Genomic DNA, 54,319 nt, shown 5'->3' on the forward strand with positions numbered 1-54,319 from the left:
CCCGAGCTCACCCCGCCAGGCTTCCTGGGGCAGCGGGCCAAAGAGCAGTTTTTGGAACTCTATACTCTACTCTCCAGGCAGGCCAGACCAATTTTTGAGCTCGAGTCGGTCGCGGCCGACTAAGTTGCGCCAGGGTAGATTGGCGGAACCGGCGGATGCGGCAATCGCCTACCTGGCGCAATTCCCTACGGGCAAGAGATTGAACTGTAGTGAAAAGTATCAAAAAAAGGGCATAAAGTCAGGCTGAAAGGGCAGGGAGTACGGTCAGTAGCTGGGATTTGAGGGTTTTTGCGGCATTGTGCTGTGCTGTGCGCCAAGAAAGATCTGGATGTAGTTGTTTTTGCTGTCGAATAAGGTGTAGGGCCTCGATGGCAAGGTCAGCATGTTTGAGTTGAGCAGCATAGGAACGAGAGAGGCATTTGGATAAACCCAGGTTCTGTTTGAGCAGGCGATGCACCCGCTCCAGATCCCAACGAGCTTTCCAGGCGGCAAGGACTTCTTGAATGCCTGCATCCAGGGTGGAGAAGAGGGCCATCAGCTTGAAACCTGCTGGCTGGGGTAGCCAAATCAGCAGCATATCCAGTCGACCCACATCGGCCAAGGTGATCTTGATGCGTTTGACATACCAGCCAAAACGCTTGTAATAGCGGGCTTTACCGGGTGGATAGTGCTCACCCAGTTCTCGGATAGATCGTTGCTTTCCTGCATGTTCGACCTTTTGATTCAGTCTGGCCCGAGCTACGAAAGGTATGTTGTGCTGGTAGAGCTTGGCGAGGTAAGCCTTACCCGCAAACTGGTTGTCGAACACCACGCCTGCGAGGCTATAACCATTACCATTCTTGCGGATGGCCTCGACTACCTGCCACATCGCCTCACCAGGGGTTCGGTACGGGTATACCTCCGAACTCATGGGCTTGGTGGGGAAACCCTCCAGACTCAATGGGTAGGGAAGTTTCCCATATCCAACCAGCCCACATGACAGCAGGTTATGTCCCCACACCGGAGCTTTATCACTGCTGGAGTACACCCGATCCACGCCCTCGATCCAACATCCTTGATGGGCTACGGGAACCAAGTCCACCCCCAGGTACATCCCCTTGGGGGCTGCTTCCAACCGTCGCTCTCGACTGGACTGGTGGGGTTTGGCTTCTTGTCGTAGCAGGCGACAGCTATAGCTGGGGCTATACCCTATCGTTCCACTGGCTGCTATCGCGCTGGGGGTTTTATGGGCTGATTGCAGCAAGCCCAACACATAGCCTTGTTCCCATCGTTGCAAACGCGATAAACTACACTGTACGTCTTCAAACATCGTACAGAAGTACCGTGCTGACCGGATCCTTTGCAAGGACTCTCGGCACGGTTCTTCTTTATGACGACCTTTTCAGGGGTGGGTCAATCTCTTGCTACGGGCGTTTTGATGTTTCATACCAGATTCGGTTATTTCGGCGCCGGATGGCGGCGAACTAACAGGGCCGAAGTTATCCGCGTAGCGGAGGGCGATGCCGCCCCTTGGAAGTTATCCGCGTAGCGGAGGGCGTAAGCCCCTTGGAAGGGAGACGCTTTCTTCGCCGACCGACAGGGAGGGGTGTGCTCTAGGATTCAAAAAGATAGTCTCTGGTGGTCTTTGGTTTGGATGATTATCTTTTTGAATCCGGTATCATCTCGTATTTCAGTGATGGAGATACCTAAAGGCGTACTTCTCGAATGCGCTCCAGAAAATCGTGGACGATATTACCGGTCACGCCCCAGATGTCGTAGCCGCGCCAGGGGTAGTGCCAAACTTTGCGCCGTAGTTTTCCTTCCAGTTCGGAAAACTCCCCGCCCAGGCCTTTGGGGAACCGGTTGTTGGGGGGTGGGGTGCGTTCCTCGACAAAGGCGGGGGCGGCCAGCAGCTCGTCAATAGGCACCCAGAGCAGGGAGTCTACTTCCTCGGGGTTGGGGGTCAGGTGGGGTTTTTGGGTAATACGGCCCAGCAAGGGAAACACCCGGTAGCCAAAAGGGGAGAGGGTGGGGTTTAGGTGCCCCAGAATTTCGACGTGCGCAGGGTACAAACCTACCTCTTCCTGGGCCTCGCGCAAGGCGGCTTCTTCGGCGGTTTCTCCTTCGGCAAAGCGGCCTCCGGGGAAGCTAATCTGGGCGGCATGGTGGGGCAGATAGGCGCTGCGCACCGTAAATAAAAGCTGCCCCTCCCACACCGGAAGCAACACTGCGGCGTCCACAAAGCCCTCTGGTAGAAGCATTTGCTCTGGAGGACGTGCAACTACAGCTTTAAGGACTTCTGCTTTCATGGCGTCTAGAGTAGATGCTCTTGCGCGCTACTGGCGCAGCAAACCAAAGACCTTCCTAAAAAAGCATTATGGCCTCTTTTTACCAGGCTTTTGGTGGTGTTTGACCGTTTTGCAAGCAGCTTTGCTCGCAGCGCTCGCGCAGCAAAACCTCTGGATTTACCTTCTCCTTGCGACACCAGGCGACCAGCAGCCACAGCGCCTCGGCTATTTCACCGCGCTCTATGGCTTCTGTAAGGTCGTCCTTCCCAGGATGGGGTGTGCCGAGCCTATTCTGAATTTCCGTTGCCCGGGCCAGGGCACCCAGGCTGCGCGGCACCTGGTCGCAAACCGACGCAGAGGTTTTGCCTTCGCTGGCCTTGATGGCCTTCCAGTTGGCCCTAACGGCCTCGGGGGTATCGGCCCTGACATCGCCAAACACGTGCGGGTGGCGCCGGATGAGCTTGTCCACAATGAATTGCTCCACCTGTGGATAAGAAAAAGTGCCTTCCTGCTCAGCAATTACCGAATGAAATGCCACCTGCAAGAGCACATCCCCCAGCTCTTCGGCAATTGCCTGGGGGCTGCCCCGGCCTATGGCATCCACGGCCTCGGCGGCTTCCTCGAGCAGGTACGGGCGCAGGCTCTGGTGGGTTTGCTCTTTGTCCCAGGGGCATCCATCGGGTGCGCGCAGTCGGCGCATCACTTCCAGTAGACGTTCCATGTTCTATAGCCTAGCGGGTTTGGCAGGATGAATCAGGTCTTACTTTAGCAAACGCCAGAGCAGGAAGCCGCCGGCCCACGAGCATCCAAGCAGTATCAGGCTAAGCGGATCCACCGGTGCGGTGTCGCCCAGCGCAAAGCCCTGGGGGCTGGGGTAGGGAAGACCGGTGGTGCGGGTCAGTACAAACAACAGCGTAACAAGCCCGACCAGCCAGAGCCCGCCTTTGTAGGTTCCGGGCTCCATGCTGGCGGGCATCTCGAGCAGTTTTGCCAGCAGCAAGAAACCCCCGTACATGAGCTGAAACCCCAGCAGCATCATGAACAAGACCGCATACCAGAAACCTGCTCCCTGGAGCCCCAAGGGGGTTTCGTTACCAAACAGCTCACCGCACAGCCCACCCCCCAGCAAGGTGTTGCCCAGCCCCAGCAACTGCAAGAAGAAAGGCGCCATGAAGAGGGCCCCGGCCCAGCGCACCTGGGGCTTAGAGAAAGCAACGGCTCCACTATCCATCCCCTTCATCTTGTCGTTAGGGCGTGAGACCAATGTAAAGTAGCTTTCCTTGTTTACTCCGCCCAGCACCCCTGGCTAGCTTGAACTGTTTGCCAAGGGACATTTGCCTCGGGTCGGCTTGTTTAGGTTTAAATCTGGAGAGGGTTATCATAGTCCCCAAGGCCAGGAGCGTAAAAAATGCCACGACGCGTAATTTGGATTATCCTTATAGCAGGCTTGCCCCTGTTGCTGGCCATAGCAGCCTTTTTTTTGTCGCGCGATACCTACCAGCCCTACGGCACCCGCCTTCTGAACATCCGTCCGGTAGAAGCCAACCAGTTTACCCTCACCGCACACGATGGCTCGAGCAAGAGCCTTACCGACTTTCAGGGCAAGGTGGTCTTGATTTTCTTCGGTTTTGTGAACTGTCCCGATGTATGTCCGACTACCTTGCTCGAGCTCAGTAAGGTCTACAAAGCCCTGACCCCTGCCGAGCAAGCACGGGTGCAGGTCTTGCTTATCTCGGTAGACCCTGAGCGGGACACCCTGGAAAAGCTGCGCGACTACGTCACCTTCTTTAGCCCAAGCTTCCTGGGTCTTACTGGCAGCCCCGAGCAGATTGCTGAGGTGGCCAAAAAGTATGGGGTTTTCTACCAGAAATCCGCCATCAAGTCGCCTACCGAGTACAACGTAGATCACACCGCTACGGTTTTTGCCCTGGACCCCAAGGGCCAGTTGCGACTTGTGTACGGTTACGGCAAGGCAGCGGAAACCGAGCGGGTGGTGCAGGATGTGCGCTGGTTGCTCAGGTAAGGCCGCCGATACCGATCCACTTGTTGCTTCTGTCGTCCGCGATGGAGACGTGCATGCAACAGAGAAGATGCAGGCCCTGGTGCTTGTGCCTTATTGTGAACAAAGTCAATATCTTCCTCGAGTTCAGTTCCACACTGCGATTCCGGCCCCTTGATTAACTCGTAACGGCCGTATATACTTCTAGGGTTGCGTTGCCTCAGGCCAGCCCCGGCCATGAGGTCACATCGGTTGCGCTCACGGGAAATCCGCCGCGCACAGCGATTCTTGAGAATCCAGGGGCGAACCTCGGGCCACCGGCCTGATTCGCTTCTCGACGGAAACCCCGCACCGAGCGCAGCGCAAATACGCAGACCTCCGTGTGGGGTTTTCGGTTTTGTAGAGAAGCTTAGTCGAACGAAAGGATGTGATTACACTGCCAACCATCAACCAACTCCTCCGTAAAGGCCGTGCTCCGGTGGTCAAGAAGAGCAAAGTGCCCGCCCTGAAGGGAAGCCCCTTCCGCAAAGGGGTTTGCACCGTGGTGCGTACCGTTACCCCCAAGAAGCCCAACTCGGCGCTGCGTAAGGTGGCCAAGGTGCGCCTCTCGAGCCAGTACGAAGTCACCGCTTATATCCCCGGCGAAGGCCACAACCTGCAAGAGCACTCGGTGGTACTCATCCGCGGGGGCCGTGTAAAGGATCTGCCGGGGGTGCGCTACCACATCGTGCGTGGTATCTACGACACCCAGGGCGTAAAAGATCGCAAGAAGAGCCGCTCCAAGTACGGGGCCAAGCGGCCCAAGGCCGATGCCAAGGGCGCGGCGGCCAAGGGTAAGAAATAGGTGAGTTATGTCGCGGAGAAGACAAGCTGAAATTCGCCAGCTCGAGCCCGACCACCTCTACGGCGATGTGGTGGTGTCGGCGCTCATCAACCGCATGATGCGCGATGGCAAGAAGAACCTGGCAGCCCGAATTTTCAAGGATGCCTGCGAAATTATCCAGGAGAAAAGCGGCCAGGAGCCCCTCAAGGTCTTCAAGGCTGCCCTGGATAACGTGCGGCCCCGGGTCGAGGTGCGCAGCCGCCGGGTAGGTGGGGCCAACTACCAGGTTCCGGTCGAGGTATCGCCTCGCCGCCAGCAAACCCTGGCAATTCGCTGGATTGTTAATGCCTTCAACAGCCGGGGCGAGCGCGAGGCCCATCAGCGCCTGGCTGCCGAGCTGCTCGAAGCTGCCGAGGGCAAGGGTGGGGCGGTCAAGAAGAAGGAAGACGTCGAGCGTATGGCCGAAGCCAACCGAGCCTACGCCCACTACCGGTGGTAAATATGTCCGTCAAGACTGGTTTTGACCTAAAACTTTTCCGCAACATTGGGATTGCGGCCCACATCGACGCAGGTAAAACCACCACTACCGAGCGCATCCTCTACTACACCGGTCGCATCCACAAAATCGGTGAGGTGCACGAAGGTGCGGCCACCATGGACTGGATGGAGCAGGAGCGCGAGCGGGGCATTACCATCACCGCAGCCGTCACCACTGCCAACTGGAAACACAGCGGTACAGGGGTGGAGCACCGCATCAACATCATCGATACCCCCGGCCACGTGGACTTCACCATCGAGGTGGAGCGCTCCATGCGCGTGCTGGATGGCGCGGTGGCGGTCTTTGATGCCTCGCAGGGGGTGGAGCCCCAGTCTGAAACCGTCTGGCGTCAGGCCGACAAATACCGGGTGCCCCGCATCGCCTTTGCCAACAAGATGGACAAGACCGGGGCCGATATCTGGCTGGTGATTAACACCATGAAGGAACGCCTGGGTGCCAAGCCGGTGCTGATGCAACTGCCCATCGGCCGCGAAGATACCTTCAAAGGCATCATCGATGTGCTGCGCCAGAAGGCCTACCTGTACGGCAACGACCTCGGCACCGATATCAAAGAGGTCGAAATCCCCGAGGATATGAAGGCGCAGGCGGCCGAATACTTCGAGAAGCTCGTCGAAGCGGCGGCCGACTACGACGAGAACATCATGATGAAGTTCCTCGAGGGGGAAAAGCCTACCGAGGAAGAGCTTATCCGGGCTATTCGCAAGGGCACCATCGCCATCGAGATTTTCCCGGTTTTCCTGGGCTCGGCCCTGAAGAACAAAGGCGTGCAGTTGCTGCTTGATGGGGTCGTAGACTTCCTGCCTTCCCCGCTGGACATTCCCCCCATCAAGGGCAAGACCGAAAGCGGGGAGGAGGTCGAGCGCCCCGCCGATCCCAACGCCCCATTGGCCGCGCTGGCCTTCAAAATCATGGCCGACCCCTATGTGGGCCGCCTGACCTTCATCCGGGTCTACTCGGGTACCCTCAAGTCGGGTTCCTACGTGCAGAACACCACCAAGGGCAAGAAGGAGCGGGTAGCTCGCCTCCTCCAGATGCACGCCAACCACCGTGAAGAGGTGGAGGAATTGAAGGCGGGCGAGCTGGGTGCGGTGGTGGGTCTCAAAGAGACCATTACCGGCGATTCGCTGGTGGGCGATGGCGATGAGCCGATTATCCTCGAGTCCATCGAGATCCCCGAGCCGGTTATTGACCTGGCCATTGAACCCAAGACCAAGGCTGACCAGGACAAGCTGGGCGTGGCCCTGTCGCGCCTGGGTGAGGAAGACCCCACCTTCCGGGTTTCCACCGACCCTGAAACCGGCCAGACCATCATCTCCGGCATGGGCGAGCTGCACCTGGAGATCATCGTGGATCGCCTCAAGCGGGAGTTCAAAGTAGATGCCAACGTGGGCAAGCCCCAGGTGGCCTACCGCGAGACCATCACCCGCCCGGTGGATGTCGAAGGCAAGTTTGTACGCCAGTCCGGTGGGCGTGGCCAGTATGGTCACGTCAAGATCAAGGCCGAACCCCTGGGCCGTGGCTCGGGCTTTGAGTTCATCAACGCCATCGTGGGTGGGGTGGTACCCCGCGAATATATCCCGGCCGTGCAGAAGGGGATTGAAGAGGCCATGCAGTCTGGCCCCCTTACGGGCTTCCCCATCGTGGACTTGAAGGTCACCCTCTACGACGGTAGCTACCACGAGGTGGACTCCTCTGAAATGGCCTTCAAGATCGCCGGTTCTATGGCCATCAAGGAGGCCATCGAGAAGGGTGGTGCGGCCATCCTCGAGCCCATCATGCGCGTCGAGGTGATCACCCCTGAAGAATTCTTGGGCTCGATCATCGGCGACCTTAACAGCCGCCGGGGGCAGATCCAGGGCATGGAAGAGCGCGGCAATGCTCGACTGGTGCGGGCCTATGTTCCCCTGGCCGAGATGTTTGGCTATGCCAACGATATGCGCTCGATGAGCCAGGGCCGGGCTCAGTTCTCGATGTTCTTCGATCACTACGAGCAGGTTCCCCAGAACATTGCTCAGAAGCTGATTAAGGGTCAGTGAGGTCGAAGGCCGGTAACCTTGTAAACCCAACTACTGAGATCATAAGGAGATAACCAGATATGGCGAAAGGCGTATTTGAGCGCACCAAACCCCACGTAAACGTGGGAACTATCGGACACGTAGACCACGGGAAGACCACCTTGACGGCGGCGATTACCTTTGTAGCGGCGGCGGCCAACCCCAACGTGGAGGTGCAGGCCTACGATCAGATCGACAAGGCGCCCGAAGAGAAGGCCCGCGGGATTACCATCAATACTGCCCACGTGGAGTACGAGACCCAGGCCCGGCACTACTCCCACGTGGACTGCCCCGGCCACGCCGACTATGTGAAGAACATGATCACCGGGGCGGCCCAGATGGACGGGGCCATTCTGGTGGTGAGCGGTACCGATGGCCCCATGCCCCAGACCCGCGAGCACATTCTGCTTTCGCGCCAGGTGGGGGTGCCCTACATCATCGTCTTCCTGAATAAGGTGGACATGGTGGATGACCCCGAACTGCTGGATCTGGTGGAGATGGAGATCCGCGACCTGCTGAACCAGTACGAGTTCCCCGGGGACGATACCCCCATCATCCGGGGCTCGGGGCTCAAGGCGCTGGAGCACATGATGGCCAACCCCAAGACCCAGCGGGGGGAGAACGAGTGGGTGGATAAGATCTGGGAACTGCTGGACGCCATTGACTCCTACATCCCCACCCCCCAGCGCGATGTGGACAAGCCCTTCCTGATGCCGGTGGAGGATGTGTTCACCATCACCGGACGCGGTACCGTGGCCACGGGCCGGGTGGAGCGCGGCAAGATCAAGACCGGGGAGGAAGTGGAGATCGTGGGTCTGCGCGAGACCCAGAAGACGGTGGTGACCGGGGTGGAGATGCACCGCAAGACCCTCAACGAAGGCATTGCTGGCGATAACGTGGGCCTGTTGTTGCGCGGGGTGGGACGGGAAGACATCGAGCGGGGGCAGGTGCTGGCCAAGCCGGGCAGCGTGACCCCGCACACCAAGTTCGAGGCCTCGGTGTACATCCTGAAGAAGGAAGAGGGGGGCCGGCACACCGGATTCTTCACCAACTACCGTCCGCAGTTCTACTTCCGTACCACCGATGTGACCGGGGTGGTGGAGCTGCCCGCCGGGGTGGAGATGGTGATGCCGGGGGACAACATCACCTTCACGGTGGAGCTGATCAAGCCCATCGCCATGGAAGAAGGTCTGCGCTTCGCCATCCGCGAAGGCGGTCGCACCGTGGGCGCTGGTGTGGTGGCGAAGATTATCGAGTAAGGGAGGCCCTGAATGCCAAAGATTCGTATCAAACTTCGGGGCTTTGACCACAAGAGCTTGGATGCTTCGGCTGCCAAGATTGTGGAAACGGCCCGCCGTAGCGGTGCACAGGTAGCGGGCCCGGTGCCCCTGCCCACCCGCATCCGCCGCTTTACCGTGTTGCGGGGCCCCTTCAAACACAAGGACAGCCGCGAGCATTTCGAGCTGCGTACCCATAACCGCTTGGTAGACATCACCGATCCCACCCCCAAGACCATCGAGGGGTTGCGTAACCTCGACCTGCCCACTGGGGTCGAGATCGAGCTCAAGATGGTAGGAGGCCGCTAATGAAGGGCATCCTTGGAACCAAAGTGGGCATGACCCAGGTCTGGAAGGGCGATAAAGCTGTGCCCGTGACAGTGATTCTGGCGGGCCCCTGCCCCGTAGTGCAGCGCAAAACCGTCGATAAGGATGGCTACGAGGCGGTTCAGCTGGGTTTCCAGAGTCAGAAGGCCCAGCGGGTCAACAAACCAGCCAAGGGGCATTTTGCCAGGGCGGGGGTTGAGCCGGTGAAGTTTCTGCGGGAGCTGCGGGGCTTCAATCCCGACGGTGATACCGTTACGGTGAGCATCTTCAACCCGGGGGAAGTGGTGGATGTGACCGGCACCTCTAAAGGCCACGGCTTTACCGGCGTAATGAAGAAGTGGAACTTTGCGGGGGGTAACGACTCGCACGGCGCCCACAAGATTCACCGCCACGGCGGCTCGATTGGTAACCGCAAGACGCCAGGCCGGGTTTTCAAGGGTAAGAAGATGGCCGGGCGCTGGGGTAACGAAAAAGTGACCATCCAGGGCCTCGAGGTCGTGGACGTGCTCGAGGGCGAGAACCTGATTCTGGTTAAGGGCTCGGTTCCGGGGGCCAACGGTAGTCTGGTGGTGGTGCGCCAGACCAGCAAAGTACCCGCCCTCAAGGCCGGAAAGGGAGGTAAGTGATGTATAACCTTCCGGTGCTCGGAAGCAACAAAACCGTGGAGGCAACGCTTCCTGAAAAGGTGAACAGCCACGTGCTCTACGAGGTGGTGCGCTGGCAACTGGCCTCGCGTCGCCGGGGTACCGCTGCTACCAAGACCCGTGGCATGGTGAACTTCACCACCAAAAAGATGTACGGCCAAAAGCACACCGGGCGGGCCCGCCACGGCGACTATGGTGCGCCCATCTTCGTGGGGGGTGGTACGGTTTTCGGCCCGCAACCCCGCGACTACAGCTACACCCTGCCCAAAAAAGTACGCAAGCTGGGGCTCTCGATGGCCCTAGCCGACCGCGCCAGGGAAGGCAAGCTCTTCCTGGCCGAAGACTTCAAGGGCGTGAACGGCAAAACCAAGGAGTTTGTGGCCTGGCTCAAAGCCCACAACCTCGAGGGCCACACCATCCTGCTGGTCACCAGCGACGAAAAGGTAGCTCGCGCAGCCCGCAATCTGCCCAGGGTACGGGTGCTGGCGCCCGAGGGACTCAACGTCTACGACATCATGCGCCAGGAAGCTCTGGTGATGGAGGCGAGTGCCTGGGAAGGCGTGCAGGCTCGAGTAAGCCGCAGCGAAAGGGGTGAAGCCTGATGAAAACGCCCCACGACATAATCATTCAACCCGTCTTGTCCGAAAAAGCCTATGGCCGCTTTGCTGAGGGGATTTATACCTTCTGGGTACACCCCAAAGCCAACAAGACCGAGATTGCCAATGCTGTAGAGGCCGCTTTTAAGGTTAAGGTAGTGCGGGTCAATACCCAGAACACCCTGGGCAAGGATAAGCGCTTGGGCCGTTTTAGCGGCAAGCGCCCTGACCGCAAGAAGGCCATCGTGACGGTGGCCGCTGGACAGAAGATCGAAGCCCTGGAAGGACTGATCTGATCGGTGGGTTCCGATCTTTTGGGGGCTTTGAGAAGGAGGTAGCGGGTAGAGGGTCAGGCGGCAAGAAAGGCTTTTCCTGTACCACTACCTACCACCCCGGATGCCTCGAGACCGAGCCAAACCTGTCTACCTCACAAACAGGGGCGGATGAAGGGGCAAAAAAATCCACTTGGCATCAGGGCGACTCGGTTAGTCCGTATCAAGTGAGAGGAAGAGAAAATGGCAGTAAAGAAGTTCAGACCCTACACACCATCGCGCCGCTTCATGACGGTAGCGGACTTCTCCGATCTGACCAAAAAGCGTCCGGAGAAGAGCCTCACCGCCCCAATGAAAAAAACCGGGGGGCGCAACAACCAGGGCCGCACCACCAGCCGGTTTATTTCCGGGGGGCACAAGCAGCTCTACCGTATCATCGACTTCCGCCGCCGCGATAAGGTGGGTATCCCTGCACGGGTAGCGGCCATCGAGTACGACCCCAACCGCACTGCCCGCATCGCCCTCCTGTTCTACCGCGATGGCGAGAAGCGCTACATCCTGGCACCCGACTCCCTGCGCGTGGACAGCACCGTCGTCAGCGGGCCTGAAGCCGCCATTGCGGTAGGGAACGCCTTGCCGCTGCGCTTTATCCCGGTAGGTACGGTGATCCATGCGGTGGAGCTCGAGCCTGGCAAAGGGGCCAAGATGGCCCGTAGCGCGGGTACCAGCGTGCAGGTACAGGGCCGCGAAGGCGATTACGTGATCCTGCGGCTGCCCTCGGGCGAGCTGCGCAAGGTACACGGGGAGTGCTTTGCTACTATTGGGGTGGTTTCCAACAGCGATCACAAAAACATCGTGATAGGTAAGGCAGGTCGCAACCGCCACAAGGGCCGCAAAGGCCACGTGCGCGGTACGGTCATGAACCCGGTGGACCACCCGCACGGTGGTGGGGAAGGCCGGGCACCGCGGGGTCGCCCGCCAGTTTCGCCCTGGGGCCAGCAAGCTAAAGGTCTCAAGACCCGCAAGAAGAAGAAGCCCTCGAGCGCGCTTATCGTGTCTCGTCGTAAATAGGAACTTTTTCGTGCCGCCCACACTCGGCGGCACAGGTGAGGAAACTATGCCACGCAGTTTGAAAAAAGGAATTTTCGTGGAAGGCCACCTGCTGGAAAAAGTCGAGGCGATGAACGCCAAAGGCGAGAAGCGGGTGATCAAGACCTGGAGCCGTCGGAGCACCATCGTGCCCGAGATGATTGGCCACACCCTGGCGGTCTACAACGGCAAACAGCACGTACCGGTCTATGTGACCGAACAGATGGTCGGGCACAAGCTGGGCGAATTCTCGCCCACCCGCACCTACAGGGGTCATAGCCGTGAGGCCAAGACCGCTACCAAGAAATAAGGGGTGAGTCATGGAAGCCAAACGTCGTTTGAGAAAGAGTGACCGCAAGGACATTCACAATGACCTCCGTGATGTTCATCACCCCGGCTCGGCAGGTCTAAAGCGCTATGCCAGGATGTCACTACGCCAGAAAAGCGAGGCCCTCGAGGCCGAGACGGCCCATACCTATGCCCTGGCCACTGCCCGGCACGTCCGTATGTCGCCACAAAAGGTGCGTCTGGTGGTAGACCTGATTCGCGGCAAGAAGCTGGAAGAAGCCCGCGCCATCCTCAAATACACCCCGCACCGCGCTTCGGAGATTGTGGCCAAAGTGCTCGAGTCGGCAGCCGCCAACGGCATGAACGATGACCGCAAGAACATGATCGAAGACCAGATCTTTGTCAAGGCGGCCTATGTGGACGAGGGCCCCGCCATCAAGCGGATGCTGCCCCGTGCCCGGGGGAGCGCCAACATGATCAAGAAGCGTACCAGCCACATCACCATCATCGTGGGGGAGAAAAATGGGTAACAAAATCAATCCCGTAGGCTTGCGCCTGGGTATCACCCGCGAGTTTGAGTCGCGCTGGTACGCAGGTAAGAAGACATATGCCAAGATCATTCAAGATGACCGCCTGATCCGCCACACCATCGAGAAAGAGCTGCGTCCTGCGGGCCTGGCACGTATAGATATCGAACGTGCGGCTGACAACATTGCCATTACCGTTTATGCGGCCAAGCCCGGCGTGGTGATTGGTCGGGGCGGCGAAACCATCAAGCGCTTGCGCGAAACCTTGCAAAACAAGTTTCCCGGCAAAACCGTCGCTCTGAACGTGCAGGAAGTGGGCAACCCCAATCTATCGGCACCCCTGGTCGCCCAGCGCGTGGCCGAACAGATCGAACGCCGCTTTGCTGTGCGCCGCAGCATAAAGCAAGCCGTGCAGCGGGTGCGCGAATCCGGGGCGCAGGGGGCCAAAATTGTGGTCTCGGGCCGTATTGGCGGCGCCGAACAGGCTCGTGTGGAGTGGGCTGCCGAGGGCCGGGTGCCTCTGCATACCTTGCGGGCCAATATCGACTATGGCACGGCCCGTGCCGAGACCACCTACGGTTCGCTCGGCGTCAAGGCCTATGTCTTCATGGGCGAAGTGATTGGCGGCAAGAAGGTTGTGCCGGGTGCCGCGCCCACGGCGCGTCCCGCAGCTCCCAAGCGTGACCGCGAGGACAGCAAGCCCCGTCGCCGCTCGGCGGTGCGTAAGGCTGGTGCTGGTGCCAAGGAAGGTGAGTAAAGCATGTTGATGCCCAAACGCATGAAATACCGCAAGGCCCACCGGGGCCGGATGCGGGGTACCGCCAAAGGGGGCGACTATGTGGCCTTTGGTGAGTGGGGCCTGGTAGCCATGGAGCCTACCTGGGTTACCAGCCAGCAAATCGAAGCAGCCCGTGTAGCGATGGTGCGCCACTTCCGCCGCGGGGGTAAGATTTTTATCCGTATCTTCCCGGACAAACCCTTTACCAAAAAGCCCCTGGAAGTCCGGATGGGTAAAGGAAAGGGGAACGTGGAAGGGTACGTGGCCGTGGTGAAGCCGGGTCGGGTGATGTTTGAAGTGTCCGGCGTGACTGAAGAGCAGGCCCGTGAAGCCCTTCGTCTGGCCGGACACAAACTGCCCATGCAAACGAAGGTGGTGAGACGCGATGCCTACGACGAAGCCCAGTGAGCTGCGCAAACTGCCGGTGTCGGAGTTGCAAAAGCGAATCCAGGACACCAAGAAAGAGTTGATGGAGCTCCGCTTTCAGTCCAGCATCGGGCAACTGGATAAAAACCATCGGGTAGCTGAAGCCAAGCGCGAGATTGCCCGCATGATGACCGTGCTGGGTGAGAAGACCAGGGGGGTTGAGGGGGCGAGCGAGGTTGAAGCCAAGCCCACCCAGGCCGGGAAGAAAATGGCTGCCAAGGCCAAAGCCTCCGCGCAAAAGCCCCGCGCCAAGAAAGCTTAAAACAAGGAGTCTACAATGCCCAAAAAAGTTCTAACCGGCGTGGTGGTAAGCGATAAGGCGCAGAAGACCGTCACGGTTCTGGTCGAGCGCCAGATGCAACATCCGCTGTACGGCAAGGTTATCAAGCAATCCAAAAAGTACCTTGCCCACGACGAGAACGACCAGTACAAACTCGGCGATATCGTTGAGATCAGGGAAGCTACCCCGATATCGAAAAACAAGAAATTTGTGGTGGTGGGGCGTCTCGAGGAAGGCCGTATGGACTTGGTCGAGCGCTACCTGCTGCGTAAGGAGCGTGGTAAAGCGTGATTCAGCAAGAAACCGTGCTGGAAGTCGCCGACAATACCGGCGCACGCAAAATTGCCTGTATCCGGGTGATGGGCGGCCACTACCGCAAGTACGCTGGTGTGGGCGACGTGATCGTGGCTTCGGTGAAGGAAGCCATCCCCAGGGGCATGGTCAAGGAAGGGGATGTGGTCAAGGCGGTGGTGGTGCGGACGGCCAAGGAAATCCGTCGTCAAGACGGTTCTTCCATTCGTTTCGACACCAATGCTGCGGTCATCATCAACCCCCAGAACGAGCCCCGTGGAACCCGTGTGTTTGGCCCGGTGGCCCGCGAACTGCGCGAACGCGGGTTCATGAAGATCGTTTCGCTGGCCCCTGAGGTGCTCTGACCCATAGACAGGGTGGCGGGTTCTTGCCGTAGGCAAGTTGTTTCCGATACACGGGAGGCTTCCAGAGTCTCCTGTCCCGCGCCCAGCTTGTCTGGGTCAAAACCGACCCCCGACCCCGACAAGCCTCGAGTGAAGGATGCTTTTCAGGGCGATTTCTGGTAGACTGACCATTTGGTGTCAAGGACTTGGCTGTCTTGGCCCTGGAGCAAAATCGGAGGAATAATGTCCAAGGTACACGTCAAAAAAGGGGACACTGTAGTGGTTCTTTCCGGTAAGGAAGGACTGCGCGGTGAAACCGGCAAAGTCAAGGCCGTCATGCCCAAGGAGGGTATGGTGGTGGTGGAGGGGTTGAACCTGATCAAGCGTGCGGTACGCCCCAACCCCCGCAACCCCCAGGGGGGCTTTATCGAGAGCGAAGCACCAATCCATGCTTCGAAGGTCATGCCGATTTGCCCGAGCTGTGAGAAGCCGACACGTATCCGCAAGAAGGTGCTACCCGACGGTACCAAGGCACGTGTCTGCGCCAAGTGTGATGGCGTGCTGGATACCAAATAAGGGGGTTGTGAATGCCTTTAGAAGTTGCCCTCAAGAAACGCTACGTCGAAGAGATTCGACCCGAATTGATGAAGCGCTTTGGCTACGACAACATCATGGCGGTGCCCCGCCTGGTCAAGGTTGTGGTTAACCAAGGGTTGGGTGAGGCCAAGGAAGATAGCCGGATTCTGGAAAAGGCGGGCAAAGAACTGGCCGTCATCACAGGTCAGCAGCCGGCCATCACCCGCGCGAAAAAATCTATTTCCAACTTCAAGCTGCGCCAGGGCATGCCCATCGGCCTGCGGGTCACCCTGCGGGGTGATCGGATGTGGATTTTTGTCGAGAAGCTGGTTAATATTGCCCTGCCCCGTATCCGCGATTTCCGTGGGGTTAACCCGGGCGCCTTTGATGGTCGTGGCAACTACAACCTGGGCCTGCGCGAGCAAGCCATCTTCCCCGAAATCACCTTTGATATGGTGGATACGGTGCGTGGGATGGATATTGCGGTGGTCACCACGGCCAAGAACGATGAGGAAGCCAGGGCCCTGCTGGAACTCCTGGGGTTTCCGTTCCGGAAGTAAGTTTGAGCCCTTTTGCTACCTGCTTTAGAAAGGAGGTGAAACCATGGCCAAGAAATCCCAAGTCGAGAAGATGAAGCGCAAGCAGAAAACCATCGCCAAGTATGCGGCCAAGCGGGCGGCCCTCAAAGCCGCGGGTGATTACGCTGCTCTGGCCGAGCTGCCCCGCGATGCCAGCCCGACCCGCCACAAGAACCGCTGTGCGGTGACAGGCCGTTCCAAGGCTTTCATGCGCTACTTCGGTCTCTCGCGTCTTCAGTTCCGCGAAATGGCCCACAAGGGTCAGTTGCCGGGTGTCAAGAAAGCCAGCTGGTAAAGGTTGCTTTGTAGGTCGGTAAGCTTTTACCGATACCGCAAGGTCAATCCTAAGGGTGCCCTCTGTGGATGTTCTGAACTGGCTGGTTGGCCAACTTGGCCAAGACCGGGTTCCGCAAACCTCCAGACCAAACAGAGCTGCCCAAGAAGAAGGAGATTTCGCAATGCTCAGTGATCCAATTGCCGATATGCTGACCCGGATTCGCAACGGAGTCCAGGTGTACAAGGAGAGCGTGGATGTGCCTGCTTCCAAGTTCAAGCAGCAGATCGCCAGCATCCTTGTCAAGGAAGGTTTCCTCAAAGGGGTGGAGCCGGTAGAAGTTGACGGCAAGCCCTACCTCCGCCTGACCCTCAAATACGGCCCCCGCCGTGAACAAGTGATCCAGCACATCCAGCGGGTGAGCCGCCCGGGCCGCCGGGTTTACGTAACTGCCGAGAATGTACCCAGCGTGCGTCGTGGCCTGGGGTTGGCGATTGTCTCGACTTCCAAAGGTCTGTTGCCCGACCGCGAAGCCCGTAAGCTGGGCGTGGGCGGCGAAGTGATTTGCGAGGTGTGGTAATCCCACCCCAATTTGAGCTGTCCCCGAGAGCAGCGTTATGGCCCCTGTTGCTCTGCCCAAAGCAGTAATCACGCTCAAATCGGGGGCCCCATCAAGGAGAAAGACAACATGTCTCGAATTGGAAAACAACCCATTACCTTGCCCAAAGGCGTGACCGTAGAAGTGGCTACCGGGCTTGTCAAGGTCAAGGGTTCCAAGGGCGAACTGACCGTGCAGGTTCATGCTGACCTGACCGTAAAGAACGAAAACGGTGTCATCACCGTGAGCCGTCCCTCAGATAGCCGTACACACCGGAGCCTTCATGGTCTGACCCGCACCCTTATTGCCAATGCCATCCAGGGTGTTTCGGCAGGCTACGTGAAGGAAATGCTCATTAGTGGTACAGGTTATCGTGCGGCCATGCAAGGCAAGAACCTCGAGCTCACCGTGGGGCACAGCCACAAGGATATCGTCACCCCGCCAGCCGGCATCACCTTCGAGGTGCCTGAACCCACCAAAATCCGAGTCGTGGGTATTGATAAGCAACTGGTGGGACAGGTGGCCGCGAATGTGCGGGCGGTTCGTCCCCCCGACGCTTACCACGCCAAGGGTATTCGTTACGCCGATGAGGTAATCAAGACCAAGCCTGGCAAGACTGCAGGTAAATAGATTGATCCCGCTATCCATCTAGGGTGGGAGCGGGTGTCAGAGGAAGGAGAATCTGTGGCTCGTTTGTCCACTGAAGACCGCCGTAAGTTCCGGGTTCGCAACGCTGTTAAATCCTCGGGCCGCCTGCGCCTCAGCGTGCACCGCAGCTTGCAGCACATCTACGCCCAAATCATTGACGACAGCAAAGGGGTGACCCTGGCCGCCGTCTCGAGCAAATCCCTCAAGCTTTCGGGTAACAAAACCGAGGTTGCTAAGAAAGTGGGTGCTGCCATCGCTGAGGCAGCCAAGGCCAAGGGTATTGCCCAGGTGGTCTTTGACCGGGGCGCCTTCAAGTATCACGGGCGCGTCAAGGCGCTGGCCGATGCTGCACGTGAAGGGGGACTGGAGTTCTAGCTGACAACCTGTAGCTAAGCGGCTATTTGTTATCAGCGTTAGCCTCCAAAGGAGCTGACATGCCTGAAACCGATTTTGAAGAAAAGATGATCTTTGTGCGCCGTACCTCCAAAACCTACCAGGGGGGGCGCCGCTTCCGTTTTGGGGCTTTGGTAGCGGTCGGAGACCGGCAAGGCCGGGTAGGTCTGGGCCTGGGCAAGGCTAAGGAAGTCCCGATGGCGGTGCAAAAAGCCAACAACTACGCCAAGCGCGAGATGGTCGAGGTGCCCTTGCAAAACGGCACCATTCCCCACGAAATCAGTGTGACCTGGGGTTCTTCCACCATCTTGCTGCGCCCTGCGGCGCCCGGCACCGGGGTAATTGCAGGCCAGGTGCCCCGAGCCATCCTCGAGCTGGCCGGCATTACCGACATCCTGACCAAGGAACTGGGTTCCCGTAACTCGGTCAATATCGCCTATGCCACCATGGAAGCCCTGCGCCAACTCCAGACCTGGGACGATGTCAAGCGCCTGCGCAAGGCACCTGGCAAGCCCGAGGAGGTGGCCTGATGGCTACCGTCAAGGTTCGGCTGATCAAGAGCCCCATCGGCTACCCCAAAGACCAGAAAGCCGCCCTCAAGGTACTGGGTCTGACCAAGATGAACCGCGTGCGTGAGATACAGGATAACCCCGCCATGCGCGGTCAAATTCGCAAGGTTTCCCACCTGGTGGAGGTAGTGGAATGAAACTCTCCGATATTCGTCCCAACCAGGGGGCCAACAAACGCCCCAAGCGCGTGGGCCGGGGCCCTGGCTCGGGCAAGGGTAAAACTGCTGGGCGCGGCCACAAGGGCCAGAAATCCCGTTCGGGCGGCCTCAAAAACTCGGCCCGCTTCGAAGGTGGTCGCTCCACACTGCTGATGCGCCTGCCCAAGCGTGGCATGAAAAGCAACTCCCACGGCGAACTCAAGCGGGTAGAGTACCAGGTGGTCAACCTGGGCGCCATCGCCAAGCACTTTGCTTCCGGCGAAGTAAGCCCCGAAGCCCTGGTCAAGGCGGGCCTGGTGCGTCCGGGCTATCCCGTCAAGGTGCTTGCTCAGGGAGATGCTAGCAGCGTCAAGGTGCATGCCCACAAGTTCTCGCAAGCTGCTGTAGAAAAACTCAAGGCTGTAGGCGGCGAAGCGGTTGTGCTCGAGGGGGCCTAAGATGCTCGCGGCCTTCCGCTCCGCGCTTGTTATTCCCGAGCTGCGTAAACGCATACTGTTTACGCTCCTGGTGCTGGCGCTGTATCGGCTGGGTACTTTTATCCCCACCCCTGGGGTGGACATCAGCAAGATCCGCGACTTCCTGGGCACCCAGGCAGGTAGCGCGCTGGGTCTCATCAACCTGTTTTCCGGTGGCAACTTCGAGCAGTTCTCGATTTTTGCCCTGGGCATCATGCCCTACATCACCGCCGCCATCATCATGCAGCTTCTGGTCACGGTAATTCCGGCCCTGGAAAAGCTGCAAAAAGAAGGGGAAGAAGGCCGTCGCATCATTACCCAGTACACCCGCTATGCCGGTATTGTCCTGGGGGCGGTACAGGGTTTGTTCCTGGCCACGGCCTTTTTGGGTTCTAACAATGGCGCTTTCCTGCTGCCCGGCTGGGAACCTGGCTTCTTCTTTTACTTTGTGGTGGTGATTACCCAGGTGGCCGGTATTGCCCTGTTGCTCTGGATGGCCGAGCGGATCACCGAGTATGGTATTGGCAATGGCACCAGTATGGTGATCTTCGCGGGCATCGTGGCTTCCTGGCTGCCGCAACTGGGCCGAACCTTTGGCCTGGTTCGTACCGGCGAGGTCAACCTGATTGCCCTTTTGATCTTCCTGGCCTTTATCGTGCTGGCCTTTGGTGCAATGGCGGCAGTGCAACAAGCCGAGCGGCGTATTCCGGTGCAATACGCCCGCAAGCAGGTAGGCCGCAAGATGTTTGGTGGGCAAGCCACGTACATCCCCATTAAACTCAACGCAGCGGGGGTCATCCCCATTATCTTTGCAGCGGCCCTGCTCCAACTCCCACTCTTTATCACCGGGGTGTTCCCCGAGTCGCCGGTAGCCCAGGGGGTCGCCAACTTTTTCACCCCCTCCCGTTTCCCCGGCTTGCTGATAGAGGTACTCCTGATTGTGGGGTTCACCTACGTCTATACCGCTGTGCAGTTCGACCCGCGCCGAATTTCGGAGAACCTACGCGAATATGGTGGTTTCATTCCCGGTATCCGTCCTGGTGACCCCACCGTGAAGTTCCTGGAACACATTGTTTCCCGCCTGACTTTGTGGGGGGCTATCTTCCTGGGCATTGTGGCGGCCCTGCCCACCATCATGCAAAACGTGACGGGCGTCACCACCCTGGCTTTCCACTTCTCGGGCATCAGTCTGTTGATTGTGGTGGGGGTTGCGCTCGATACCTTGCGCCAAATTGAGGCCCAGTTGCAGATGCGAAACTACGAGGGTTTTTTGTCCAAGGGTCGCCTGCGGGGCCGTACTCGCTAGGGTGGGTAATTTCAGACGTCGCGGGTCCTAAAATGCCGATGGACAAGGGTCTAGGGTTATAGATGCTGCAGATTTCTGCAATCAGCTATTGATACCAGATTCGGTTAGTTCGGCGCCGGATGGCGGCGAACTAACAGGGCCGAAGTTATCCGCGTAGCGGAGGGCGATACCGCCCCTTGGAAGGGAGTGCTCTAGGATTCAAAAAGATAGCCTCTGAAGGTCTTTGGTTTGGATGATTATCTTTTTGAATCCGGTATGATTTGTAGATCGTCGGCCCTACCGGACGGAGTGTGGGATCTACGCAGGCAATAAGAAGAGTGGGAACGCGATAAGGAGACGGTTAAAGATATGGCAGAGGCTGTCATCTTCCTAGGCCCCCCCGGTGCGGGCAAGGGTACCCAGGCCAAGCGTCTGGCCTCCGAGATGGGGTTCAAACAGCTTTCGACAGGCGACATCTTGCGCAGCCACGTGGCCCGTGGCACCGAGCTGGGCAAGCTGGCCAAGCCCATCATGGATGCCGGGAAACTGGTTCCGGACGAGATCATTCTGGGGCTTATTGGAGCAGAACTAGCCGCCATGCCCGATCCCAAGGTCATCTTTGATGGTTTTCCCCGCACCCTGGCCCAGGCGGAAGCCCTGGATCGGCTTTTGCAAGAGCAACATATTCGCTTGCTGGGGGTTTTGCTGGTAACGGCCCCCGAAGATGAACTGGTGCGGCGCTTGCTGGGCCGGGCGCTGGAAGAAGGCCGCTCAGACGATAACGAGGAGACCATCCGGGCCCGCATGACCGAGTATCGCCAGAAAACCCAGCCCTTGGTGGATTACTATAAAAAGACCGGTAGCCTTAAGGAAATCAATGGACTGGGCAAGGTGGATGAGGTCTACCAGGCGATCCAGGAGGCTTTAGGTGTCCGGGCCTAGAGACTGCGGCCTTTGATCCCAAATTTATGGCTATCCACATCAAATCGCCCTGGGAAATCGAGAAGATGACCAAAACCGGTCAGCTTCATACCGCCATTTTTGCCGAAGTGGAGCCCTATATTCGGCCTGGGATGAGTACCCTCGAGCTCGACCAGATGATCCTGCGGGCCATTCAACGGGTGGGAGGAAAGGCACCCCAGATCGGCTACCGGGCGGGTGGGCAGGTGCCTTATCCCAGCGCAACCTGCATGTCTATCGACGATGTGGTGGTACACGGCTTTCCCTCCAAGCGCCCTTTGCGCGAAGGGGAGCTTTTGAAGATCGACTTCCTTTTCACCCACGATGGCTATACCACCGATATGGCGCGCACCTATGCCGTGGGCAAGGTTTCGCCCGAAGCTCAGAAGCTGATGCAGGTGACCGAGGAAGCCTTCTGGTTGGGATTGGAGCTTCTACAGCCTGGCAAGCGCATTGGCGATGTGGCGGCAGCCGTACAGGATTTTGTAGAGAAGCAGCATGGTCTGTGGTGCATCCGTGAGATGGTGGGACATGGGGTGGGGCGTGAGCTGCACGAAGACCCCCAGGTGCCCAACTACGGTGAACCCGGCAAAGGCCCCAAGTTGCGCCCCGGCATGACCCTAGCCTTCGAGCCGATGGTTGCTTTGTACCCTGCCAAGATGGTAATATTGGCGGATGGTTGGACGGCCACGGTTGGCAAAGGCAACCTGGCGGCCCACTACGAAAACACGGTGCTGATTACCGAGTCTGGCCCTCGCCTCTTGACGGGGAGCCAGAAATCTGTGCCGATCGGACGATAGCCAGGATTTGCGCTAGGAGGAAGTGCTTGGCCAAAGAAAAAGACACAATTCGAGCCGAAGGGGTTATCACCGAAGCGTTGCCCAACACCACCTTCCGGGTTCAACTCGACAACGGCCCCGAGATCCTCTGCTACATTTCGGGCAAGATGCGCATGAACTACATCCGCATTCTGCCCGGAGACCGGGTGGTGGTCGAGATTACCCCCTACGATCCCAGTCGGGGCAGGATTGTTTACAGAAGGTAATCGTTTGAGCCGGAGCGTTTTGTGCGCTTCCCAAGGAGAAACCATGAAAGTGCGTACCTCAGTGAAGAAAATGTGCGATAAATGCAAGGTCATTAAGCGCCACGGTCGCGTGTACGTGATCTGCGAAGACCCGACCCACAAGCAGCGTCAAGGCTGATTGGTAATCTAGAAAGGAGGTGAAGAGATGGCTCGTATTTCTGGTGTGGAAATCCCCCGCAACAAGCGTGTGGACATTGCCCTGACCTACGTGTATGGAGTGGGCCCGGCCCGTGCGAAAGAGGCACTTGCTGCTACCAACGTCAACCCGGCCACCCGGGTCAAAGACCTGACCGAGGCCGAGGTAGCCAGGCTGCGCGAGTTTGTGGAGAACACCTACAAACTCGAGGGTGAGCTGCGCGCCGAGGTTGCAAGCAATATCAAGCGCCTGATGGATATCGGTTGCTACCGGGGATTGCGTCACCGCCGTGGATTGCCTGTGCGGGGACAGCGTACCCGTACCAACGCCCGCACCCGCAAAGGTCCCCGCAAGACCGTGGCCGGTAAGAAAAAGGCACCCCGCAAATAAAATGGGGTTTTGGCTAGTGGGTCAAACACTTTTTGCGCTGCCCACCGCCCTCTGATAAAGCTGGAACGTAGATGCTGCAATAGTGCATCGTGTACACGCCAGTTGAGACTCCTGATAGAGCTTCACCCCCATTTTTGTGTGGAGCAAACGCGAGGAGAGTATGGCTGAGAAAAAAGCTGCCACCAGTCGTAAGAAAAAAGTTAAGCGTCAGGTTAGCATGGGAAAGGCGTTTATTCACGCCTCCTACAACAACACCATCGTGACCATTACCGATACCAACGGTCACCCGATCACCTGGTCGTCGGGTGGGGTGATCGGCTACAAAGGCAGCCGCAAGGGTACGCCCTACGCCGCGCAGTTGGCGGCAATGGACGCGGCCAAGAAAGCCCAAGGCTTTGGGATGAGCAGCGTGGAAGTGGTGGTACGGGGCACGGGGGCGGGCCGCGAGCAAGCCATCCGGGCTTTGCAGGCCAGTGGGCTCCAGGTGCGCTCGATTGTGGACGATACCCCCTTGCCGCACAACGGCTGCCGTCCCCGCAAGAAGTTCCGCAAGACGATTTGAAGGTTGGTTGCTGGGGTGAAACTTTGGTTCCCTGCTTCGCCCCGCATACCCTGGGAACCCGGTCGGAAAAGCAGTATGAATAAGTGGGCTTCCTGACCGATGGAGGAGAAAGAATGGGTCGTTATAGAGGGCCAATCGTAAAAGTGGCACGTCACCTTGGGGTGAACGTGGCCGAGACCGAAAAAGTTCAAAAGTACCTGGATCGCCGCCCCTATGCGCCGGGCCAGCACGGCCAGAAGCGCAGAGGACGCCCCTCCGATTTTGCAGTGCGTCTGCGCGAGAAGCAAAAACTGCGCTTCATCTACGATGTGTCGGAAACGCAGTTCCGCAACCTCTTCGAAGAGGCCAGCCGCAAGAAGGGCGTGACCGGTACGGTTTTCTTGCAATTGCTCGAGAGCCGTCTGGATAATGTGGTGTTCCGCATGGGTATTGCCTCTACCCGCCGTCAGGCTCGTCAGTTTGTGCGCCATGGCCACATTCTGGTCAATGGCAAGCGGGTGACGGTTCCTGGTTATCGCCTGCGCCAGGGCGATGAACTCAAGGTATCGGAAAGAGCAAAGAAGATGGATTTCATCGTGCAGAACGTCGAACGCTTCAAAAACCGCAAGGCCTTCCCCTGGTTGGAGTTTAACGCCGACACCATGACCGGACGCTTTTTGCGCTTGCCTGAGCGGGAAATGTTGTCATTGCCGGTGAACGAACAATTGGTGATCGAGTTCTACTCCCGATAGCCCATCGCTCATAGCCGTTGGCCGATAGAAAAGCGCCATTCGCTATCAGCTATTGACACCTCCGAGGAGGTTCTAGTTTGGAAACCACCAAGACCAAAGCCCCCGTCTTCAACGCCCGCATTGACGGAAACTACGGCGAGTTTGTGCTCGAGCCCCTCGAGCGGGGTTTCGGCGTAACCCTGGGCAACCCCCTGCGCCGAATTTTGCTTTCCTCGATTCCCGGTACGGCTGTTACCAGTGTCTACATCGAGGACGTGCTGCACGAGTTTTCCACCATTCCAGGGGTCAAGGAAGACGCCATCCAGCTCATCCTTAACCTCAAAGAGCTGGTGGTGCGCTTTGCCAACCCCGGCAGCGGCCCCAAAACCCTGACCCTCCGGGCGAGTGGCCCCAAGGTGGTCTATGCCCGCGACCTCGAGTGCCCCCCCGATGCCGAAATCGTTAACCCCGATCAGTACATTGCTACCCTGGAGGATAAGGGCAAGCTGGTGATGGAAGTGCGGGTAGATGAAGGAACCGGATACGTGCCGGCGGAAAAACACGGCATCAAAGACCGTATCTCCTCCATCCCGGTGGATGCCCTCTACTCCCCCGTGCGCCGCGTGGCCTACCAGGTCGAGGATACCCGTCTGGGTCAGCGTACCGATCTGGACAAGCTGACCTTGCGCATCTGGACCAATGGTTCGGTCTCGCCCATGGATGTGCTGCAACAATCGGTAGCCATCCTGCGCGAACAACTGGGTTTCTTCGACCAGTCGCCGGTGGTGCGGGTCGAGCACAAGCCCACGCCGGTAGCCGCCCCTGTCACCCCCGTAGCCACCTCTACCTCTACGGCAGCCCCCGTAACCGCCCCTGTTTCCAAGGGGGTAGGGCTGACCCTGGACGACCTGGGTCTGACCACCCGCGTCCTGCATAACCTCAAGGAAGAGGGCATCGAGAGTGTGGAAAGCCTCCTGGCCCTTTCGGAACGCGAACTTAAGAAGGTGCCGGGCATCGGCGATCGCAGCCTGCAGGAGATCAAGGACTGCCTGGCCCAGCACGGGCTGGTAATGAAAGACTAGCGTCGAGGCTACTGGGTTGGGCGTCCAAAGCGCTAGACCCTGGACTCTTGGCCCTCGACGCACCGAAGGAGCAAAGATGCGTCACCAGAAAGCTGGAAGAAAACTTAACAGGAACTCCTCGCATCGCGTGGCTCTGTTCCGCAACCTCGCTAAAAGCCTATTGCTTTCGGAGGAGGGTAGAATCACCACCACCATCCCCAAGGCCAAAGAACTGGCGGGCTATGTGGATAACCTGATTTCCGCTGCCAAGAAAGCCCCCACCCTAACCGTGCCCGACAATGTGCGCTTTACCAAGCGCAAGGATAAGAACGGCAAGGAACTGCCCCTGCAGGAAGGCGAGCGCATGGCCACACCCGAAGAGCTGGCCGCCTATGCCCGGCGTAACCACCTGCGCCGCCAGGTCTTGCGCGACCTGCACGACCCCAAGCTGGTCAAGAAGCTATTCGAAGAAATAGCCCCCAAATACGCCGACCGTCCAGGCGGCTATACCCGCGTCCTCAAACTGGCTGAGCGCCGCCGGGGCGATGGTACACAACTGGCCCTGGTGGAGCTGGTAAAGTAAAGCAGCATCGCGTCGAACAGGGTGGGTACTACCCACCCTGTTCTCGCTTTTATCGGTTGGCTTTGATGCCCAGGGCTTCCAGGGCCTTCTCGAGCGGCAGGTCGCGCCCGTTGTTGGCAAGTTGCTCGAGGGAATTCTCCACCACAAAATCCGGGGTGGCCTTGGCGGGGTAGGGGGAGCCATCGGCAAAGAAAGCTCGGTTGTAGGAGATGCTCAGGGCGCCTCCATTAATCAGGTTGAGGGGGCGGGTGGTCGTGTTCCCGATGCCCAGAGTAGCGACCCCCACGAGGGGTGCCCGCCTGGCTTTCTGGATGGCGGAGGCCAGGTACTCCCCGCCCGAGGCGGTGTTTTCGTCTATGAGTACCACCAGGGGGCCGCGCCATCGGGCCAGGTTGGGCAGGTTGGCATTTTCGCTCTGGCCGTTGCGGGTCACGATAAAGCGCCCATCGCGGATGCGGAACTCGGTGCGCTCGGTCTGGTAGCGGTCTACCAGGGCCACGAAGGGCTCGTCCAGGAAGGCTGCCGCCGAGTAGATCATCTCGTTAAGCAGGCCCCCACTGTTGCCGCGCAATTCCAGAATGAGCGCCCTGGCGTTTTTCTGCTGGGCCTCGCGCACCAGCTCGTGTACGCGGCGGCCCACCTGGCCTTGGGCATCGAAGTCGGGGATTTTGAGCACAGCCACCCCGTCGGGCCGCATTTTAAGCGAAGGGAAACGGGCCAGGTTGATCTCACGGCCCGTCAGGGTGATCTCGAGGCGCTGGCGCTCTGGCCCACGCAGGATAGTAAGCACCACCGGGCGGCCCGTCTGGACTGATTGCACTAGAAACTGAGCCGCCTGATTATCGTCGGGTAGCTCGTTTAGCGGGCGGCCGTTGACCGCGATGATGCGGTCGCCGTAGGCCAGTCCGGCTTCGTCGGCAGGGCCACCCTCCACCACATCCACTACCAGGCGGTCACGTGAACCCGGAATGGGTAGGTGGGTCACGCCGATGCGCAGGGTGCGGGAGGGTGCGTTGCCCTGGCGACTCTCACGGGTGCCGCGCAGGGCTTCGGGGCTCAGATAGTAGGTGTGGTTGTCGTTCAATTCGCCGACCATGCGCTGGATGATGGGTACTGCTTGGTCGTAGGAGCAGGTGTCTTTTTGGGGTGCACAGGTGCGGTCGAGCTCGCTCTGGTAGCGAGCGGTAAGCTCCTTAAGGTTAAGGGTAGCTGGGCCGTTGTAATAGAACTCCACGTAAAAGCTAGCTTGATCGAAGAGGTCTTGGGCGGGCGAGGCCAGCGAGAGCGAGCCAAGCACCAGGGCCAGGGTTGCAAACAGTTTTCGCATAGCATCCACCTACCGCAGCATTTCCAGGGCGCGTTCCAGCACCACATCACGCCCTGCAACGAGGGCATCCAGGTCGTCTACTACCGCTACATCTGGGGTTACCTTGAGGGGGAAAGGCGAACCATCCAGGTTGCGCATTCTGAGCGAAGAGACCGCAATAAACTCGCCATTGAGCAAAGGGCCCTCGGCGCTGCCCGACATGCCCAGGGCACCTGCGGTGGGCTCGCCCAGCACCTTAGCCCGGCCTGCAACCTGCAAGAAGTAAGCCAGCATCTCGGCGGAGTTGATGGTGTTGCGGTTGACCAGCACCACCAATGGAATACGAGCCAGGTAAGGCCGTTCTACCGCGCTTTGTTCTTCTTTGTCGCCCCCTTCGGTCTGTACAAACAGCTTGCCGTTTTCGACGGTGTGGGTTTCGTCCTGCCCCTGGAAGCGCCGGTCGTAGATAAAACCCCCCTTGCCCGTGAAGGCAGCGGCCCCCAGCAGGGCTTCGGAGTCGTAACCGGTGAGGGCGTCGCGCAGGTCAATTACCATGCCCCGTACCCCGGCCTGTTCGGCCTGGCGAGCGGCATCGTGGATGCGCTGAGCGGTGGAGTATTCGTCGGAGCTATAGAGGTGGTAAATCCGCAGGTAGGCGATGCCGTTGTTGATCTCGAGGCGGGGCCGCATAGTGGCCTCGGCCACCCGGGGGGTGAGGTTTACAGTGCGAGCATTGCCCTGGCGGCTGTAGCTCAGGCTAAAGGCATTGCGGGCGGTTTCGGCAGCGCTCAGCCGCGCCAGGGTGGCGGGTTGCCCGCCGATCTGGGTAATTAGGTCGCCACGCCGCAACCCCGCCTCGAAGGCGGGTTCGCCGGGGAAGGCCTCGCTCACCACCAGCCCCCTGGGAGTCTCGCGCACCCAGACCCCAATTCTGGGGGCTGCAGGCCCCAAACCGGCCCCATAGCGCTGGTCGTCGATGAGCTGCTCGCGGGTGATCAGCACCGTAAAGGGGTCGGCAATGTCTTGCACGATGCGGGTGATGACCTGCCTGGCCTTGTCGAAGCCGCATCGGTCACGCTCGGGGGCGCAGAGCCGGTCAAGCTCTGGCTGATACTGCCGCCGGAGTTCTCTGAAGGGGGGAACTTTGGCCGGGCCGTTGTAGTAAAAGCCAATAAGAAAGGTGGCCTGGTCGAACAGATCTTGGGCGGGGGAAGCCAGTGCCGGACTGACCATCCCGATTATCAGCACACTGCTGAGCAACGCATGGCGCAGGGTCATGCTTCAATATAAGCAAGAAAATGTTAAGCGAATGGTAGATTGACCCGGATTGTGGTAAGTTCAAAGCCGAAGGCTCAAGGCAAGAGATTCATAGCTGATAATCCATGGTCTGTGGCTTGATGACGGTGCGACAAAAATCGCTTGGTTTTTGTGGATAGCCGATTTCGGAATAGAGAAAGCTATGTAGACAAAAATACCTAAAGCCAACCTGGCCCAAAAGTTGTATAGAAGAGCGGGGTTACCAGAGCTGGCGCTGGTGTTGCAGGGGTATGTATGCCCAAACCGGTGTGAGCCAAGGATGTGGCATATCCGGCCCGGAAGAGTTTGTCCTGCAAACCAGCTACTACCTCGAAGCTGCTGAGGAAGGTGCCGGGATAGTAATAGCCGAGAATCTGCCGAAAATCCCAGCCCTGGAGGGCCAGCCCACGCGCACCCCACTGGCTCATGCCTACCCCATGACCGTTGCCCTGGCCGAATACTTGCCAGCCATCGATGCGCACCCGGGTGGAGGGCAACCCCAGGCCCCGCAACAGGCGGGTGGACTGGGGGCCATCGAGCTCCACGCTGCGGCTGCTGCCCACAACACGAAGGCGTAAAGGGCGGCCACTTTCGCTGACGAGTAGGGGGGCGATGGTTTGCACAGCGCCTACCTGGATACCCTGGCTGGCCAGACTGCGGGCGATGGCTGCGGGTGAGAGGGTGCGGCTCCAGGTGCTACTTGGACTCTGTGCAAAAGGGTCGGGGCGCGAGACCAGGTAGGGCACACTGCTGCCCCACACTTCCGCCGAGGCAGCGGTGTAGCCGCCCGAGTCAGAATGGTAGACGGCGGTGATGGGTTTTTGGTTGAAGCTGACAATCAGGCTGCGGGTGGCGTAGATCGCACTGGTGTGGCGGGGGGTTTCCACCGAGCGTCCCAGGTACACCTGGCAGCGTTCGGTAGCGCAGAGATCGTAGAGGCCCTGAGGATTTAGTCGATAGAGTGCAAAAGTGCGGGCCAGAATGGCCTGTGCCTGCAGCACTGCGTCCGGAAAAGAGGCCGGAACCTCGCTGGGAACAACCCCCATCAGGTAGTCCTCGAGCCAGACCCGGTTAATGAAGAGTACCCGCCCGGCCTGCCACACCGCCAGCAGGTTGCCGCGGTAGCTGCGTTCTCCCAGGGCGAAACCATCGGTAGTTACGAACTCTACCCATGGTCCGGCACTTTGGCCGTCTATGAGTACCTCGCCTGCCCCAGCCGCGACACGCAACGTACCAGCGCCAAAATCCTGGCTACCGAAAGCGCTGTTGCGCTGGTGCGGCCCCAGTTGAATGCTGCCCGCCGGAGCTTCGGTGAGCAAGACCCGCAGCAGCAAGTCCTGCTGAGCGTGAGCAGCGCCCAAGAGCAAAAATAGCAGCATCCAGATGCGCCGCATATCTCTCAGTATACGTTTGGACTGAGAGCCGCGGTGTTCATCTGGCGTTGAGGTAACGGGTGGTCAGGCGCCCAGGGCTCAGGAGTCTGGGTAAATCACCATAACGCCGCTGCTGGGAGGCCAATACCCTGCCACATGTCCCAGGTCGCGCGTCGTAGATCAAGTAGATCAAAGGGCTTTGAGCTTTCGACGCTAACTCAGACTGAGCGTATGGTTGCCCGTTGCGGGTAGTTCCAGGAGCTTATCCAGTACCCGCTCCCCATGTTTGAGCAGGTACATCAGGAAAGGATAAGCCCGCTCCTGGGGGCCTGCGGGGGCCAGGTGGCGCTGCAGCCGGGCAAACTGAGCCCCCAGGGTGTTCTCCTGGTGCAGGGCGTTGTCCAGTATTTTGCGCTCTAGTCGCTCGAGCTCGTGCTGAACGCGCACCTGGGCGCGGTGGCGAGGGCGGCTGAGGGTGGGGTCGGTGAGGAGGGTTTGTACCTGCTCGAACTCGGCGGCAATGCGCCGCAAATGGGCCTGGATGGCCTGTACCCGCGCGTCTTGTTGGGCCAGGGCGGCCTTGAAGGTGCCTTCGGGGTCGGCCTGGAAAGCCCAGGCCTCGAGGCCATACTTCTGCAGGATACGCTCGATGGGGGGCTCGAGAACAGCCACCCCCATCCGGCGGATAACAGCGGGGGGTTCCAGCCCGTGCAGCGCATAAACCCCACCCAGCTCGGCTACATATTTGAGCTCCCCTGGCCCCACCACAAAGCCAGCGGTGGGGAGCACGGCGTCCTGGAGCACCGGCCGCAGGCCTGCTGCCGGGGTCAGGCGGGTGGGGTCTTGGGCCAGCAAAGCCCGCAGATCGGCGGGTGAGTAGCTGCGCTCGCCATCCTCAAAGTGTCCGTCGCGAAAACGCAGCAGGCGGCGGATGCCGTCCGGGCCTTCCAGAAACAAATTGGTGGCGGCTTCGCCCCGGCCCAGCACGGGCTCGAGGCCCGCTTTCTTCATGGCCTGGGCGGTGCGGTTGATGGCCTGGGAAGACGCTAGGGGGTCGGTAATTTCCCGTTCCAGGGCCGGTACAAACAAAGGGGCCAGCTCCTTTGCCATGGGGTCGAAGAGCACCAGGCCATACGGCCCCAGAAATTCCAGCATCAGCCGCGCGAAGGCCTCGCTATAGCTCCAGTTGCCCCGCATGGCCCGGCAGATGCGCTCGCGCACATCGGGATAGCCGTCAAAAGGCCGCAGCAGGCTGCAAACCTGGGCAAAGTAGGGTTCGAAAGCAATGCGCCCGGCGGGGTGTGCGGGGGGGAGTGGTAGCTCCAGGCGGTGAACCCGCTCCTCGAAGTCTAGCAGTTCCACACTGCGAATTTCGTCGGTGTCGTGGTCTTGTGAGGCTACCCAAAAGACCGCTACGACCGGTTGCTCCTCGGAGCTGTATTCCTGGGCCAGCTTGAGCGCAGCCTGGGCCTTGTAGAAGGTGTAGGCGGGCCCGGTCAGTAGCCCGGCTTGCTGACCGCTGACCATGGCCCGGCTCCTGGGGTGGGCCAGGCGATGGGCAGCCTCGAGGCTGGCCGGAGGTGCACCCAGGCGCTTCAGGTAAGCCACCAGCCCGGCGCTCAAGGCCTCCCGTGAAACCTCTCTGGGTGTACGCAGCACGGCGGGCAGGTGCTCGAGGCTATAAGGTAAAAACTGGCACAGGGCATCGGGCATGGCTACGGGATTCTAACGCTTGCTAGTGATCTACAGCGTGATGTGTGGTGGTTTCTCGTAATGAAGGGCGGCAAGGCTGGATCTAAATAAGTAAATACTTGCTTGGGCTGCCGACTAGACTTGTTCGGGGCAATGTTTTTCATGCAGAGGCCCGCTTGAGCGCATCGGGCTTAAGAATCAGAATACGGCGGTAGCCCAGCTCGATAGCGTCGTCCATGGCCAGCTCGCCCAGCACCTTGGTAATGGTTTCGCGGGTCGAACCAGCCAGGTGGGCCAGGTCCTGGTGCGAAAGGGTTACTTCCAGGCCCTCCTCGCCCTTGCGCATGGCCGAGAGCAGAGCTTTGGCCAGCCGGGGCAACACCTCCTTGAAGCGCAAGTCCCGCAGGCGCTCCTCGGCCTTGCGCAGTCTGCGCGAAAGCAGCAGCACAAAGGCTGCCTGGGCTTCGGGGAAACGGCTTGTAAGGCGCAGCAGGTCTTCCCTCGAGGCCGAGAGCAACTCAGAGTCCACGAGCGGCTCGGCAAAGACCCCATAGCGCTCGCTGGGCAGCAGGGCCCCCTCGCCAAATATGTCGCCAGCCCCCACCACCGTTAGGGTAATTTCTTCTTCCTGGGGCCCAAGCTGAAACAGGCGAACCCAGCCATCCTGGACGAAATATAGGGTTTTGGCCTCGTCTTCGGGGTAGCACACGTAGCTGCCCCGCCGGGCCGAAAAGCTACGAAATACCCGTTCAGCTTCGGCCCTGGCTTCGGTGGGCAAAGCGGCAATGAAGTCCGGGATCATGAAATTAATTTAGCGGTTATGGCAGAAAGGGATTCCTAGCTGAGCATACAGATTGTAAGAAGCCTACCTATTGGCACTGGGAGGGCTGGGTCTGGAAGCGGTCTCCGGCTGAATTCAGCCACGGGCTGTTGCAGTCTGTACCAAGTTCAGACAAAAAGAGGAAGGCTCGAGGTTGGCAGCAGCCCGGCGGCTTCGCCCTGCCGGAAGAGTTCGGCCACGGCGGCCTCACCCTCGAGCCCCACGTCTAGCGAGAACTCGTTAACGTAGGTGTGGATATGGGCCCAGATCACTTCGTCTTGTAGCTCCTGGGCGTGCTGCTTGATGTAGGCCACGGTCTCTTCTGGGTGAGCGTAGGCGTACTCCAGGCTCTGCCGCACCGCCCGATCTATGGCCCGAAGGGTCTCGGTACCCAGGTCGCGCCGGGCCAGAATGGCCCCCAGGGGCAGGGGCAGGCCGGTCAGCCCTTCCCACCACTCGCCCAGGTCCAGCACTTTTTGCAGGCCGTGCAGGTGATAGGTGAAGCGCGACTCGTGGATGATGAGCCCGGCGTCCACCTCGCCCCTCGCCACTGATGGCATAATTTTGTCGTAGCGCATCTCCACCGGCACGAAGCCCTGGCTATGCAAGGACAGCAGCAGAAACGCAGTGGTGTTCTGGCCCGGAATTGCAATTTTTTTGTCCTGTAGCTCGCCCAGCGGATACCTGGCTACCAAGAGCGGCCCCACCCCCCGCCCTAGCGCGCCTCCGGCCCGCAGCGCCACGTACTGCTTGCGCAGGCGTCCGTAGGCCGCATAGCTGATTTTGGTTAGGGGAAGCTGGCCCTGCAAGGCCCAGCGGTTGAGGGTCTCCACGTCTTCCAGGTGCTCGGTAATGGGGAAGGGGGTGGCCACCTTGCCGTGGACCAGGGCGTAAAAAATAAAGGTGTCGTTGGGGCAAAAGGAATAGCCAAGTTGCATAGTATTCATGCTAACGGGCTATGTTTACGCTCAAAGTGAGCCTGGCTCCTGGCTGAAGGGGGCTGTGGCTACTTTGCCGAGCTTTTGCGGCGGGGCTTCTTTCGGGGGGGCTGGGGGGCCTCGAGCTTCAAATCGGTCTTTTTGCCCACTAACCTGAACAGGTTGCCGAGGGTAGCCTCAAAGCCGACCCAGCCCAAAAGCGTTGCCAACACCAGGAGGCTCTTGGGAGAAAGGGTGAGCCAGTCCGAAACCAGGATGGCCGCCAGGGTGCCCCAGAAAGCGCTGCTGAGTATGCGCAGGGCCTGCTTCCAGAACTTGCTTCGCACGCTCTCAACCAAGACCTTGAGCAATGCGCCGGTAGCGGCAAAGGCGCCCATCACCCCGAAGAACTGCCAGGGCTCGAGTCTTGAGAGCAGGTCGGCGGTGGACGGGGCTGGTTCCATGATTCACCTATGCTTTGAAGGAGAGGAACGTCTATGTTATGTTTATAACAAAAAATAGCCTGGTATTAGGTTATTCAAAAAACGACAACTAGTCAATATGCCTAGAAAGATTGAATCTTAATCAAAATGACTTAGTATGGTTTATGAGGAATTCTCCATGCACTCCCCTCATTGGGCCACCGCCATCCGCCAGCAGCGTCAGCGCCTGGGTCTGTCGCAAGCCCAGGTGGCGCAGGCCTCGGGATTGCTCAACCAGACCGAGGTTAGCCGCCTCGAGCGCGGCCTGATTCACCCCACCCTCGACCTGGGCGCAGCTAAATTGCGGGCTTTGCTGCGGGTGCTGGGCTGGAACTGGCCCCAGTTTGCCCTGGCTACGGGGCTGGAGTTAGATTTTGCTGAAGCTGGAGCCCTAAAGAGTTTGGAACGCCTGGAAGCGGAGCTGCACTTTGCTACCTTTTCTGTTCAGGCCACCGCTTCGGCGGGCCACCAGAACACCCCAACCAGCGAGGGCCTGGTTTCGATTCCGCTGGAAGACCTCAAAGCCCTGGGGGTGCGGCCCGAAAACGTGCGGGTCTATGCCGTCAACGGCGACTGCATGGTCTCGGAGAGCGTGCGAGCCATGGGCCAGAGCATAGCACCAGGCGACCGGGTGGCGGTGGATACCGGGCGGATGCCCCGGGCTGGGGATGTGGTGGTGGCCTGGGACGGTCTCAATGAAGTGCTGCTCATCAAGCGCTACCAGGAAGAAGGCGAGCACATTGTGTTTTATCCGGCCCGCCGGAGTGTGCCGCCGGTGGTGCGCCACCGCGACGATCCGGTCAAAATCATAGGGCCGGTGGTGTGGCGTGGGGGGGCGTTTAGGGGATAGGGTGGGGAAGCGAATCCTTGGTCAATGCTAGGGCCAAAAGCCCAAAGCCGAAGACTGAAAGCATCGGGACTTGCGACCTGCGACTTTTATTCTCGCTAAAGCCCATCCAAAAAACCCAAGTTACCTGTAGAGTCCCTTTGATACACTGAACCCATGCGTTACCTGCGGGTGCTGGGCCGCTTCTGGGGGACGGCCCTGGCAGCAGAGCTCGAGTACCGGGGCAATTTTTTGTTGGCCGCGCTCTCGGCCCTGGGCGCCGCTGCCGGCAGCCTGTTCGGGATCTCCTTGCTCTACCAGGGAGGCTATCAGCCAGGGGGGTGGAAGTTCGAGGAAGCCTTGCTGGTGCTGGCTGCCTTCCTGATGATGGATAGTTTTGCCTTCACCCTGCTCTCGCCTAACCTTAACCGGGTGGTGGAGCAGGTGCAAAAAGGCACCCTCGATTTTGTACTCCTCAAGCCGCTGGACAGCCAGTTCTGGCTATCCTTTCGTACCCTTGCACCCTGGAGCCTGAGCGATGGGATAATCGGGCTTTCGCTCTGGTTTTATGCAGGCTACCGTCTGGGGCTGGGCCTGGCCGATTATGGGGTAGGCTCTGGCCTTTTGGCCGTGGCTTTCGTAATGCTTTACAGCCTATGGTTCATCATTAGCGCCAGCAGCATCTGGTTTGTCAAAGTGGCCAACGCCACCGAGGTTTTGCGGGCTTTGCTCGAGGCCGGGCGCTTCCCTGTACAGGCTTTTCCGGTAGCTTACCGCTTCATCTTCACTTTTGTGGTGCCGGTGGCCTTCCTGACCACCGTGCCTGCTGAAGCTGCGTTGGGCCGCCTGACCCCAGCAAACCTGGGCCTGGCCCTTCTGATTGCCCTCTTTTTGCTGCTGTTTTCCAGGGTTTTCTGGCGCTTTGCCCTGCGGAGTTATACCTCGGCCTCGAGCTAGGCGTTTCCCTGGGGCTGCTGCGTGGTCTCTTTCCACACCGCCCGTAGCTTGCGCCAGACAGTAAAACCCAGCAACAATGCGGTGCCGATGGCGGTTACCGCAGTTACGGCAAAATTAACCCCCTGAAACCACATAGCAACCAGATTCAGGGCCAGTGTAATGATCCACAGGGTTACAGTGGTACGGCGCTGGGAGAAGCCCCGGGCCAATAGCCGGTGGTGGATGTGGTCTTTACCGGGGGTAGACATGGGGTTTTGCCGCTTGAGAAGGCGGCGAATAAACACCTGTGTGGTGTCCAGAATGGGCAGCAGCAAAAACAAAGCGGTAGGAACCAGCGAAAAAACCGTGGTGACTTTGAGGCTACCCAATAAAGCAGTGGCTGCGAGCACGTAGCCGAAAAAATAGGCTCCGGCATCCCCCATGATGATCTTGGAAGGGAAGAAGTTATGCCGTAAAAAGCCCAGTGCGGCCCCCGAAAGCGCTGCCAGTACCAGGGTAGCCGCAACCCACTGGGGGTTCTGCGCCGAAACCGCCAGCAGGCTCATGGCCGTGATGAAGGCGATACCCCCGGCCAGGCCATCAACTCCATCCATTAGGTTAACCGCATTGGTAATGCCCACAACCCAGGCAATGGTCAGTACCATGCCCCAAAAGGGATCCAGGGCAGTGCCGAAGGCAGCATGAAAGCGAATATCCACCGCAATCAGAAGCAAGGCTGCCAGCAACTGCACCAACAGTCGAAATAGCGGTGGTAAGCCAAACTGATCATCCACAAAACCCACCAAAACCAGAATGGCACCTCCCAACAAAATAGCCAGTACCTGTACTTGTACCTCCTGGATCAAGATGGGGCGCAGGGCCGTGGCCACTACCAAGGCAGCCACCACTCCGGCGAAAATGGCCAGCCCTCCGGCGTTGGGTAAGGGCTCCTTGTTGAGCCGACGGGCGTTGGGTTGGTCGGCCCAGCCCACTTTGAGGGCAAACTGTCGTACCCTGGGCATAAAGCGCCAGGTGACTGTCCAGGCCACCACAAAAGTGAAAACCACAATCAACCAGCCCGAACCGGTGGGGTTGGCGATGCCGATAGATTTTAGAAACTCGGTCATTCCAATCGCCTTAGCTTATCGCGTGCAGGTGAGGAATGGGACTGGATGTGCGCTTTTTTCGGGCTTTGCCTGAGCCAGAAGCAATAAACAGGGCCAACCCAGCACCTTGGCCATACGAAGGGCCAGGATGGCATACCAGATTCGGTTAGTTCGTCACTGTTCAGTGACGAACTAACCCGACTGAAAGGAGTGCTCTGGGATTCAAAAAGATAGCCTCTGGATTTTTTGGTTTGAATGACTATCTTTTTGAATCCGGTATCATTTGGTACCATAAATCCTGTCGCCAGCATCGCCCAGACCCGGCACGATATAGCCGTGGTCGTTGAGGTGGCTATCCACAGCCGCTACCACAATTTCTACATCAGGGTGTGCTTCTTGTACCCGCTTGATGCCCTCTGGAGCGGCAATGATGCTCATCAGTTTTATATGGTGGGCGCCCTTGGCTTTGAGAATTGAGAGCGCGTGTACTGCGCTACCAGCAGTGGCGAGCATGGGGTCGGTGAGGAAGACCCTGCGCTCGGCGATATCGGCAGGGAGTTTGCAGTAATACTCCACCGGGTTGAGGGTCTGTGGGTCGCGGTAGAGCCCAATATGGCCCACCTTGGCGGCAGGCACCAGCTTGAGAATGCCATCCACCATAATCAGTCCGGCCCGCAAAATGGCCACTACCGCCAGTTTTTTGCCTGAGAGCATGTGAGCGGTCATGGTGGTGAGGGGGGTCTCGATGGTGACGGGGTCGAGCTCGAGGTCGCGCATGGCTTCGTAGGCCATGAGCATGGTGACTTCTTCCATCAGCTCGCGGAACTCTTTGTTGCCGGTGTTTTTATCCCGAATGATGGCCAGTTTGTGCTGAACCAGGGGGTGGTCTACTACCGTCAGTTTCATGGTGGCTGAATCGTAACACCCGGTTGCAAGAGAGAGCAAATGACCAAGGTTATCCTCGGCATTTTGCCTATGGCCTTAGGCTTTTTGGATACCCGTTGGGATACTTCAGGCCAACTCATACCGGATTCAAAAAGATAATCATCCAAACTAAAGACCCCCAGAGGCTATCTTTTTGAATCCTAGAGCACCCCCCTCCCGAACGGTCGGCGAAGAAAGCGTCTCCCTTCCAAGGGGCTTACGCCCTCCGCTACGCGTATAACTTCCAAGGGGCGGTATCGCCCTCCGCTACGCGGATAACTTCGGCCCTGTTAGTTCGCCGCCATACGGCGCCGAACTAACCGAATCTGGTATCAGGACTGAAATTCTGGTAGAAACGCAGAGCCTTGGGCATCTTGTCGGCCACAGCAGCCTCGAAACCAGTGGGTTCTTTGGTGCGGAACCAGTGCATGTCGTGCAGGTAGGTAAGGGGTACCCAGAAGCGCAAGCGGCGCCAGAGCACCTTGGGCTCCGGGTAGCCGCGCACGATGTGTTGCAAGGCAGACAGGGCTTTTTCCTCGCCCAGCAGAACCAGCGTTCCGGTGGTCAGGATGGCCAGGTCGCGGGCGGGGTCGTCGGGCTGGGCGCGTACCCAGTCCACTACCAGGGCTTCGGGCACGTCCTGAGCCTCGGGGTGCTTCAAGAGGATATTACCTGCGTGGGGGTCGCGGTGGCAGAAAGCCTGGGGGGTTCCGGCGACTTCCTCTACATGCTTCCGCAACCAACCCACCAACTGCTGGGCTTCGGGAAGGTCGTGCAGGGTGCCGCCAAACTGGTTGAGGCGGTCTTGCAGACGGGATCGGCTCACCACACCGGGCTCCTGGATGGCGTGCAGTCGCACGAAGAATCGGGCTAGCTCCTCCAGGGCAGCCTGATTAAAACGTTCGGGGGTGAAGTTGGCCCCAGGATAGCGTTTGGTAACCAAAATGCCGTGCTGGTTGAGCATGTAGGCTTCCACAACCCACTCCCCCAGCCCCGCTTTGGTCATGTTGAGGGCTTCCAGACGGGCAGCATAGATGCCGCCGGGTTCGGTGGTTTGGGGTGGGTAGATTTTGAACACCAGCCCATCCCCTGCAAAAGTGCGGGCCTCGTTGCCTCCTGCCAGAGGGGTCAGCTGCATTTTGTAGCGGGCCTCGAGGGCCGGTAATATCTCCACTTAGCACAGCATACCCAGGCCCGCTCAGTCCGAGGCAACCTGGGGGGTGGGCAAGGGCGGCTCCACTTTGGGGGCCGGCGTGGGCGCCAGCACTTTGGGCCAAGGAAAACGGATCATGACCAGTGCAGCCGTGAGGGTAAGCAAGCCCATCACGGCTACGCCCCAGCGGGCCCCCAGGGCATCGATCAGAAAGCCCGAAAGATAGGCCCCCAGCGGCCCGGAGCCCAGCAAGACCATCGAGTACACCGACATCACCCGGCCTCGGATCCGGTCGGGTGCTATCAGTTGTACGGTGGTGTTTGAGTTGAGCATGGTGGTAATCATGCCCAGCCCGCCGATGCCCAGCACCACCGCTACCCAAAGGGTGGGGAGGGGGAGGGCCAGGGTAATCAGCGAGGCGCCCAGAATAATGCTGCCCAACACGGCCCGCATGGGACGGGCCCTGGAAGCGATGGCTTGTACCAGGGCGGCTACGATGGAGCCGAGCCCCACCGCTGACATCAAGAAACCGAATCCCTGCGCGCCGAGGCCGAGCTCGAGCCTCGCATACGAAGGCACAATGGTTTGAAAGTTCATGCCCAGCAAGCTGGTCAGCCCCACCAGCACCACCACCTGCCGCACCAGGGGATGCCCCCAGACAAAGCGCAAGCCCTCGATAGCATCTTCCACAACCCCGCTGTGTTGGGGCTGGGGTTTGTTGCTGGGTGTGATGAATAAAACCGCAATCAGCGGAATGAAGGAAAGTGCATTAGCCAAGTAGCTCCAGGAAAGGCCAAAACCGGCAATAAGCAGCCCGGCCAGGGCAGGCCCCACGAGCCTCGAGGTGTTGAAGCCAAAAGAGTTCAAAGCGATGGCGCCAGGGTAGCGCTCCTTACCGGCCAGCTCCACCGTGAAGGCCTGCCGCACGGGCAGATCCATGGCGTTGAACAGCCCGTAAAGAAAGGCAAACACCAGCACCTGTTCGTAGCGCACCAGTCCGGTCACGATAAGGGCAAACATGCCAAATGCCAGCACCGCCATGCCGCCCTGGGTAATGAAGAGCAGGTTGCGTCGGCTGTAACGATCCGATAGAACCCCGGCTGGAATAGAGAACAGCAACGAGGGTAGAAACTGCAAGGCCACCACCAGGCCCAGCCGCTCGGCACTCCCGGTCAGTTCCAGCACCAGCCAGCCCTGGGTAGCGGCTTGCATCCAGGTGCCTAGCTGCGAAAGAAATAGCGCAATCCAGTAGGTTCGATATTTGGGGTCACGTAATAAGGCCAGCGCTAGCACCCGCCCATCATACCCCTAAACTGACCGGCGGGTCAGTTTATTTTGATGTGGAGGGTTGGGTCTGGTCGGAGGCCAGCCAGCTTTCCAGGCTTTCCCGAATGCGCTTGAAGTGTTTTTGCAATGCCCTGGCGGCTTGCGGGACCTTGCGGGCCTCGAGGGCTGCCAGTACGGCCTGGTGTTCGTGGTATCCCCGCTCGAGCTGGGCCAGGCTGCGGGCCGCCGGTTCCAGCGCCAGGTGCGACTGCTCTTTGAGCAACCCCACCATCCGCTCCAGTACGGGGTTGTGGCTCAGGGTGCCCAGCAGTTTGTGAAACTGAAGGTCGGTGGCCTGATAGCCCTCGAGGTCGGCTTCCTGGATGGTTTTGGCCTGGGCTTGAAGTACTTGGCGCAGCAGCGCCAGGTCTTTGGCGGTGGCCCTGGTGGCCCCTAACCGCACCGAGGCCACCTCCAGCACCTCCCTGGCCTCCAGGATTTGTAGCGCGTCCTCGAGGCCAAAATGGGCTACCACTGCGCCCTTGCGGGCTTCCTCCTGGGCCAGGCCATCGGCCACCAGCTGCAGCACTGCTTCGCGCACCGGGCTGCGCGAGACTCCAAGTTGGCGGGATAGCTCGGGGACGCTCAAGGCATGCCCGGGCGGCAATGCCCCCTTCAGAATCTGGGTGCGCAATATGGCATAGGCCTTGTCGGCGAGGCGTTCGGATTGCAGTTTGGCTCGAGGTTTCATAAACCGTCAGGGTTGGCCAACAGGGTCTTTGGGCTGTTGCTCAGTTCGAGCCGATGGCCGCAGATCTTTAGTCCCATGCCGCAGATTGGGTGCTTTCGACTTTTGGCTTTACAGAACATAAACGGGCTTCGCTCCAACTTTTTGTTTTGGGTTGCGCCCTATCTGCGGGCATTATGGCGTCTGCCCCTTGACATGTTACATGTAATATGTAGACTGTCCACAGCCGGAAGCACAACCCACAACACATCGGGCTAAAGCGGTGTTTGGGGTGGTCAATTAAGCCTGTCTTGATCCGGTTTTCAGGAGGTTTGTCAATGAAGCTGTGGAAACTGTGGGTAATTTTCTTAGTTCTGGTGCTGGGGACTGCCCTGGCCCAGCAGCGTCCCAGGGTGGTTATTCCTACCGGTAGCACCGGTGGGGTGTTCTTTTTTTATGGGCAAGCCATTGCCAAGCTGCTCAGCGAGGCGGGTGTGGCCGATGCCACCGCCCAACAGACCGGTGGCTCCTACGATAACATTCTTCTTTTGCGCGACCGCACCGACCCTCGCTCCAATACCTACTACTGCGCCCTGGCCACCACCGACTCCGCGTTGGTCACTTATACCGGCGAGGAGCCGCGCTTTGCCCAGCGCAAGGCCGACATGCAGCGCATCATGTTCTACATGTATCCGAGCCTGATTCACATTGTGACCACCGAAAAGTCGGGCATCAAATTTGTGGGTGACCTGCGGGGTAAACGGGTCTCGACCGGTCAGCCCGGTTCCTCCACTGAAAACCTAGCTCTACTGGTGCTCAAGGGTGCAGGTGTGGACGTGCGTGAGTTTGCCAAGCGGGAGCGCCTGCCCGCAGCCGAGTCGGCCAAAGCCCTTTCGGAAGGCACCATAGATGCCTACTTCTGGGTGGGTGGTGTGCCGACCGCCAGTGTGGTTGAACTTGCCCAGAGCCTGGCTCGTAAAGGTGACCAGATCAAGCTGGTAGACTCGCCCCGCACCGGCCCCACCGCCCAACTCCTACAAAAGGAGTTCCCCGGCATTATTACCACGGGTGTACTGCCCAAAACAGCCTATGGCACTAAGGACAATGTGTTTGCACTCTACACAGGCAACTTATTCCTCTGCCCAGCCTCCATGCCCGACGACCTGGCTGCTGCCATCATGAAAGCTGTCTTCGGTAATCTACAAACTCTGGTCACCGCTACCGCCGCGGCCCGCGATACCACCATCAAAAACACCGTGGATCTGGTCAACCAGAAAGTCGCGATTCCCTTCCACCCCGGCGCTTTGCGCTACCTGCGCGAAACCGGGGCCCTGAAGTAAAGCAAGCGTTATTGCGAAGCTCCCTCGAGCCTTTGGGGGGAGCTTTTTTCTCAAAGCGCCCGCCACCTTCAGTGCGTGCTTTAGGCTTTGTGGCGCTTAGTCCCACGCTGGGCCTTCCAGCGGCTCACGAGGCTTGCACTGGCCAAAAAGACCGGCCAATGGCTAAAACCTCGAGCCCGTATGCGTAGAAAGGCAGGCCCAAAAGCGATATATAATCACGCTCACCAACCCGGCTTTTAGGAGGCTTCATGGAAATACCTCAGGACAGTACGGGCCGAACCACTCCGATGGGGCGGGTCATCTGGGTAATTTTGCTTGTTGCAGCGCTTTTTAGCATGTATCTGGTGGTACATCCCTTTACCCCGCTGAGCCGCCTGGATATCAGCATCCTCGACCAGGTACAGCTGCGCCGGGCTACCCACGTTCTGCTGCTCCTGGTAGCAGGGTATCTGATTACCTCTCGCCTTCCCACTACTCGGCGAACGCTAGGTTCGTGGGTTTTTGCGGCCCTCACCCTGCCTTTTCTCTACACCTTCTGGGTGCCCAATGTGCCGGGGGTGGATATTCCACTGGCTGGCAAGCTGATGGGAACCCTGGCCTGGGCGCTGGCGGTGCTACCGGCTTTGTTGCCGCAGATGCGCCGCTATACCGATATTGCCGCTGCGCTGCTGGCCATCGCGCCCTGGGCCTACCAGGTGCGCTATTACGAAGAGCTGGTCAACCGGGCAGTCATCCCGGCGGGCTGGGATATGGCCATGTCCTTCAGCATTATCATTCTGGTGCTGGGGCTGGTCTCTCGTTTGCTGGGCCCCATTATGCCCTCGTTGGTGCTTATTTTCCTGGCCTACAACATGTACGGCCAGTACGTGCCCGGTACGTTCCGTGGGGCCAAAAACGGTATTGACCTGATCCTGGGCAAGACCTACAACGAAACCGAGGCCGGTATCTATGGTCTCATCACCGGGGTATCGGCCAAATACCTGGTCTACTTCACCATTCTCTCGGGGCTGATAGGTGCGCTCGGGTTGGGGCGGGTGGTGGCCAACATGGCCCTGGCGATGGTGGGCCGCACCCCACAAACGCCCGGGCGGGTGACCGGCATTGCTTCGGTCTTCATGGGCATGTTCAGTGGCTCGGGGGCTGCCGACACTCAGTTTGTGGCTACCCTGACCAAGCCGCTCTACGAAAAAGCCAATTACGACAAGATGATCGCAGCGGGTCTGGTGGCGACCGCAGGCACCATTGCGCTGATCACCCCGCCGGTGCTGGGCAGCATCGCCTTTGTGATGGTGGAAATCTTGCAGATCAGCTACCTGTGGGTGGTCATCATGGCCATTGGGCCCATGCTCTTGTACTTGCTGGGCATCCTGACCTTTAACGAGTTCTACGCCCGCAAGGCCAAGCTGCCTCCTGTGGGAGCAGACGAAACCCTGCGGCGCAGTTATGCCCTTCGATACAGCACCATCTTTGTGCCCATCGTCCTGATCGTGGTGATGCTCTTTTTGGGTACGGAAGTCTCGACCGCAGTGTACCTGGCCTCCCTGGCTTTTATCCTGGTCTGCTACCTTGACCCCACTTTGCGACCGGCGCCCCTGGCCGAGGCTATGCGGAGCCCGGCCTACAAGGTGGGCTTACCCCTGGGCATTGGGCTGGCCCTGGGGGGTGTTTTTTTGCCCCTGCTGGCAGGCTGGGACTTAGGCAGAATACCCGTTCTGCCTGTAACGCTGGCGGTGCTGGGGCTTTTGCTGGGCACCTTCGTTTACCCGGCTATTGCTACGGGTAAGCTGCGGGGAGCTATCGAACCGATTGCGCTGGGGCTGGCTGAAGGCTTCCGCCAACTGATTCCCATCGGCTCGGCCATTGTGGCGGCTAACCTAATTTTCGGCATGATGGTGATTACCGGCCTGCCTTCCAAGTTCTCCATCTTCCTGGGGCAGGTCTCGGGGGAAAGCCTGTTGCTGGCAACCCTGGTTACCGCCGTCTTCAGCCTGATTTTGGGGATGGGCGTGCCCCCGACAGCAACCTACGTGCTCACCGCTTCGCTGACCGCTCCGGCCATCATTAAAATTGCCGCATCTAACTTCCAGGGGTATGGCCTCGAGCCCCAACAAGCCGTGCTGGCCGCAACCCTGGCCACCCACATGTTTCTCTTCTACTACGCGGTGCTGGCCGACGTGACCCCACCGGTGGCGCTTTCGGGCTATGCGGCGGCCTCGGTGTTTAAAACCAACCCCATCCTGACCGGGGTGTATGCGGCGCGGGTGGCGCTGGCCAAATACATCATCGGTTTTTTCTTCCTGCTCTCCTTTACTGGAACAGGCTTGCTGATTTTGCCGATTGTGCAGAACGTGCCGGGAATCGAGGGCTGGCTGATTATCCTCGAGCGCTTCTTCTTTACCGCTGTGGCTATTGTCTTCCTGGCAGCAGCAACGGTGGGTTACACCCGTCACCCCTTACAACGCTGGGAAAGCTGGGTGATGGGCCTCCTGGCCCTGGCCCTCTTCTACCCGTACCCTAACCTCTGGATGGCCTTCATTCCCTTTGGGCTGGGCCTCTTGTTTTTTCTGCGGGGCGAGCAAAAGGGAACCCCGCGGCCCCAGGCTGCAGACTAGGTCTGCATCGCTCCGTTGGCCCCTACGAAATGGGGAGCTGGCTACTGGGTAATACCAGGTCGGTTGGTTCTTCGCCGACCGTGAGGGAGGGGTGTGTTTCAGGATTCAAAAAGATAGCCTCTGGGATTTTTTTTGATACCAGCTTTACTTGGACAGTTAGCTTTAAGTCCCAAGCTCCCTCATCCGGCGATGCCCCGGGTGCATTCAAGCGCGTTCCTAGCGCTGTTTGTAAATAGCACGGTCGGGGTGTCGCCACCTTCTCCCCCTGGGGAGAAGGCAAGGGGTTCATGTGGATTTGGTATGAAAACTATCTTTTTGAATCTGGCACAAGGGCAGTTTGGTAGAGCCATAGCCGCTCTGGCCGCACCAGGGGTAGCTGGCTTTTGCTAAAGCCCCAGAAGCCGGTTGGGGTCTTGGCGGGGGATTGCCCGCGCAATAGGGCTTCTAGTTGCCCATTCTGGGCAAGCTGACGCAGTTGAGCACGGTAGCCCAGTAAGGTTTGGGGGCTCAGACTGGGCCTGGACTGGGCCTCGCCAGGCCAAAAACCGAAGAGTAGCTCCAGGTCATTATCAAAACCATCGCCGTCGGAGTCGAGCCCATCCTGGGTGACTTCCTGGATAGCCTGGCGAACCTGTAGGGCGTTGAGCTGAAAGATACTGCGGGCTTCGGGGCTGTCGGCGCTCACGCTTTCGTCCAGCATGCGGCGCACGATGACCTGATAGTCCCGGCCAAAAGGATTGAGCTGTTTGGCGCTTTCCTGGCCAACGTGGCACAGCGCACAGGTGGCCTGGGTGGGCTCGAGGTGGTAGCGCACCGCCAACTCCTGGAGCGACGGTACCCCAAAGCGCAGGGGAGGGGTGGCGGCGGGGATGAGCCCCAGGGCATCGGTGTAGCGTCCGCGCTCCCGGAATACCTCGCCCAGACCGCGCCAGCTATATAGCGCGAAGCTGCCCAAGAGGGCCACGATCAACAGAAGCCGCAGGCGGTTGTCCACCAGGCTTCAATCTATACGAAAACAGCCAGCGCGAGGGTGGGCTGGTTATGCAAGCATTGCGTAACGCCCAGGATGGTCAGAAGCACTGCAAGCCAGACCGGGGCACGCTAAAATTGAGCTATGTTGACGCTCATGCGCCGGGGTGGTTTTCGCTTCTATGTCAAGTCGGGCAGCGCCCAGGAAAAGCCGCACATTTTTGTGACCCGCGACGGCGATACCTGGGCGAAGTTCACCTTGAAGCCCGTGAGCGTGGTCATCAACAGCGGCTTGGCCCGCAACGAGCTAACCCGGCTACAGGGGGTAGTGGCCGACCTCGAGCCCCAGCTTTTACAGCTCTGGTGGGAATACGCCAGCACCCAGGGGGTCAAACCGGAAGTTGAAAAGTCGGACAAGCACGGGCATAAACCCACAACAGCAGATGAAACACTACCAACTCGGGTGGAGTCTTCTTCTGAAGCATCAGTGCTAGAGCCTGTGGTTTGAAACAGTAAGAAAGCAAAGGTGGTGCTTTCGTTTCGTTGTGTTAAAGAGCCCAGAAAACCTCGGGTTGGTTCCAACAGGGCGAGGGCTTTTTGTCAGAGGCTCCTGACCCCTGACCCCTGGGCCACCTTTTGGTATCCTGCCCCTGGGCATGATTCAAGTTTTTACCGGCGATAGCTTTCTGGCCCGCGAAGCCCTGCTGCAAGAGGCTCGCTTGCAGGGTTTGGCCCCCCGTATGATGCCCCCCGAACCCGCCCTGGTGGCCCAGGAGGCCAGCGGGGGGCTTTTTGGGCCGGGCGGGGCCCTGGTGGATTTGCGCGACCTGAGCGAGGCCGAGTGGAAGCCCCTCAGGGAGGTACTGGAGGCTGCGCCGCCCGATGCGGTGGTGTTGCTGCTCGACCCCCGCCCTACGGCGGCCCGCAGCAAATGGTATGCCGACAAAGCCCAAAAGCGCGACCATCCCACCCCTGGCCCTAAGGAGATGACCAACTGGGTCATCAATCGCGCCCGCCACTACGACCTCAAGCTGCCGGGGGCCATCGCAGCGTATCTGGCAGGCTTGGTAGGGGGTAAGGGCAGCGCCGAAAACCCCGCTATGGGGCTCGAGGCCCTCGAGCAGGAGCTGAAGAAACTCTGCCTGGTGTCGCCCCCCCTTACGCTCGAGAAAGTCCAGGCCCTGGCGGCCCTGGATACCCCCATTTCGGGCTTTGACCTGGTGCGCTCGATCACCGAAGGCAAGCCCACCCAGGCCTTCAAATATGCCCGAGAACTGCTCGAGCGGGGTGAAGACCCCCTGCGCATCCTGGGGGCACTCTCCTGGCAGTATGTGCGGGTGGCCAGAGCCTGGGCGCTGTTGCAGGACGACCCCATGCTAGGGGAGGGCATGGCCGCCAGCGCCCTGGGTATGCACCCCTACGCGGCCAAGCAAACCCTCCTCCTTGCAAAAAAGATGACGGCTGAGGCCGTTGTCCAGGCCCTGGAAATTCTGATGGGGGCCGAGGAAGCTGCCAAAACCGGCAAGGATATGCGCCTGGCCCTGGAGCGAGCCATGGCCCTGTTGGCCCGCATTCACCAGCCAGCGGCGCATTAGGTGGCCGTTCGGATGAGCAGGGCTACATAAATCACGTACAGCCCTACAAAAACGCCCCCCTCCCTGCGGCCCAGCCGGAACCCGGTGACCAGGAAAGGCCACAGGAGCACGCTGGCCCCGAGCATCACCCACAGGTCGCGCTGGATGCTCTCCCAGGGCAAGCCAACGGGCTGCACCAGGGCCGTAATGCCCAGGATACCCAGGATGTTAAAGACATTGGAGCCCACGATGTTGCCCAGCGCAATGTCCGGCTCGCGACGCAAGGCGGCGGTAATGGAGGCGGCCACCTCCGGGAGGCTGGTGCCCAGGGCCACGATGGTCAGGCCAATGATAAGTTCAGGAACCCCGAAAGCCCGGGCCAGCTCCACCGCGCCGATGGTTAGCAGGCGAGCCCCCACCCCCAACAGCACCAGCCCCAGCCCCACCCCTGCGTAGGTTTGCCAGCTCGCCTGAACGGGCCGACCATACTCCTGGTCGAACTCGCCCTGCACTTCGGCGCTTTCCCCCGCGCTGCTGCGGTACAGGAACCCGATGTACAGGCCCAGCAAGACCACCGACAAGAGCCCTTCCAGGCGGCTTACCTGCTGGTCGAAGTACAAAAACCAAAACAGCAGCAAAGCCGCCCCGATCATGATGGGTACCTCGCGCTTGATGAACTGGGCCTGGGCCCGGATGGGCGCTACCAAAGCCGTGACCCCCAGGATGAGCAGGATATTCAGGGTATTGGAGCCCACCACGTTGCCGATGGCGATGTCCGGGCTGCCCGTGAGCGCGGCAGCCAGACTGGCGGCCAGCTCGGGGCTGCTGGTGCCAAAGGCCACCACGGTTAGACCTACCACCATGGTGCTGATGCCCCAATTGTGGGCCAGCACCACCGCATTTTTTACCAGGGCTTCGCCCCCAAAGTAGAGGAGTACAATCCCCCCCGCAATCAGCAAGAAGTTAAGCGCAAACTCCATGCCGAGTAGGGTAGCAGAAACCGTGCGGGTTTGCCGGGGTGTTGGGCGGTTTTGGCCTACAGCCCATAGCTTATGGCTAATAGCCGGAGAGTGGTTTGCTTCTGATCGTTGATCTACAGGCTGATAGGGTTATTCGCGCATATCTTTCTGTCTAGAAAATTGCTTGGAGGAGGTTCCAGGCAGATGAAGCCATAGACGGTGATGCAACGTGCCGTCGAAAAGCCCGCCTTCTTGATTCCTGGGCTCCCGATCGCGGCTCATAGCCGCGTCTCGACGAACAAAACGACCTTCAGCGGTAAGTGCCCCGGAACTCCTGGTGCATCTGGGCTTGCAGAATGTGGGCCAGATCGGTATTCCCGGCAGCCAGCAGGTAGCTGTAGGCGGCAGGGGCATAGCCAATCTGGCCGGTAAGCCAGAGAGCCAGGGCAGCCTCGAGGGGGCTTTCTACCGTGACCTCGGTAGCGAAATGCACCCAGCGCACCGGGGCGGCATAGACCACCACCCCTGAGCGATTGAGCGCCTCGAGGCGGGTAGCCCTCTTGAGCAGAGCGCTGGAAACTGCAAAACCCTCACGACCCACTTCGATTTGGGCCAGTTCTTGCTGGCTGTCGAGCACGCGCAGGGTTTGTGCGGTGGCAACCACCAGATAAAGGGTCTCCAGGCTGTAGTCGGTGGGTACGTACAACACCGGTACGCTCCCCTCCGTACCCCGGCTCTTGGCTTCTTTGATAAAAGCCACTTCGGCCTGTTTTTTGCAGACCCCAATGTCCTGGCAACTGGCCACCAGGTTTTGCCAGAACGACTTGGGCCGGGCCACCTCGAAGCAGGCGGCTCCCCTGGCTTCCAGCGCAAAAGCCCGCACCCCGTACAAGAGCCGTCCCTTGCCCGCAGTGATGCACAAGCGGTCGCCAGCTTCCAGGTTCAGCACCAGGGCTGGGCCGCCGCTGCGGGTGTAGGTTTGTACGGTCTGGTCGGGGCGCTCGAGCCTGGCCTTGCCGCTGAGCTCGAGGCGGGCCTGCTCGGCCAGCCCCAGCGAACCCAAAAAAGCCAGGGCCAGGAAAACCCTAACCATCCCCTGTGCCCTCCACGATTTCCTTGAGTTTGTCGGCCACTTCCTGGCCCTTATCGCTGGCTTTGCTTTCATCTTTTTTCCCTCCGGCAAATAGCTTCAAGAGTAAAGCGCCCGTCTGGAAGGCCACAATTGGGTAGAGGTAGTCCAGAAAATGGCCGGTGTACTGCAAAATCAGCACGCCAGCCAAAAACAAAAACCAGGCCGCGATAGCGGTCTCGATCAGGGCCTGCACGAAGCCCTGGAAGCGGCTGAACTTGAGCCAGCCATCGGTGATGGAATAGGTCAGCCAGAGGGCCAGAAACACCACCAGCGGCACCACCATAAGCACCGGCCCCCAGCCCAGGGTTTCGGAAAAACTGCGGTAGGTGGCCAGGGTCAGGAGGGCATTCACATGAATATCAATGCCCTGTACCGGCCCGATGGCGCTGAAGTGGACGTCATCGCCCTTGGGGTAGGTGCGCCCCACCAGAAACAAAGCCCCCTGGGTTTCCTCGGACTGCACCAGCCCATCGTTAAAAAAATCCAGCCCCTCTATCACCACCAGGTTGGGCCAGAGCTGGCGGCCTTGGGTATGGGCTTTGAAGCGCCGTATTTCGCGATAGACGATGCGCTTACCGTCGGCTTTTGGGCTGCCCGAGGCCACCGCCTGCTGGCAGTGCTTGCCGTCCTGTAAATGTATGCCCAGCCCCAGGCAATATAGCCCCAGCGAAGCCGCTACCGGCTGGCCGGATTGGGGCCGGGGGATTTTTCGGGTTTGCCCGTCGCTATCGTAGAAAACCTGGGCTTGTACGGCGTGGAGGTAGGGGTTGAGGCGGCCCAGCGGTTGACCCAATACCTCGGTGTCGGGCAGCAGTAAGGGGGTTTGGATTTGCTTCAACAACGCCAGCAGCTCCCGGTCTCCCGCCGACAGCACCCCCCCTTCGTTGCTGGGGTGGCGCAGGTCGAAGTCCAGGAAGATGCCTTTGGGCGCGTAGGTCAGAATTTTTTGGGTCAGGCGGGCCAGTTGGCCCCGGTTGAACACGTAGCTGTCCGGGCTGAGCTGGCCGATACTTTGCTGCTCGAGCTCCACCAACACCACCAGCGGAAAGTCCCGAATGGGAACCGGCGAACCCCAGCGGTGCACCACCCGGGTCAGACGGTCCAGCGAAGCCCCTTGCGGCCCCTTGATAAAGGCGCCAAAAGGTCCCAGCAGGTTGTTGCTCAAGATATACGACGAGACCACCATCACCAGCACCACCAGTCCGGTGCGCCAGAGGGCTTTGCGAACATGGGGTGATAGCCCCCGTCGTCGAGAAGGGGTAGGACTCGGCTTATCCACCCCACAACCCCCCATTGCGGCGCGGATACAGGAAACTCCAATCTTGCGGCATAGGGCTGGTCATAACTCCAAAACGCAACATCTAGTAGAGATTGGGACCAATTGCACTAGGGGTTGTGTCCTTCAGGACAATAAAAAGCCGATGAAAAAAGGATTTGTACCGTGATATACTACAAATCCACCTTTTACGCTGGGTTAACGCCGTCTCCTGCATTGCTTAGCTTGCTTTCATCTCCATCTAACATTGGAGAATGAAGGGTGGCAACTTACTCTGGCGGTGTTTTGCATGGGGCGCTTTGGGGGCTGGCCAATTCCCTGCCTTGTAGGGCTGGGCGTGGGGTGCTGGATGGGCTTAGCCCAACCCATGCCCAAACCCGAAACCTATGCCCTGGTGATCGGCATCAACAACTACCGCCCCTACCCCGAAACCCCCTCCTTACCCCCCCTCAGCTATGCCGAAAGCGATGCCCGCAAGATGGCCCAGGCCTTGCGCGACCCCCACAAGGGTCAACTGAGCAAGGTGCGCATCCTCCTGGATACCGAGGCCAGCAAGACCGCCATCGAGGCGGAACTGCGCGATCTGGCCAGGGGTATGGGTGTGAGCGATACCCTAATTGTCTATTACTCCGGCCATGGGATGCCGAGCCGCTCGGGGCAGGCCACCCTGATGCCCAGCGATGCCAAAATCAACGACGAGGAAACCTGGCTGCCCCTGGACTCAATCCAGGATATTGCTCGCAAGGCCAGCCGGGGCAAGGGCCGCCTGATTCTGATTGTAGACGCCTGTTTTAGCGGTCAGTCCCTCCCCGGCTCACGCAGCTTCAGCATGCCGGGCCGCAAGGATCTTCCCAAGCCGCAAAAACCCGACCTGAGCGGGGTCAATGTGTTGCTGGCCTCGTCTGCCGATACCCAGCCGAGCTGGGAGGATGCCGAGCTGGGGGGTGGGATTTTTACTGCCTATTTGCTGGAAGCCATTTCGGGCAAGGCCGATGAGAATGGGGATGGTTATGTGACCATCGGGGAGGCCTACCGCTATGCAGCGGTGCAGGTCGAGGGGTTTAGCCAGCGCAAAGGCACCCCGCAAACCCCCAGGCTCTACGGCCCCGACGACTACACCCTGGCCCTCAACCCCATTGCGGTAGCCAGGAGCCGTCTGGCGGGCCTGAAACTGGCGGGCCACATTAATGGAGCGCAGTTCGATGCGCTGGCCGAGTGGATCGAGAGCAAAAGGCAACCCGACGACTTGCAGCAGTACCTGGCGGGAACCCTGACTGGCGGGCAGTTCGTGAGCCTGGTGCGGGCGGGCGCCATCCCGGGGGTTCCGGCGCAGGCTTACACCGACGCCCGCTTACAAAAAATGGGCTTGTTGCGGCGCGACGGCAAGATTCGCCTGGATCAGTTTTGGGTGTTGAGCCGGATGATTCAAACCGGCAAGGCGGTTGCGGATGTGAGTGACTTTCTATCCGGGCGCCTATCCGAGATAAAGTTCTTGCAACGCTTGCGGGCGGGGGCCATCCAGGGGGTGCCAAGGTAAGAAAGGTCTACTCGAGCGGATGGTCGTTTTCCAGGTACTCCAGCACCCCTCGAGCGATGCCGAAGCTGATTCGGTCGAGGTAGTTGCTATCGCGCAGGTTCTGTCCCTCCAGGGGGTGGCTTAGGTAGCCCATCTCCACCAGAATTGCGGGTATGCTGCTGTAGCGAATAACGAAGAAATCCGAACTGCGCACCCCCCGGTTGACGGCGGCGGTGGTGCCCAGCATGTAGGAAAGTACCCGTGTGGCCAGGGTGCGCGAGAGCTCCATGCGGCGGGCCGAGTTCATCTGCGGGGTGGGTGTTGGCAAACTTTGCGGGGGGATGGGGTTGACATCCTCGGGGCCGGGCTGGGCGCCGGGGTCGAGGGGGCCGGGCTGGGTTGAGTTGGTCAGCATATCCAAGGGGCCAGGGGAGATGGCTATGGGCGGGGTGGGGGTGAGGGGGGCCGGGGGCGGGTAGAAGGGGCGGACGCCCGTGGGGCCATAGTAGTAGACCTCGAGGCCGCACCAACCATCGGCGCGGGCCGGTACGGTGGCGTTGGCGTGGATGGACACAAAGAGCTGTTTGCCCTCGGCCAGAGCTACGCGCTGGGCCAGGTCGGTACGCTTGTCGGGGGAAAAGGCAATATCGCTTTCGCGGGTCAGGGTGACCTCCACCCCAGCCTCTTGCAGCAGGCGGCGCACCCGCAGGGCGACCTCGAGGTTCACCGCCTTCTCCGCCACCGGCCCCATGGCGCCGGGATCTGGGCCACCGTGCCCGGCATCCACCACCACCGAAAAACGCCGTCCATTGGCCTTAACAAAGCGGAAGGCGGGGCTGGGGACGAGCGGACTAGTGTCGGCATACGCGCCCGAGAGGTCGATCACCAACCGTTGCCCATCGCCCTCCAGGGCTGCCAGGGTCATGGTTTTATAACCCGAGCGGGGGGTAACGCCCTGGGGGGTGAGCAAGAGCAGCACGGCTTTGTCTTCGTGCTGCTCCAATACGTAACCGGCCAGTTCGGGCTGATTCACAAACTGAATGCCCGGCGTGACCCGCAGGCCCGGCAGGGTCACGCGCAGCGCAGCCCCCAGGGGCTCGATCTGGTAGCTGACCCCATTGGGCAGATCCAGCACCACCCGGGTAAACCCCGGCTGGTCGCCGATGCGAACGGGGGGCAGGTCTTGACTCCTGACCTCGCCAAAGAGCAGCAGCAAAAAGAGCTGTACGGGAAGATATAGCCTCAAAATAGCTTCAGTTTAAGCCTGCTTCGAAGCGCAGGATGAGTTTTTGGCGGGCGGGCTTCATAAAAAGGTGCAGGGCGGGCAGTGCCGGCTCACACCCGGTCGAAAAATGCAACCTGGGTCGGGTATGGTCTGGGGCCTGAACTGTTAGGCTATTTGGAACAAGGAGGTTGTGTGTTAGACGAAATACTGGTGGGTGATGTGCTGCACCGCGCTCGGCTGGGTGGGGCCGACTTTGCAGAACTCTATGTGGAGCGCTGGCGGCGGCGGGCTTTGCGGGTGCTTTCGGGTGAGGTTAAGGAGGCCACCAGCGGTATCGAGTACGGGGCCGGGTTGCGGCTTTTTTACGGCACCGAGGTGGTGTATGCCTATACCAACGACCTTAGCCCCGAGCGCCTTTTGGAGCTAACCGAAACCCTGGTCAAGCTCAAGGGCAGCGCAGGACAGGTGGATACCCAGGGCCAAGGCGGCCTCGACTTTCGCAAGGCGGTGGCCCAGGGTCTGCACACACCCGCAATTCCCTTCACGGCCAGGGACAAGCGTTACCGCCTGGAGCGCGTCCGCGAGGCCGAGGCGGGGGCGCAGGTGAGCCCCCAGATCAAACAGGTGCAGAGCAACCTGATGGAGTGGGAGCAGGAAGTCCTGGTAGCGAACAGCGATGGAAAGTGGGCCGAGGATCGCCGGGTGCGAACCCGCCTCTACGTGACCGCCATCGCCCAGGACGAGAGCGGGATGCAGACTGGGGTGGTGGGGCCGGGGCTTAGCGTGGGCCTCGAGCTCTTCGACCGCTATTCCCCTGCCGAGATTGGGCGCAAGGCCGGGATGCAGGCCCTGACCAACCTGCGGGCCAAACCGGCCCCGGCCGGTAGTATGCCGGTGGTGATTGGCAATGGCTTTGGCGGGGTGATTTTTCACGAGGCCCTGGGGCACCTGCTGGAAACCACTTCTGTGGCCAAAAAGGCCAGCGTGCTCTCCGACAAGCTTGGGGAAAAGGTGGCCTCCGAGGTGGTGAC

The 54,319-nt window shown here is 59.6% G+C and carries 65 protein-coding genes and 1 pseudogene (2 of these 66 running past the window's edge); 45 read left to right on the plus strand and 21 right to left on the minus strand.

The window, feature by feature from the left end; genetic code table 11:
* Window positions 1–123 carry the end of a PaaX family transcriptional regulator C-terminal domain-containing protein gene (locus Q0X23_RS08710; RefSeq protein WP_297859942.1) on the plus strand. 657 nt of this gene lie to the left of the window's left edge, so the window shows 123 of its 780 coding nt (coding positions 658–780); its start codon lies beyond the left edge, outside the window; it ends in the stop codon at window positions 121–123.
* A gap of 115 nt (window positions 124–238) precedes the next feature.
* On the opposite strand, the gene Q0X23_RS08715 is transcribed toward Q0X23_RS08710, so the two are convergent.
* From Q0X23_RS08715 to Q0X23_RS08730, 4 genes are all read right to left on the minus strand, one after another.
* Window positions 239–868, minus strand: coding sequence for a transposase (locus Q0X23_RS08715; RefSeq protein ID WP_297858494.1), 630 nt, complete (start codon window positions 866–868; stop codon window positions 239–241).
* 817 nt (window positions 869–1,685) lie between these two features.
* Window positions 1,686–2,288 carry a CoA pyrophosphatase gene (locus Q0X23_RS08720; RefSeq protein WP_297859943.1) on the minus strand — a complete coding sequence of 201 codons (603 nt, stop codon included), beginning with the start codon at window positions 2,286–2,288 and terminating at the stop codon, window positions 1,686–1,688.
* A gap of 79 nt (window positions 2,289–2,367) precedes the next feature.
* Window positions 2,368–2,988 (minus strand): MazG family protein, encoded by a 621-nt coding sequence (locus Q0X23_RS08725; RefSeq protein ID WP_297859944.1) that lies wholly within the window; start codon window positions 2,986–2,988, stop codon window positions 2,368–2,370.
* A gap of 39 nt (window positions 2,989–3,027) precedes the next feature.
* On the minus strand, window positions 3,028–3,498 hold the full coding sequence (locus tag Q0X23_RS08730) for a hypothetical protein (RefSeq protein ID WP_297859945.1): 471 nt from the start codon (window positions 3,496–3,498) through the stop codon (window positions 3,028–3,030).
* Between the two features lie 177 nt (window positions 3,499–3,675).
* Here Q0X23_RS08730 and Q0X23_RS08735 point away from each other — a divergent pair, with 177 nt between their 5' ends.
* From Q0X23_RS08735 to Q0X23_RS08910, 36 genes and pseudogenes are all read left to right on the plus strand, one after another.
* Window positions 3,676–4,290 (plus strand): SCO family protein, encoded by a 615-nt coding sequence (locus Q0X23_RS08735; RefSeq protein WP_297859946.1) that lies wholly within the window; start codon window positions 3,676–3,678, stop codon window positions 4,288–4,290.
* A gap of 412 nt (window positions 4,291–4,702) precedes the next feature.
* The gene (rpsL, locus tag Q0X23_RS08740; RefSeq protein ID WP_186814672.1) at window positions 4,703–5,110 is read left to right on the plus strand and encodes a 30S ribosomal protein S12; all 408 of its coding nucleotides are present in this window, start codon (window positions 4,703–4,705) and stop codon (window positions 5,108–5,110) included.
* 7 nt (window positions 5,111–5,117) lie between these two features.
* Complete coding sequence (gene rpsG / locus Q0X23_RS08745) at window positions 5,118–5,588, plus strand: 30S ribosomal protein S7 (RefSeq protein WP_297859947.1); 471 nt, start codon at window positions 5,118–5,120, stop codon at window positions 5,586–5,588.
* Window positions 5,589–5,590: 2 nt separating this feature from the next.
* Entirely contained in the window at window positions 5,591–7,684 is a 2,094-nt protein-coding gene (fusA, locus tag Q0X23_RS08750; protein WP_119342417.1) for an elongation factor G, read from the plus strand.
* Between the two features lie 59 nt (window positions 7,685–7,743).
* Entirely contained in the window at window positions 7,744–8,961 is a 1,218-nt protein-coding gene (tuf, locus tag Q0X23_RS08755) for an elongation factor Tu (protein WP_297859948.1), read from the plus strand.
* Between the two features lie 12 nt (window positions 8,962–8,973).
* Window positions 8,974–9,288 (plus strand): 30S ribosomal protein S10, encoded by a 315-nt coding sequence (gene rpsJ / locus Q0X23_RS08760; RefSeq protein WP_119340854.1) that lies wholly within the window; start codon window positions 8,974–8,976, stop codon window positions 9,286–9,288.
* Entirely contained in the window at window positions 9,288–9,932 is a 645-nt protein-coding gene (gene rplC, locus Q0X23_RS08765) for a 50S ribosomal protein L3 (RefSeq protein ID WP_119340853.1), read from the plus strand. The genes rpsJ and rplC overlap by 1 nt, the downstream gene beginning before the upstream one ends.
* Window positions 9,932–10,552 (plus strand): 50S ribosomal protein L4, encoded by a 621-nt coding sequence (gene rplD, locus Q0X23_RS08770; RefSeq protein ID WP_297859949.1) that lies wholly within the window; start codon window positions 9,932–9,934, stop codon window positions 10,550–10,552. The genes rplC and rplD overlap by 1 nt, the downstream gene beginning before the upstream one ends.
* Entirely contained in the window at window positions 10,552–10,842 is a 291-nt protein-coding gene (locus Q0X23_RS08775; RefSeq protein ID WP_297859950.1) for a 50S ribosomal protein L23, read from the plus strand. Before rplD ends, Q0X23_RS08775 begins: the two co-directional genes overlap by 1 nt.
* Window positions 10,843–11,061: 219 nt before the next feature.
* Entirely contained in the window at window positions 11,062–11,889 is an 828-nt protein-coding gene (rplB, locus tag Q0X23_RS08780) for a 50S ribosomal protein L2 (protein WP_297859951.1), read from the plus strand.
* 46 nt (window positions 11,890–11,935) lie between these two features.
* Window positions 11,936–12,217, plus strand: a complete 282-nt coding sequence (rpsS, locus tag Q0X23_RS08785; protein ID WP_297859952.1) for a 30S ribosomal protein S19 — start codon at window positions 11,936–11,938, stop codon at window positions 12,215–12,217.
* 115 nt (window positions 12,218–12,332) lie between these two features.
* A complete protein-coding gene (gene rplV / locus Q0X23_RS08790; protein WP_297861197.1) occupies window positions 12,333–12,725 on the plus strand; it encodes a 50S ribosomal protein L22 in 393 nt (130 codons plus the stop codon).
* Complete coding sequence (rpsC, locus tag Q0X23_RS08795; RefSeq protein WP_119340847.1) at window positions 12,718–13,479, plus strand: 30S ribosomal protein S3; 762 nt, start codon at window positions 12,718–12,720, stop codon at window positions 13,477–13,479. The genes rplV and rpsC overlap by 8 nt, the downstream gene beginning before the upstream one ends.
* Window positions 13,480–13,482: 3 nt before the next feature.
* A complete protein-coding gene (gene rplP / locus Q0X23_RS08800; RefSeq protein ID WP_119340846.1) occupies window positions 13,483–13,908 on the plus strand; it encodes a 50S ribosomal protein L16 in 426 nt (141 codons plus the stop codon).
* Window positions 13,886–14,080 (plus strand): annotated as a pseudogene (gene rpmC, locus Q0X23_RS08805) (50S ribosomal protein L29); the annotation flags it as partial. The gene rplP and the pseudogene rpmC, both read left to right, overlap by 23 nt.
* A gap of 123 nt (window positions 14,081–14,203) precedes the next feature.
* Entirely contained in the window at window positions 14,204–14,497 is a 294-nt protein-coding gene (gene rpsQ, locus Q0X23_RS08810) for a 30S ribosomal protein S17 (protein ID WP_119340845.1), read from the plus strand.
* A complete protein-coding gene (gene rplN / locus Q0X23_RS08815) occupies window positions 14,494–14,862 on the plus strand; it encodes a 50S ribosomal protein L14 (RefSeq protein WP_119340844.1) in 369 nt (122 codons plus the stop codon). The genes rpsQ and rplN overlap by 4 nt, the downstream gene beginning before the upstream one ends.
* Before the next feature lie 219 nt (window positions 14,863–15,081).
* Entirely contained in the window at window positions 15,082–15,417 is a 336-nt protein-coding gene (rplX, locus tag Q0X23_RS08820) for a 50S ribosomal protein L24 (RefSeq protein ID WP_119340856.1), read from the plus strand.
* A gap of 11 nt (window positions 15,418–15,428) precedes the next feature.
* Window positions 15,429–15,977 carry a 50S ribosomal protein L5 gene (gene rplE, locus Q0X23_RS08825; RefSeq protein ID WP_297859953.1) on the plus strand — a complete coding sequence of 183 codons (549 nt, stop codon included), beginning with the start codon at window positions 15,429–15,431 and terminating at the stop codon, window positions 15,975–15,977.
* Between the two features lie 43 nt (window positions 15,978–16,020).
* Entirely contained in the window at window positions 16,021–16,290 is a 270-nt protein-coding gene (gene rpsN, locus Q0X23_RS08830; RefSeq protein ID WP_119340842.1) for a 30S ribosomal protein S14, read from the plus strand.
* A 163-nt stretch (window positions 16,291–16,453) separates the two neighbouring features.
* Window positions 16,454–16,849, plus strand: coding sequence for a 30S ribosomal protein S8 (rpsH, locus tag Q0X23_RS08835; RefSeq protein WP_119340841.1), 396 nt, complete (start codon window positions 16,454–16,456; stop codon window positions 16,847–16,849).
* Window positions 16,850–16,957: 108 nt separating this feature from the next.
* Window positions 16,958–17,497: a 50S ribosomal protein L6 gene (rplF, locus tag Q0X23_RS08840; protein ID WP_297859954.1), complete on the plus strand. Its 540-nt coding sequence runs from the start codon at window positions 16,958–16,960 to the stop codon at window positions 17,495–17,497.
* A 54-nt stretch (window positions 17,498–17,551) separates the two neighbouring features.
* Entirely contained in the window at window positions 17,552–17,890 is a 339-nt protein-coding gene (gene rplR / locus Q0X23_RS08845; protein WP_119340839.1) for a 50S ribosomal protein L18, read from the plus strand.
* Between the two features lie 59 nt (window positions 17,891–17,949).
* Entirely contained in the window at window positions 17,950–18,438 is a 489-nt protein-coding gene (gene rpsE, locus Q0X23_RS08850) for a 30S ribosomal protein S5 (protein ID WP_297859955.1), read from the plus strand.
* The gene (gene rpmD / locus Q0X23_RS08855) at window positions 18,438–18,614 is read left to right on the plus strand and encodes a 50S ribosomal protein L30 (RefSeq protein ID WP_297859956.1); all 177 of its coding nucleotides are present in this window, start codon (window positions 18,438–18,440) and stop codon (window positions 18,612–18,614) included. The genes rpsE and rpmD overlap by 1 nt, the downstream gene beginning before the upstream one ends.
* A complete protein-coding gene (gene rplO / locus Q0X23_RS08860; protein WP_119340836.1) occupies window positions 18,611–19,072 on the plus strand; it encodes a 50S ribosomal protein L15 in 462 nt (153 codons plus the stop codon). Before rpmD ends, rplO begins: the two co-directional genes overlap by 4 nt.
* A gap of 1 nt (window position 19,073) precedes the next feature.
* On the plus strand, window positions 19,074–20,396 hold the full coding sequence (secY, locus tag Q0X23_RS08865) for a preprotein translocase subunit SecY (RefSeq protein WP_297859957.1): 1,323 nt from the start codon (window positions 19,074–19,076) through the stop codon (window positions 20,394–20,396).
* A gap of 348 nt (window positions 20,397–20,744) precedes the next feature.
* Window positions 20,745–21,317, plus strand: a complete 573-nt coding sequence (locus Q0X23_RS08870; protein ID WP_119340834.1) for an adenylate kinase — start codon at window positions 20,745–20,747, stop codon at window positions 21,315–21,317.
* A 26-nt stretch (window positions 21,318–21,343) separates the two neighbouring features.
* Window positions 21,344–22,135, plus strand: coding sequence for a type I methionyl aminopeptidase (gene map, locus Q0X23_RS08875; protein ID WP_297859958.1), 792 nt, complete (start codon window positions 21,344–21,346; stop codon window positions 22,133–22,135).
* Window positions 22,136–22,161: 26 nt separating this feature from the next.
* Complete coding sequence (gene infA, locus Q0X23_RS08880) at window positions 22,162–22,380, plus strand: translation initiation factor IF-1 (protein WP_027882090.1); 219 nt, start codon at window positions 22,162–22,164, stop codon at window positions 22,378–22,380.
* Window positions 22,381–22,423: 43 nt separating this feature from the next.
* Window positions 22,424–22,537: a 50S ribosomal protein L36 gene (gene rpmJ / locus Q0X23_RS08885; RefSeq protein ID WP_013014843.1), complete on the plus strand. Its 114-nt coding sequence runs from the start codon at window positions 22,424–22,426 to the stop codon at window positions 22,535–22,537.
* Window positions 22,538–22,564: 27 nt separating this feature from the next.
* The gene (rpsM, locus tag Q0X23_RS08890; RefSeq protein ID WP_027876089.1) at window positions 22,565–22,945 is read left to right on the plus strand and encodes a 30S ribosomal protein S13; all 381 of its coding nucleotides are present in this window, start codon (window positions 22,565–22,567) and stop codon (window positions 22,943–22,945) included.
* A gap of 160 nt (window positions 22,946–23,105) precedes the next feature.
* Complete coding sequence (gene rpsK / locus Q0X23_RS08895; RefSeq protein WP_297859959.1) at window positions 23,106–23,507, plus strand: 30S ribosomal protein S11; 402 nt, start codon at window positions 23,106–23,108, stop codon at window positions 23,505–23,507.
* Between the two features lie 113 nt (window positions 23,508–23,620).
* Window positions 23,621–24,238 carry a 30S ribosomal protein S4 gene (gene rpsD, locus Q0X23_RS08900; protein WP_297859960.1) on the plus strand — a complete coding sequence of 206 codons (618 nt, stop codon included), beginning with the start codon at window positions 23,621–23,623 and terminating at the stop codon, window positions 24,236–24,238.
* 77 nt (window positions 24,239–24,315) lie between these two features.
* On the plus strand, window positions 24,316–25,299 hold the full coding sequence (locus tag Q0X23_RS08905; protein ID WP_297859961.1) for a DNA-directed RNA polymerase subunit alpha: 984 nt from the start codon (window positions 24,316–24,318) through the stop codon (window positions 25,297–25,299).
* A 76-nt stretch (window positions 25,300–25,375) separates the two neighbouring features.
* Window positions 25,376–25,861 (plus strand): bL17 family ribosomal protein, encoded by a 486-nt coding sequence (locus Q0X23_RS08910; protein WP_119340829.1) that lies wholly within the window; start codon window positions 25,376–25,378, stop codon window positions 25,859–25,861.
* A gap of 49 nt (window positions 25,862–25,910) precedes the next feature.
* Here Q0X23_RS08910 and Q0X23_RS08915 read toward each other — a convergent pair whose 3' ends face one another.
* From Q0X23_RS08915 to Q0X23_RS08945, 7 genes are all read right to left on the minus strand, one after another.
* Entirely contained in the window at window positions 25,911–27,188 is a 1,278-nt protein-coding gene (locus Q0X23_RS08915) for a S41 family peptidase (RefSeq protein WP_297859962.1), read from the minus strand.
* A gap of 9 nt (window positions 27,189–27,197) precedes the next feature.
* Window positions 27,198–28,445, minus strand: a complete 1,248-nt coding sequence (locus Q0X23_RS08920; RefSeq protein ID WP_297859963.1) for a S41 family peptidase — start codon at window positions 28,443–28,445, stop codon at window positions 27,198–27,200.
* A 197-nt stretch (window positions 28,446–28,642) separates the two neighbouring features.
* Window positions 28,643–29,857: a SpoIID/LytB domain-containing protein gene (locus Q0X23_RS08925; protein WP_297859964.1), complete on the minus strand. Its 1,215-nt coding sequence runs from the start codon at window positions 29,855–29,857 to the stop codon at window positions 28,643–28,645.
* A 192-nt stretch (window positions 29,858–30,049) separates the two neighbouring features.
* Window positions 30,050–31,549, minus strand: a complete 1,500-nt coding sequence (gene bshC, locus Q0X23_RS08930; protein ID WP_297859965.1) for a bacillithiol biosynthesis cysteine-adding enzyme BshC — start codon at window positions 31,547–31,549, stop codon at window positions 30,050–30,052.
* Window positions 31,550–31,688: 139 nt separating this feature from the next.
* Window positions 31,689–32,330 (minus strand): Crp/Fnr family transcriptional regulator, encoded by a 642-nt coding sequence (locus Q0X23_RS08935; protein WP_297859966.1) that lies wholly within the window; start codon window positions 32,328–32,330, stop codon window positions 31,689–31,691.
* 146 nt (window positions 32,331–32,476) lie between these two features.
* On the minus strand, window positions 32,477–33,295 hold the full coding sequence (locus Q0X23_RS08940) for a menaquinone biosynthesis family protein (protein ID WP_297859967.1): 819 nt from the start codon (window positions 33,293–33,295) through the stop codon (window positions 32,477–32,479).
* Window positions 33,296–33,354: 59 nt separating this feature from the next.
* Entirely contained in the window at window positions 33,355–33,729 is a 375-nt protein-coding gene (locus Q0X23_RS08945) for a hypothetical protein (RefSeq protein WP_297859968.1), read from the minus strand.
* A gap of 157 nt (window positions 33,730–33,886) precedes the next feature.
* On the opposite strand from Q0X23_RS08945, the gene Q0X23_RS08950 reads away from it, so the two are divergent.
* Both Q0X23_RS08950 and Q0X23_RS08955 read left to right on the plus strand, forming a co-directional pair.
* Entirely contained in the window at window positions 33,887–34,597 is a 711-nt protein-coding gene (locus Q0X23_RS08950) for a S24 family peptidase (protein WP_297859969.1), read from the plus strand.
* A gap of 153 nt (window positions 34,598–34,750) precedes the next feature.
* Window positions 34,751–35,530, plus strand: coding sequence for an ABC transporter permease (locus Q0X23_RS08955; protein ID WP_297859970.1), 780 nt, complete (start codon window positions 34,751–34,753; stop codon window positions 35,528–35,530).
* Here the strand turns inward: Q0X23_RS08955 and Q0X23_RS08960 are convergent.
* The 5 genes from Q0X23_RS08960 to Q0X23_RS08980 all read right to left on the minus strand — a co-directional run bounded on the left by Q0X23_RS08960 (window position 35,527) and on the right by Q0X23_RS08980 (window position 40,709).
* Window positions 35,527–36,636 carry an MraY family glycosyltransferase gene (locus Q0X23_RS08960; RefSeq protein WP_297859971.1) on the minus strand — a complete coding sequence of 370 codons (1,110 nt, stop codon included), beginning with the start codon at window positions 36,634–36,636 and terminating at the stop codon, window positions 35,527–35,529. The two genes, Q0X23_RS08955 and Q0X23_RS08960, sit on opposite strands and share 4 nt — an antisense overlap.
* Before the next feature lie 258 nt (window positions 36,637–36,894).
* Window positions 36,895–37,521 (minus strand): uracil phosphoribosyltransferase, encoded by a 627-nt coding sequence (upp, locus tag Q0X23_RS08965; RefSeq protein ID WP_119340819.1) that lies wholly within the window; start codon window positions 37,519–37,521, stop codon window positions 36,895–36,897.
* 334 nt (window positions 37,522–37,855) lie between these two features.
* Window positions 37,856–38,677: a phosphotransferase family protein gene (locus Q0X23_RS08970; protein ID WP_374707476.1), complete on the minus strand. Its 822-nt coding sequence runs from the start codon at window positions 38,675–38,677 to the stop codon at window positions 37,856–37,858.
* Between the two features lie 60 nt (window positions 38,678–38,737).
* On the minus strand, window positions 38,738–39,985 hold the full coding sequence (locus tag Q0X23_RS08975) for an MFS transporter (RefSeq protein ID WP_297859973.1): 1,248 nt from the start codon (window positions 39,983–39,985) through the stop codon (window positions 38,738–38,740).
* A 37-nt stretch (window positions 39,986–40,022) separates the two neighbouring features.
* The gene (locus Q0X23_RS08980) at window positions 40,023–40,709 is read right to left on the minus strand and encodes a GntR family transcriptional regulator (RefSeq protein WP_297859974.1); all 687 of its coding nucleotides are present in this window, start codon (window positions 40,707–40,709) and stop codon (window positions 40,023–40,025) included.
* Window positions 40,710–41,023: 314 nt separating this feature from the next.
* On the opposite strand from Q0X23_RS08980, the gene Q0X23_RS08985 reads away from it, so the two are divergent.
* Together Q0X23_RS08985 and Q0X23_RS08990 are read left to right on the plus strand one after the other, a co-directional pair.
* Window positions 41,024–42,025 carry a TAXI family TRAP transporter solute-binding subunit gene (locus Q0X23_RS08985; protein WP_297859975.1) on the plus strand — a complete coding sequence of 334 codons (1,002 nt, stop codon included), beginning with the start codon at window positions 41,024–41,026 and terminating at the stop codon, window positions 42,023–42,025.
* 248 nt (window positions 42,026–42,273) lie between these two features.
* On the plus strand, window positions 42,274–44,637 hold the full coding sequence (locus Q0X23_RS08990; RefSeq protein WP_297859976.1) for a TRAP transporter fused permease subunit: 2,364 nt from the start codon (window positions 42,274–42,276) through the stop codon (window positions 44,635–44,637).
* Window positions 44,638–44,944: 307 nt separating this feature from the next.
* Here Q0X23_RS08990 and Q0X23_RS08995 read toward each other — a convergent pair whose 3' ends face one another.
* Window positions 44,945–45,631 carry a hypothetical protein gene (locus Q0X23_RS08995; RefSeq protein WP_297859977.1) on the minus strand — a complete coding sequence of 229 codons (687 nt, stop codon included), beginning with the start codon at window positions 45,629–45,631 and terminating at the stop codon, window positions 44,945–44,947.
* A gap of 120 nt (window positions 45,632–45,751) precedes the next feature.
* Here Q0X23_RS08995 and Q0X23_RS09000 point away from each other — a divergent pair, with 120 nt between their 5' ends.
* Complete coding sequence (locus tag Q0X23_RS09000; protein ID WP_297859978.1) at window positions 45,752–46,114, plus strand: DUF4160 domain-containing protein; 363 nt, start codon at window positions 45,752–45,754, stop codon at window positions 46,112–46,114.
* Between the two features lie 148 nt (window positions 46,115–46,262).
* Entirely contained in the window at window positions 46,263–47,201 is a 939-nt protein-coding gene (gene holA / locus Q0X23_RS09005; RefSeq protein ID WP_297859979.1) for a DNA polymerase III subunit delta, read from the plus strand.
* On the opposite strand, the gene Q0X23_RS09010 is transcribed toward holA, so the two are convergent.
* The 3 genes from Q0X23_RS09010 to Q0X23_RS09020 all read right to left on the minus strand — a co-directional run bounded on the left by Q0X23_RS09010 (window position 47,198) and on the right by Q0X23_RS09020 (window position 50,550).
* Window positions 47,198–48,160 (minus strand): calcium/sodium antiporter, encoded by a 963-nt coding sequence (locus Q0X23_RS09010; RefSeq protein ID WP_297859980.1) that lies wholly within the window; start codon window positions 48,158–48,160, stop codon window positions 47,198–47,200. The two genes, holA and Q0X23_RS09010, sit on opposite strands and share 4 nt — an antisense overlap.
* Window positions 48,161–48,449: 289 nt before the next feature.
* On the minus strand, window positions 48,450–49,232 hold the full coding sequence (locus Q0X23_RS09015) for a hypothetical protein (RefSeq protein ID WP_297859981.1): 783 nt from the start codon (window positions 49,230–49,232) through the stop codon (window positions 48,450–48,452).
* Complete coding sequence (locus Q0X23_RS09020; RefSeq protein WP_297859982.1) at window positions 49,225–50,550, minus strand: CHASE2 domain-containing protein; 1,326 nt, start codon at window positions 50,548–50,550, stop codon at window positions 49,225–49,227. The genes Q0X23_RS09015 and Q0X23_RS09020 overlap by 8 nt, the downstream gene beginning before the upstream one ends.
* A 346-nt stretch (window positions 50,551–50,896) precedes the next feature.
* On the opposite strand from Q0X23_RS09020, the gene Q0X23_RS09025 reads away from it, so the two are divergent.
* Window positions 50,897–52,084, plus strand: a complete 1,188-nt coding sequence (locus tag Q0X23_RS09025; protein ID WP_297859983.1) for a caspase family protein — start codon at window positions 50,897–50,899, stop codon at window positions 52,082–52,084.
* Window positions 52,085–52,091: 7 nt separating this feature from the next.
* Here the strand turns inward: Q0X23_RS09025 and Q0X23_RS09030 are convergent, their stop codons facing one another.
* On the minus strand, window positions 52,092–53,309 hold the full coding sequence (locus Q0X23_RS09030; protein ID WP_297859984.1) for an N-acetylmuramoyl-L-alanine amidase: 1,218 nt from the start codon (window positions 53,307–53,309) through the stop codon (window positions 52,092–52,094).
* A 171-nt stretch (window positions 53,310–53,480) separates the two neighbouring features.
* On the opposite strand from Q0X23_RS09030, the gene Q0X23_RS09035 reads away from it, so the two are divergent.
* A protein-coding gene (locus Q0X23_RS09035; protein ID WP_297859985.1) for a TldD/PmbA family protein crosses the window boundary here: on the plus strand, window positions 53,481–54,319 show its 5' portion. The gene runs 556 nt beyond the window's last position; the window shows 839 of its 1,395 coding nt (coding positions 1–839); it begins with the start codon at window positions 53,481–53,483; its stop codon lies beyond the right edge, outside the window.

This window comes from Meiothermus sp. (assembly GCF_026004115.1).
In the GTDB taxonomy this organism is placed as follows: Bacteria; Deinococcota; Deinococci; order Deinococcales; family Thermaceae; genus Meiothermus.

Coding starts and splice junctions, on each gene's coding strand:
- Q0X23_RS08715 (WP_297858494.1), bottom strand. CDS start 868: ATGTGGCAGGTAGTCGAGGCCATCCGCAAGAATGGTAATGGTTATAGC.
- Q0X23_RS08720 (WP_297859943.1), bottom strand. CDS start 2,288: ATGAAAGCAGAAGTCCTTAAAGCTGTAGTTGCACGTCCTCCAGAGCAA.
- Q0X23_RS08725 (WP_297859944.1), bottom strand. CDS start 2,988: ATGGAACGTCTACTGGAAGTGATGCGCCGACTGCGCGCACCCGATGGA.
- Q0X23_RS08730 (WP_297859945.1), bottom strand. CDS start 3,498: ATGGATAGTGGAGCCGTTGCTTTCTCTAAGCCCCAGGTGCGCTGGGCC.
- Q0X23_RS08735 (WP_297859946.1), top strand. CDS start 3,676: ATGCCACGACGCGTAATTTGGATTATCCTTATAGCAGGCTTGCCCCTG.
- rpsG (WP_297859947.1), top strand. CDS start 5,118: ATGTCGCGGAGAAGACAAGCTGAAATTCGCCAGCTCGAGCCCGACCAC.
- fusA (WP_119342417.1), top strand. CDS start 5,591: ATGTCCGTCAAGACTGGTTTTGACCTAAAACTTTTCCGCAACATTGGG.
- tuf (WP_297859948.1), top strand. CDS start 7,744: ATGGCGAAAGGCGTATTTGAGCGCACCAAACCCCACGTAAACGTGGGA.
- rpsJ (WP_119340854.1), top strand. CDS start 8,974: ATGCCAAAGATTCGTATCAAACTTCGGGGCTTTGACCACAAGAGCTTG.
- rplC (WP_119340853.1), top strand. CDS start 9,288: ATGAAGGGCATCCTTGGAACCAAAGTGGGCATGACCCAGGTCTGGAAG.
- rplD (WP_297859949.1), top strand. CDS start 9,932: ATGTATAACCTTCCGGTGCTCGGAAGCAACAAAACCGTGGAGGCAACG.
- Q0X23_RS08775 (WP_297859950.1), top strand. CDS start 10,552: ATGAAAACGCCCCACGACATAATCATTCAACCCGTCTTGTCCGAAAAA.
- rplB (WP_297859951.1), top strand. CDS start 11,062: ATGGCAGTAAAGAAGTTCAGACCCTACACACCATCGCGCCGCTTCATG.
- rpsS (WP_297859952.1), top strand. CDS start 11,936: ATGCCACGCAGTTTGAAAAAAGGAATTTTCGTGGAAGGCCACCTGCTG.
- rplV (WP_297861197.1), top strand. CDS start 12,333: ATGTCACTACGCCAGAAAAGCGAGGCCCTCGAGGCCGAGACGGCCCAT.
- rpsC (WP_119340847.1), top strand. CDS start 12,718: ATGGGTAACAAAATCAATCCCGTAGGCTTGCGCCTGGGTATCACCCGC.
- rplP (WP_119340846.1), top strand. CDS start 13,483: ATGTTGATGCCCAAACGCATGAAATACCGCAAGGCCCACCGGGGCCGG.
- rpsQ (WP_119340845.1), top strand. CDS start 14,204: ATGCCCAAAAAAGTTCTAACCGGCGTGGTGGTAAGCGATAAGGCGCAG.
- rplE (WP_297859953.1), top strand. CDS start 15,429: ATGCCTTTAGAAGTTGCCCTCAAGAAACGCTACGTCGAAGAGATTCGA.
- rpsN (WP_119340842.1), top strand. CDS start 16,021: ATGGCCAAGAAATCCCAAGTCGAGAAGATGAAGCGCAAGCAGAAAACC.
- rpsH (WP_119340841.1), top strand. CDS start 16,454: ATGCTCAGTGATCCAATTGCCGATATGCTGACCCGGATTCGCAACGGA.
- rplF (WP_297859954.1), top strand. CDS start 16,958: ATGTCTCGAATTGGAAAACAACCCATTACCTTGCCCAAAGGCGTGACC.
- rpsE (WP_297859955.1), top strand. CDS start 17,950: ATGCCTGAAACCGATTTTGAAGAAAAGATGATCTTTGTGCGCCGTACC.
- rpmD (WP_297859956.1), top strand. CDS start 18,438: ATGGCTACCGTCAAGGTTCGGCTGATCAAGAGCCCCATCGGCTACCCC.
- rplO (WP_119340836.1), top strand. CDS start 18,611: ATGAAACTCTCCGATATTCGTCCCAACCAGGGGGCCAACAAACGCCCC.
- secY (WP_297859957.1), top strand. CDS start 19,074: ATGCTCGCGGCCTTCCGCTCCGCGCTTGTTATTCCCGAGCTGCGTAAA.
- Q0X23_RS08870 (WP_119340834.1), top strand. CDS start 20,745: ATGGCAGAGGCTGTCATCTTCCTAGGCCCCCCCGGTGCGGGCAAGGGT.
- map (WP_297859958.1), top strand. CDS start 21,344: ATGGCTATCCACATCAAATCGCCCTGGGAAATCGAGAAGATGACCAAA.
- rpmJ (WP_013014843.1), top strand. CDS start 22,424: ATGAAAGTGCGTACCTCAGTGAAGAAAATGTGCGATAAATGCAAGGTC.
- rpsM (WP_027876089.1), top strand. CDS start 22,565: ATGGCTCGTATTTCTGGTGTGGAAATCCCCCGCAACAAGCGTGTGGAC.
- rpsK (WP_297859959.1), top strand. CDS start 23,106: ATGGCTGAGAAAAAAGCTGCCACCAGTCGTAAGAAAAAAGTTAAGCGT.
- rpsD (WP_297859960.1), top strand. CDS start 23,621: ATGGGTCGTTATAGAGGGCCAATCGTAAAAGTGGCACGTCACCTTGGG.
- Q0X23_RS08910 (WP_119340829.1), top strand. CDS start 25,376: ATGCGTCACCAGAAAGCTGGAAGAAAACTTAACAGGAACTCCTCGCAT.
- Q0X23_RS08915 (WP_297859962.1), bottom strand. CDS start 27,188: ATGCGAAAACTGTTTGCAACCCTGGCCCTGGTGCTTGGCTCGCTCTCG.
- Q0X23_RS08920 (WP_297859963.1), bottom strand. CDS start 28,445: ATGACCCTGCGCCATGCGTTGCTCAGCAGTGTGCTGATAATCGGGATG.
- Q0X23_RS08925 (WP_297859964.1), bottom strand. CDS start 29,857: ATGCGGCGCATCTGGATGCTGCTATTTTTGCTCTTGGGCGCTGCTCAC.
- bshC (WP_297859965.1), bottom strand. CDS start 31,549: ATGCCCGATGCCCTGTGCCAGTTTTTACCTTATAGCCTCGAGCACCTG.
- Q0X23_RS08935 (WP_297859966.1), bottom strand. CDS start 32,330: ATGATCCCGGACTTCATTGCCGCTTTGCCCACCGAAGCCAGGGCCGAA.
- Q0X23_RS08940 (WP_297859967.1), bottom strand. CDS start 33,295: ATGAATACTATGCAACTTGGCTATTCCTTTTGCCCCAACGACACCTTT.
- Q0X23_RS08945 (WP_297859968.1), bottom strand. CDS start 33,729: ATGGAACCAGCCCCGTCCACCGCCGACCTGCTCTCAAGACTCGAGCCC.
- Q0X23_RS08950 (WP_297859969.1), top strand. CDS start 33,887: ATGCACTCCCCTCATTGGGCCACCGCCATCCGCCAGCAGCGTCAGCGC.
- Q0X23_RS08955 (WP_297859970.1), top strand. CDS start 34,751: ATGCGTTACCTGCGGGTGCTGGGCCGCTTCTGGGGGACGGCCCTGGCA.
- Q0X23_RS08960 (WP_297859971.1), bottom strand. CDS start 36,636: ATGACCGAGTTTCTAAAATCTATCGGCATCGCCAACCCCACCGGTTCG.
- upp (WP_119340819.1), bottom strand. CDS start 37,521: ATGAAACTGACGGTAGTAGACCACCCCCTGGTTCAGCACAAACTGGCC.
- Q0X23_RS08970 (WP_374707476.1), bottom strand. CDS start 38,677: ATGCAGCTGACCCCTCTGGCAGGAGGCAACGAGGCCCGCACTTTTGCA.
- Q0X23_RS08980 (WP_297859974.1), bottom strand. CDS start 40,709: ATGAAACCTCGAGCCAAACTGCAATCCGAACGCCTCGCCGACAAGGCC.
- Q0X23_RS08985 (WP_297859975.1), top strand. CDS start 41,024: ATGAAGCTGTGGAAACTGTGGGTAATTTTCTTAGTTCTGGTGCTGGGG.
- Q0X23_RS08990 (WP_297859976.1), top strand. CDS start 42,274: ATGGAAATACCTCAGGACAGTACGGGCCGAACCACTCCGATGGGGCGG.
- Q0X23_RS09000 (WP_297859978.1), top strand. CDS start 45,752: ATGTTGACGCTCATGCGCCGGGGTGGTTTTCGCTTCTATGTCAAGTCG.
- holA (WP_297859979.1), top strand. CDS start 46,263: ATGATTCAAGTTTTTACCGGCGATAGCTTTCTGGCCCGCGAAGCCCTG.
- Q0X23_RS09010 (WP_297859980.1), bottom strand. CDS start 48,160: ATGGAGTTTGCGCTTAACTTCTTGCTGATTGCGGGGGGGATTGTACTC.
- Q0X23_RS09015 (WP_297859981.1), bottom strand. CDS start 49,232: ATGGTTAGGGTTTTCCTGGCCCTGGCTTTTTTGGGTTCGCTGGGGCTG.
- Q0X23_RS09025 (WP_297859983.1), top strand. CDS start 50,897: ATGGGCTTAGCCCAACCCATGCCCAAACCCGAAACCTATGCCCTGGTG.